Source organism: Leifsonia sp. ZF2019 (genome assembly GCF_019924635.1).
In the GTDB taxonomy this organism is placed as follows: Bacteria; Actinomycetota; Actinomycetes; order Actinomycetales; family Microbacteriaceae; genus Leifsonia.
Genome location: NZ_CP065038.1, coordinates 57,672 through 101,776 on the forward strand (window position 1 = coordinate 57,672; position 44,105 = coordinate 101,776).

At 65.5% G+C, this 44,105-nt stretch carries 52 protein-coding genes, 4 tRNA genes and 3 pseudogenes (1 of these 59 only partly in view); 32 read left to right on the forward strand and 27 right to left on the reverse strand.

Going from position 1 to position 44,105, the window contains the following annotated elements; genetic code table 11:
• The 10 genes and pseudogenes from IT072_RS20925 to IT072_RS20970 form a co-directional block, all read left to right on the forward strand.
• Positions 1-60 carry the 3' end of an FHA domain-containing protein gene (locus IT072_RS20925; protein ID WP_223361044.1) on the forward strand. Its footprint begins 837 nt before the window's first position, so 60 of the gene's 897 nt are visible here — the last part of the coding sequence; the start codon falls outside the window, past its left edge; the stop codon is at positions 58-60.
• The gene (locus IT072_RS20930) at positions 57-2,318 is read left to right on the forward strand and encodes a DNA topoisomerase (RefSeq protein WP_223361045.1); all 2,262 of its coding nucleotides are present in this window, start codon (positions 57-59) and stop codon (positions 2,316-2,318) included. Before IT072_RS20925 ends, IT072_RS20930 begins: the two co-directional genes overlap by 4 nt.
• 55 nt (positions 2,319-2,373) lie before the next feature.
• On the forward strand, positions 2,374-3,378 hold the full coding sequence (locus IT072_RS20935; protein WP_223361046.1) for a DUF3801 domain-containing protein: 1,005 nt from the start codon (positions 2,374-2,376) through the stop codon (positions 3,376-3,378).
• Positions 3,379-3,382: 4 nt separating this feature from the next.
• A complete protein-coding gene (locus IT072_RS20940) occupies positions 3,383-5,077 on the forward strand; it encodes a VirD4-like conjugal transfer protein, CD1115 family (RefSeq protein ID WP_223361047.1) in 1,695 nt (564 codons plus the stop codon).
• Between the two features lie 39 nt (positions 5,078-5,116).
• Positions 5,117-5,198, forward strand: a tRNA-Leu gene (locus tag IT072_RS20945).
• A gap of 5 nt (positions 5,199-5,203) precedes the next feature.
• A tRNA-Ser gene (locus tag IT072_RS20950) sits at positions 5,204-5,288 on the forward strand.
• An 11-nt stretch (positions 5,289-5,299) separates the two neighbouring features.
• Positions 5,300-5,373: transfer RNA gene (locus tag IT072_RS20955), tRNA-Ile, on the forward strand.
• 125 nt (positions 5,374-5,498) lie between these two features.
• Positions 5,499-5,570 (forward strand) — tRNA-Gln (locus IT072_RS20960).
• 129 nt (positions 5,571-5,699) lie between these two features.
• Positions 5,700-5,861 (forward strand): annotated as a pseudogene (locus tag IT072_RS20965) (DUF4158 domain-containing protein); the annotation flags it as partial.
• Positions 5,824-6,507: a recombinase family protein gene (locus IT072_RS20970; protein WP_223361048.1), complete on the forward strand. Its 684-nt coding sequence runs from the start codon at positions 5,824-5,826 to the stop codon at positions 6,505-6,507. The pseudogene IT072_RS20965 and the gene IT072_RS20970, both read left to right, overlap by 38 nt.
• Here the strand turns inward: IT072_RS20970 and IT072_RS20975 are convergent.
• From IT072_RS20975 to IT072_RS21000, 6 genes are all read right to left on the reverse strand, one after another.
• The gene (locus IT072_RS20975; protein ID WP_223361049.1) at positions 6,428-7,060 is read right to left on the reverse strand and encodes a hypothetical protein; all 633 of its coding nucleotides are present in this window, start codon (positions 7,058-7,060) and stop codon (positions 6,428-6,430) included. The two genes, IT072_RS20970 and IT072_RS20975, sit on opposite strands and share 80 nt — an antisense overlap.
• A gap of 9 nt (positions 7,061-7,069) precedes the next feature.
• Entirely contained in the window at positions 7,070-7,660 is a 591-nt protein-coding gene (locus IT072_RS20980; RefSeq protein WP_223361050.1) for a hypothetical protein, read from the reverse strand.
• A gap of 2 nt (positions 7,661-7,662) precedes the next feature.
• Positions 7,663-8,205 (reverse strand): hypothetical protein, encoded by a 543-nt coding sequence (locus IT072_RS20985; protein WP_223361051.1) that lies wholly within the window; start codon positions 8,203-8,205, stop codon positions 7,663-7,665.
• Between the two features lie 175 nt (positions 8,206-8,380).
• Entirely contained in the window at positions 8,381-9,994 is a 1,614-nt protein-coding gene (locus IT072_RS20990) for a relaxase/mobilization nuclease domain-containing protein (RefSeq protein ID WP_223361052.1), read from the reverse strand.
• A complete protein-coding gene (locus tag IT072_RS20995) occupies positions 9,994-10,515 on the reverse strand; it encodes a relaxase/mobilization nuclease domain-containing protein (RefSeq protein ID WP_223361053.1) in 522 nt (173 codons plus the stop codon). Before IT072_RS20995 ends, IT072_RS20990 begins: the two co-directional genes overlap by 1 nt.
• Complete coding sequence (locus IT072_RS21000; RefSeq protein WP_223361054.1) at positions 10,515-10,868, reverse strand: MobC family plasmid mobilization relaxosome protein; 354 nt, start codon at positions 10,866-10,868, stop codon at positions 10,515-10,517. The genes IT072_RS20995 and IT072_RS21000 overlap by 1 nt, the downstream gene beginning before the upstream one ends.
• Before the next feature lie 258 nt (positions 10,869-11,126).
• Between IT072_RS21000 and IT072_RS21005 the strand changes: the two genes are divergently transcribed.
• Positions 11,127-11,447 carry a hypothetical protein gene (locus IT072_RS21005; RefSeq protein WP_223361055.1) on the forward strand — a complete coding sequence of 107 codons (321 nt, stop codon included), beginning with the start codon at positions 11,127-11,129 and terminating at the stop codon, positions 11,445-11,447.
• 41 nt (positions 11,448-11,488) lie between these two features.
• Here the strand turns inward: IT072_RS21005 and IT072_RS21010 are convergent, their stop codons facing one another.
• The 6 genes from IT072_RS21010 to IT072_RS21035 form a co-directional block, all read right to left on the reverse strand.
• Positions 11,489-11,689, reverse strand: coding sequence for a hypothetical protein (locus IT072_RS21010; RefSeq protein WP_223361056.1), 201 nt, complete (start codon positions 11,687-11,689; stop codon positions 11,489-11,491).
• Between the two features lie 55 nt (positions 11,690-11,744).
• Positions 11,745-12,536, reverse strand: coding sequence for a Fic/DOC family protein (locus IT072_RS21015; RefSeq protein ID WP_223361057.1), 792 nt, complete (start codon positions 12,534-12,536; stop codon positions 11,745-11,747).
• On the reverse strand, positions 12,523-12,765 hold the full coding sequence (locus IT072_RS21020) for an antitoxin VbhA family protein (protein WP_223361058.1): 243 nt from the start codon (positions 12,763-12,765) through the stop codon (positions 12,523-12,525). Before IT072_RS21020 ends, IT072_RS21015 begins: the two co-directional genes overlap by 14 nt.
• Before the next feature lie 97 nt (positions 12,766-12,862).
• Positions 12,863-13,816 carry a DUF3560 domain-containing protein gene (locus IT072_RS21025; protein WP_223361059.1) on the reverse strand — a complete coding sequence of 318 codons (954 nt, stop codon included), beginning with the start codon at positions 13,814-13,816 and terminating at the stop codon, positions 12,863-12,865.
• Positions 13,817-13,904: 88 nt separating this feature from the next.
• Positions 13,905-14,267 carry a hypothetical protein gene (locus tag IT072_RS21030; protein WP_223361060.1) on the reverse strand — a complete coding sequence of 121 codons (363 nt, stop codon included), beginning with the start codon at positions 14,265-14,267 and terminating at the stop codon, positions 13,905-13,907.
• Between the two features lie 33 nt (positions 14,268-14,300).
• Positions 14,301-14,639: a hypothetical protein gene (locus tag IT072_RS21035; RefSeq protein WP_223361061.1), complete on the reverse strand. Its 339-nt coding sequence runs from the start codon at positions 14,637-14,639 to the stop codon at positions 14,301-14,303.
• 381 nt (positions 14,640-15,020) lie between these two features.
• On the opposite strand from IT072_RS21035, the gene IT072_RS21460 reads away from it, so the two are divergent.
• The gene (locus IT072_RS21460) at positions 15,021-15,158 is read left to right on the forward strand and encodes a helix-turn-helix domain-containing protein (protein WP_223361119.1); all 138 of its coding nucleotides are present in this window, start codon (positions 15,021-15,023) and stop codon (positions 15,156-15,158) included.
• Between the two features lie 35 nt (positions 15,159-15,193).
• Positions 15,194-16,076 (forward strand): IS5 family transposase gene (locus IT072_RS21045; RefSeq protein ID WP_442786817.1). Its coding sequence is split into 2 segments (ribosomal slippage): positions 15,194-15,565 and positions 15,567-16,076, totalling 882 coding nucleotides; the frame shifts between segments, so codons are not numbered across the junction.
• Positions 16,077-16,095: 19 nt separating this feature from the next.
• Here IT072_RS21045 and IT072_RS21050 read toward each other — a convergent pair.
• Complete coding sequence (locus IT072_RS21050; RefSeq protein WP_223358599.1) at positions 16,096-16,470, reverse strand: EXLDI protein; 375 nt, start codon at positions 16,468-16,470, stop codon at positions 16,096-16,098.
• A 544-nt stretch (positions 16,471-17,014) separates the two neighbouring features.
• Between IT072_RS21050 and IT072_RS21055 the strand changes: the two genes are divergently transcribed.
• From IT072_RS21055 to IT072_RS21075, 5 genes are all read left to right on the forward strand, one after another.
• On the forward strand, positions 17,015-17,677 hold the full coding sequence (locus IT072_RS21055) for a ParA family protein (protein ID WP_223361062.1): 663 nt from the start codon (positions 17,015-17,017) through the stop codon (positions 17,675-17,677).
• Positions 17,677-18,129, forward strand: a complete 453-nt coding sequence (locus IT072_RS21060; protein WP_223361063.1) for a hypothetical protein — start codon at positions 17,677-17,679, stop codon at positions 18,127-18,129. Before IT072_RS21055 ends, IT072_RS21060 begins: the two co-directional genes overlap by 1 nt.
• Positions 18,130-18,152: 23 nt before the next feature.
• On the forward strand, positions 18,153-18,806 hold the full coding sequence (locus IT072_RS21065) for a hypothetical protein (RefSeq protein ID WP_223361064.1): 654 nt from the start codon (positions 18,153-18,155) through the stop codon (positions 18,804-18,806).
• 1,073 nt (positions 18,807-19,879) lie between these two features.
• The gene (locus IT072_RS21070) at positions 19,880-20,485 is read left to right on the forward strand and encodes an amidase domain-containing protein (protein ID WP_223361065.1); all 606 of its coding nucleotides are present in this window, start codon (positions 19,880-19,882) and stop codon (positions 20,483-20,485) included.
• Between the two features lie 11 nt (positions 20,486-20,496).
• A complete protein-coding gene (locus tag IT072_RS21075) occupies positions 20,497-20,931 on the forward strand; it encodes a hypothetical protein (RefSeq protein WP_223361066.1) in 435 nt (144 codons plus the stop codon).
• A 120-nt stretch (positions 20,932-21,051) separates the two neighbouring features.
• Here IT072_RS21075 and IT072_RS21465 read toward each other — a convergent pair whose 3' ends face one another.
• Positions 21,052-21,219 (reverse strand): DUF805 domain-containing protein, encoded by a 168-nt coding sequence (locus IT072_RS21465; protein WP_223361120.1) that lies wholly within the window; start codon positions 21,217-21,219, stop codon positions 21,052-21,054.
• Here IT072_RS21465 and IT072_RS21085 point away from each other — a divergent pair.
• Genes IT072_RS21085 through IT072_RS21120 form a run of 8 tightly spaced genes read left to right on the forward strand, consistent with a single transcriptional unit; the run spans position 21,218 to position 29,741 of the window.
• Positions 21,218-22,096, forward strand: coding sequence for a GlxA family transcriptional regulator (locus IT072_RS21085; protein ID WP_223361067.1), 879 nt, complete (start codon positions 21,218-21,220; stop codon positions 22,094-22,096). The genes IT072_RS21465 and IT072_RS21085 overlap by 2 nt on opposite strands.
• A 46-nt stretch (positions 22,097-22,142) precedes the next feature.
• Positions 22,143-22,793, forward strand: coding sequence for a DUF5134 domain-containing protein (locus IT072_RS21090; RefSeq protein ID WP_223361068.1), 651 nt, complete (start codon positions 22,143-22,145; stop codon positions 22,791-22,793).
• A 32-nt stretch (positions 22,794-22,825) separates the two neighbouring features.
• On the forward strand, positions 22,826-23,569 hold the full coding sequence (locus IT072_RS21095; protein WP_223361069.1) for a YcnI family protein: 744 nt from the start codon (positions 22,826-22,828) through the stop codon (positions 23,567-23,569).
• A complete protein-coding gene (locus IT072_RS21100; RefSeq protein WP_223361070.1) occupies positions 23,566-24,675 on the forward strand; it encodes a copper resistance CopC/CopD family protein in 1,110 nt (369 codons plus the stop codon). Before IT072_RS21095 ends, IT072_RS21100 begins: the two co-directional genes overlap by 4 nt.
• On the forward strand, positions 24,621-25,226 hold the full coding sequence (locus IT072_RS21105; RefSeq protein ID WP_263282079.1) for a CopD family protein: 606 nt from the start codon (positions 24,621-24,623) through the stop codon (positions 25,224-25,226). The genes IT072_RS21100 and IT072_RS21105 overlap by 55 nt, the downstream gene beginning before the upstream one ends.
• Positions 25,227-25,277: 51 nt before the next feature.
• Positions 25,278-25,484 (forward strand): heavy-metal-associated domain-containing protein, encoded by a 207-nt coding sequence (locus IT072_RS21110; protein WP_223361071.1) that lies wholly within the window; start codon positions 25,278-25,280, stop codon positions 25,482-25,484.
• Positions 25,477-27,501 carry a cytochrome c oxidase assembly protein gene (locus IT072_RS21115; protein WP_223361072.1) on the forward strand — a complete coding sequence of 675 codons (2,025 nt, stop codon included), beginning with the start codon at positions 25,477-25,479 and terminating at the stop codon, positions 27,499-27,501. Before IT072_RS21110 ends, IT072_RS21115 begins: the two co-directional genes overlap by 8 nt.
• The gene (locus IT072_RS21120; RefSeq protein ID WP_223361073.1) at positions 27,498-29,741 is read left to right on the forward strand and encodes a heavy metal translocating P-type ATPase; all 2,244 of its coding nucleotides are present in this window, start codon (positions 27,498-27,500) and stop codon (positions 29,739-29,741) included. The genes IT072_RS21115 and IT072_RS21120 overlap by 4 nt, the downstream gene beginning before the upstream one ends.
• 33 nt (positions 29,742-29,774) lie before the next feature.
• Here the strand turns inward: IT072_RS21120 and IT072_RS21125 are convergent, their stop codons facing one another.
• The 5 genes from IT072_RS21125 to IT072_RS21145 all read right to left on the reverse strand — a co-directional run bounded on the left by IT072_RS21125 (position 29,775) and on the right by IT072_RS21145 (position 32,983).
• Entirely contained in the window at positions 29,775-30,599 is an 825-nt protein-coding gene (locus tag IT072_RS21125) for a M56 family metallopeptidase (RefSeq protein WP_223361074.1), read from the reverse strand.
• 4 nt (positions 30,600-30,603) lie between these two features.
• A complete protein-coding gene (locus IT072_RS21130; protein WP_223361075.1) occupies positions 30,604-30,966 on the reverse strand; it encodes a BlaI/MecI/CopY family transcriptional regulator in 363 nt (120 codons plus the stop codon).
• 90 nt (positions 30,967-31,056) lie between these two features.
• Complete coding sequence (locus IT072_RS21135; protein WP_327058966.1) at positions 31,057-31,449, reverse strand: DUF5134 domain-containing protein; 393 nt, start codon at positions 31,447-31,449, stop codon at positions 31,057-31,059.
• Between the two features lie 176 nt (positions 31,450-31,625).
• Positions 31,626-32,747: a fatty acid desaturase family protein gene (locus IT072_RS21140; RefSeq protein WP_223361076.1), complete on the reverse strand. Its 1,122-nt coding sequence runs from the start codon at positions 32,745-32,747 to the stop codon at positions 31,626-31,628.
• The gene (locus IT072_RS21145) at positions 32,744-32,983 is read right to left on the reverse strand and encodes a hypothetical protein (RefSeq protein WP_223361077.1); all 240 of its coding nucleotides are present in this window, start codon (positions 32,981-32,983) and stop codon (positions 32,744-32,746) included. The genes IT072_RS21140 and IT072_RS21145 overlap by 4 nt, the downstream gene beginning before the upstream one ends.
• A gap of 220 nt (positions 32,984-33,203) precedes the next feature.
• On the opposite strand from IT072_RS21145, the gene IT072_RS21150 reads away from it, so the two are divergent.
• Positions 33,204-33,368: a hypothetical protein gene (locus IT072_RS21150; RefSeq protein ID WP_223361078.1), complete on the forward strand. Its 165-nt coding sequence runs from the start codon at positions 33,204-33,206 to the stop codon at positions 33,366-33,368.
• A gap of 39 nt (positions 33,369-33,407) precedes the next feature.
• Here IT072_RS21150 and IT072_RS21155 read toward each other — a convergent pair whose 3' ends face one another.
• The 5 genes and pseudogenes from IT072_RS21155 to IT072_RS21170 form a co-directional block, all read right to left on the reverse strand.
• Positions 33,408-33,614 carry a hypothetical protein gene (locus tag IT072_RS21155; RefSeq protein WP_223361079.1) on the reverse strand — a complete coding sequence of 69 codons (207 nt, stop codon included), beginning with the start codon at positions 33,612-33,614 and terminating at the stop codon, positions 33,408-33,410.
• A gap of 46 nt (positions 33,615-33,660) precedes the next feature.
• Positions 33,661-34,203, reverse strand: coding sequence for a hypothetical protein (locus IT072_RS21160; protein WP_223361080.1), 543 nt, complete (start codon positions 34,201-34,203; stop codon positions 33,661-33,663).
• Positions 34,204-34,305: 102 nt separating this feature from the next.
• Positions 34,306-35,485: pseudogene (locus IT072_RS21165) on the reverse strand (IS30 family transposase); the annotation flags it as partial.
• Positions 35,486-35,518: 33 nt separating this feature from the next.
• Positions 35,519-35,737 (reverse strand): transposase, encoded by a 219-nt coding sequence (locus tag IT072_RS21345; protein ID WP_327058959.1) that lies wholly within the window; start codon positions 35,735-35,737, stop codon positions 35,519-35,521.
• A gap of 105 nt (positions 35,738-35,842) precedes the next feature.
• Entirely contained in the window at positions 35,843-36,406 is a 564-nt protein-coding gene (locus IT072_RS21170) for a hypothetical protein (protein ID WP_223361081.1), read from the reverse strand.
• 306 nt (positions 36,407-36,712) lie between these two features.
• On the opposite strand from IT072_RS21170, the gene IT072_RS21175 reads away from it, so the two are divergent.
• Genes IT072_RS21175 through IT072_RS21185 form a run of 3 tightly spaced genes read left to right on the forward strand, consistent with a single transcriptional unit; the run spans position 36,713 to position 37,616 of the window.
• Positions 36,713-36,982 (forward strand): type II toxin-antitoxin system Phd/YefM family antitoxin, encoded by a 270-nt coding sequence (locus IT072_RS21175; RefSeq protein ID WP_025159513.1) that lies wholly within the window; start codon positions 36,713-36,715, stop codon positions 36,980-36,982.
• Positions 36,979-37,257 (forward strand): type II toxin-antitoxin system RelE family toxin, encoded by a 279-nt coding sequence (locus tag IT072_RS21180; RefSeq protein WP_223361082.1) that lies wholly within the window; start codon positions 36,979-36,981, stop codon positions 37,255-37,257. Before IT072_RS21175 ends, IT072_RS21180 begins: the two co-directional genes overlap by 4 nt.
• Positions 37,258-37,301: 44 nt before the next feature.
• Positions 37,302-37,616: a hypothetical protein gene (locus IT072_RS21185; RefSeq protein WP_223361083.1), complete on the forward strand. Its 315-nt coding sequence runs from the start codon at positions 37,302-37,304 to the stop codon at positions 37,614-37,616.
• 356 nt (positions 37,617-37,972) lie between these two features.
• Here IT072_RS21185 and IT072_RS21190 read toward each other — a convergent pair whose 3' ends face one another.
• Both IT072_RS21190 and IT072_RS21195 read right to left on the reverse strand, forming a co-directional pair.
• Positions 37,973-38,479 carry a hypothetical protein gene (locus IT072_RS21190; RefSeq protein ID WP_223361084.1) on the reverse strand — a complete coding sequence of 169 codons (507 nt, stop codon included), beginning with the start codon at positions 38,477-38,479 and terminating at the stop codon, positions 37,973-37,975.
• A 135-nt stretch (positions 38,480-38,614) separates the two neighbouring features.
• Positions 38,615-38,803 (reverse strand): hypothetical protein, encoded by a 189-nt coding sequence (locus tag IT072_RS21195; protein WP_223361085.1) that lies wholly within the window; start codon positions 38,801-38,803, stop codon positions 38,615-38,617.
• A gap of 311 nt (positions 38,804-39,114) precedes the next feature.
• On the opposite strand from IT072_RS21195, the gene IT072_RS21200 reads away from it, so the two are divergent.
• Positions 39,115-40,039 (forward strand): IS5 family transposase gene (locus IT072_RS21200; RefSeq protein WP_442786818.1). Its coding sequence is split into 2 segments (ribosomal slippage): positions 39,115-39,461 and positions 39,460-40,039, totalling 927 coding nucleotides; the frame shifts between segments, so codons are not numbered across the junction.
• Positions 40,040-40,157: 118 nt separating this feature from the next.
• Positions 40,158-41,156 (forward strand): annotated as a pseudogene (locus tag IT072_RS21205) (IS481 family transposase).
• A gap of 133 nt (positions 41,157-41,289) precedes the next feature.
• On the opposite strand, the gene IT072_RS21210 reads toward IT072_RS21205, so the two are convergent.
• The gene (locus IT072_RS21210) at positions 41,290-42,174 is read right to left on the reverse strand and encodes a hypothetical protein (protein WP_223361086.1); all 885 of its coding nucleotides are present in this window, start codon (positions 42,172-42,174) and stop codon (positions 41,290-41,292) included.
• Positions 42,175-44,105: the final 1,931 nt, after the last annotated feature.

A 44,105-nucleotide genomic window follows, 5' to 3' on the forward strand; every position in this document is an offset into this window, starting at 1 on the left:
GCCGACGATCTGCGCGACCTCCCAACCCACAATCCCATCAACGAAATGAGTTCACGATGACTGTTCTCCTTGTGGCAGAAAAGCCGTCCGCCGCCCGGAACATGGCCGTCGCTCTCGGTGGGATGGCTGGTGTCTTCCACGGAACCGCCTACGAGATCATCGCCCTCCGTGGACACCTCTACGAGTTCGCGGAGCCGCACGAGCAGGTGCCGGCGGACCTGGTCGAGAAGTACAAGACGTGGGACCTGGCGTCTCTGCCGTGGGACCCCGCCAAGCTGGCGTGGCGTCGACGGCCGTCGACGGCGTCCGGTGTGGCGGAGATCCTCGCCAACCTGAAAGCGAAAGCGGCCACTGCGGCGGAGGTCGTGTGCGCGACCGACGTCGACCCGTCGGGGGAGGGCGGGCTGTTGTTCGCCGAACCGATGCTCGAGCTCGGCATCATCCCGGCCAAGCTGACCCGCATGTACTTCACGGACGAGGCGCCGGCCTCGATCCAGAACGCATTCCTCGAGCGGCGCGCGATCGCCGGTGGCATCCACCACTTCGACGAGTACAAGAAGGCGGACACCCGGGCCAGGTTCGATTATCTGACGCAGCAGTTCACCCGGGTCGCTTCGCTGAGCGCGGGGCAGGGGGCCGTGCTGCGGGAGGGCCGGCTGAAGTCGGCGATGTTGCTGATGGTGGGGGAGCAGCTGAAAGCGCACACCGAGTGGGTGAAGAAGCCTTTCTTCCAGAACCGGTTCCGGGACGAGAACGGGGTCCTTTACACCGACCCGGACGAGCCCACCTTCCCGGCACCTGGCCAGGTGCCGGCCACTTACGCGCCGTCGACGGTGGTCGTCGACGAGCGCACCATGAAGCGGGTGCCGCCGCCCCGGCTGTTGGACCTCGCCGCGCTCAGCTCCCGCCTGTCCGGCAAAGGGGTTAAGGCGGATACGGTGCTCGCCACCTATCAGCGGATGTACGAGGACCAGGTGGTCTCTTACCCGCGCACCGAGGACAAGACGATCACCGGGGAGCAGTTCGCCGAACTGCTGCCGCTGGTCGACCGGATCGCGGCTGTCGCCGGCGTCGACTCGGCGTCGCTTGTGCGCCGGGATCCGCGGCCGACGCACGTGAAGGATGCCGGCGCGCACGGCGCCAACCGCCCGGGGCTGAAGGTGCCGAACTCGATGGCGGACGTCGAAGCGAGGTACGGCGAGACGGGCGCGTTGATCTACGGCGAGCTCGCCCGCTCGTTCCTGGCGATGTTCGCTGGCGACTACGTCTACGAGTCCCAAGCTGGGCACCTGCAGGAGCATCCCACGTTCACCGGAACCGCTGCGGTGCCGAAGGAGGCCGGCTGGAAGCACGTGTTCCTTGAGGACCCTGACGACGAGCAGGCGGACGATGAGCCGAACACTACAGGGCTTGGGACCCGTGCGGAGTCGTTCGTGTACGAGGGGGTGAACAAGCGGCCCGAGCACCCGTCGATGAAGTGGCTGATGAAGCAGCTGGAGAAGCGCGACGTCGGCACCGGCGCTACCCGCACCTCCACGTACGCGGAGGTGACCCGGGAGGAGTCCGAGAAGAACAAGTGGCCGCTGATGGCCGAGACGCGCGGGAAGGTGACGTTGACGACGTTCGGCGACATGGGGTACCGGCTCCTGCCCGGGACACGGATCGGGGATCTGCGTCTGACCGAGCATGTCTACGCCGAGATGCGTGGTGTTGCCGCCGGTACCCGCATCGTCGACCAGGTCCTCGCCGTCGTCGCCGGCTGGGTAGCTGAGGACATCCAAACGATGAAGCGCAACGCGGAGACGATGCGCGCGGACCTCGGCCTGAGCGTGGTCCAGCCGCGCGAAACCGTGGAAGGTGTCTGGGGCGGTCGGGCCGTCCGGTTCGGGCGGGTGTGGAGCGGACACCGGTTCACCGACCAGGAGTGCGCGGCGCTCCTAGCGGGCGAGGAGATCTCCTTCACCGCGATCTCCGCGAAGAAGAAAGCCGCCGGCGCCGCCGACCCAACCTTCCCTGTCCGGGGCCGTCTGACCGAGAAGAAGTACCAGGGCGCCCTCCGAGTGATGTTCGAACCCGACTACGGGGAAAAAGACGCCGATAGCACCGCCGTTCCGCCTGACGCATGGTGCGGTCACCGGTTCACCGAGCAGGAGAAGCAGACGCTCCTCACCGGTGGGGCGGTCACTGCGAGCGACTTCGTCAGCCAGAAGAACACCACCTTCTCCGCATCCGTCCGGTTCGGGCGTGAGGGCGGGCGAATGCGGATCATCCCGGATTTCGGCAGCAAGCCGAAAGGCCGGGCGCGCGGAAGGAGATGAGTCAGGCAACGGGCATGGTCACCACAGGTTTTCGAACGAGAGAAGGGATTGAGGGATGGATCTGATTGACAAGGTGGGTTCAGAGGCCCAGCAGTTGGCGTCGCAGACGCTGCGGTTGGGGGTGAGCACGGTGGGCCGGTTCGTGAAGCTGAGCGTGCGCCTGGGCGTGGGGACCGGGCAGCAAAGCCTCCGCGCGATCGGCGGCCTGCTCGCTGCGGCGAAGGACGCGGCCGCGGCCAAGCGGGAAGAGGGTCAGGTCGGGTTGCGGCAGTTCACCCGCCTGGCGGACAGCAAACGCGAGGTCGTCGGCATCAAAGACAGCGACGTCGCCCGCCAGCTCGCCCGCGAGCTGCGCCGGCACGGAGTCCTGTTCAGCATCGAGGCACACCAGGACGGCACCCGCTCCTTCCATGTCCAGGGCAAAGACGCCGCCCTGATCGAGCACGCCCTGACCGTCGCATCGACCCGCGTCGACGAGAAGCTCGCATCCCGTGACACGTCCAAGACGATCGCGGAAGAGACGAAACCGGGCGAGCGGACCCTGTCTCTGACGGCCGAACAACGCGACACTCTCGGCCAGGAGATCAGGAGCGCCGGTCTCGACGACCTTGCGAATCAGGTGGAGCGGGATTCGGCGATCACTCTGAGTCGAGAGAACGTGACCGCGCTCGACCGGGCCTTCACCGAGAAGGGATGGCAGGTGTCGTCCCTGGAGGAGGCGCCGGAGCAGCTGCGCGAGGTGGTGATCGCCGTCGACGAGGAGCGCGTCAGCTTCGAGTCGCAGACGCTCGACGAGACGCCATCCCTCGAGCGGGCGGCGATCCTCCCCGACAAGGCCGCACCCGCCGAGACGGTGCCGCAGCCGCAGGAGACGACGCAGACCGCCACAGTGACCGAGCGGACGACGACCAAACAGTCCGATCCGCAGATGAGCAAGAGGGACGCGACTCGCAAACGGGTCGGCGACCGTATCGAGGCAACGGTCGCGACCAAGAAGAAGGAGCTCACGCCGACCACCGTCATCAGTCGTGAGCGTCCGCAGAACCTCGGGAGGAAGTAGACCGATGAAGGGATACACCCCGGGCCGGATCATCGCCGCCGCCGTGGGGGCGCTGATCGCGTTCTACGTCGTCGACCGGATCGTCGGCTACGTGACCGGCGCCCTCAGCTCACAGGCCGCCGGAAAGGATGTGCTGGCGCAGCTGGCAGCCAACCCGCTGCTCCCGTTCGGAAACCCGCTGCAACTGGACACAAGTTTGCCGGCGTTGCTATCTGGTGCGACCGCGGCCGCCGCTGTCGTCCTCGCGGTCATCTACCGGGTCAGTGGCAGGCAGACCACCCGCCCCGGTGAAGAGCAAGGCTCAGCCGAGTGGGGGACACGTCTGCCGCGCCGGTTCCGTGGCACCGGCGCGGGGCAGCAACTCCGGTTCACCCAGACCGAGGCGATGTCCACCGACACCCATCAAACCAAACGCAACCTCAACGTCCTCGTGCTGGGCGCGTCCGGATCTCGGAAGACCCGCTCCTATGTGATGCCGAACCTGCGCACCCTGGAAGCCTCCACCGCGACCACCGACCCCAAGGGCGAGATCATCCGGGAGATCCGCCCTACCCTGGAAGCCCGCGGCATCGCCGTCCGGACGTTGAACCTGATCGACCTGGGCGCCAGCGGCAAGTTCAACCCGCTGCGCTACGTCAGCCCCGACGAACCAGAGACCGGGCTCGCGCAGCTCACCGAAACGATCATCGCGAACACGACGGGGGAGAAGGAGGGCGGTGGTGACGGGTTCTGGGAACGCGCCGAGCGCGCCCTGCTGACCGCTCTCACCGCCTACGTGTGGGCCACAACCGCGCAAACCGACACCACCGAACCGAACCTGCCCGGTGTCCTCGACCTGCAGAAGGGGATGCAAGGCAGCGAGGAGAACAAGGACGCGATGACCAGCGAAACCGATCTCCGGTTCCAGGCCGCCCGAGAGATCGTCACTGAATGGCACAGCAACCCGAACCCGGACGATGACCCGGCCGTGATTAAGGTGCTCGACTTCGCCTGCCGGCAGTACCGCATCTACGAACAGGGCCCCGCCGAAACCCGGATGAGCGTCGTCATCTCCCTCGGTGTGCGGCTGGCGCCGCTGGACATGCACGACGTCCGAAACATCCTCACCACCGACGACCTCGCCATCGACAAGATCGGGTACGAGCGCACCGCGCTGTTCCTGCAGATCCCGGACACCCACCGCACATTCAAGTTCATCTCTGCCATGTTCTGGCAGACCCTCTTCAGCCTCACCGTCTACCAAGCCGACCACGAAGAAACCGGGCACCTGCCCGAGCTGCTGCACATGTTCCTCGACGAGTTCGCGAACATCGGCAAGATCCCCGCCTTCGAACAAGTCATGGCCACGATCCGCTCTCGCGGGATCAGCGCCAGCATCATCATGCAGTCCCGATCCCAAGGCAAGACCCTCTTCGGTGACGCGTGGGCGGGCGTGGAGAACAACTGCGACACCAAACTCTTCCTCGGAGGCGACGAGGAAGAAACGACCAAGTGGGTGTCCGGGCTGCTCGGCTACCAGACGATCGTCACCCCGGAGATCTCCGAAAGCCGCGGCTCGCACGGCTCCTGGTCCAAGTCGATGCGGGTCACCAAACGTGAGCTGATGATGCCCGACGAAATCGGCCGCCTCCCCGATGATGAAGCGATCTTGAAGATCCGCGGCATGAGCCCGTTCCGGTCGAAGAAGCTCGCCATCTGACCGTTCGCCCATGCGAGACTGCTACTCTCGAGAACTGTTGCGGTCGTGGCGGAACTGGCAGACGCGGGGCACTTAAACTGCTCTCCCTCCGGGGGTGCGGGTTCGATTCCCGCCGACCGCACCCCAGGTGAGTTGTCCGAGCGGCCTAAGGAGCCAGTCTTGAAAACTGGTGAACAGCAATATTCCCTGAGTTCGAATCCCAGACCCACCGCGGCAAGACCTGGGGTGGTAGCTCAGCCGGTCAGAGCAGCGGACTCATAATCCGTCGGTCGCGGGTTCAAACCCCGCCCACCCCACAACCGAACATGTGAAGAAAACCCAGCCCGGGTGTAGCTCAGCTTGGCGAGAGCGCCCGCTTTGGGAGCGGAAAGTTGCAGGTTCACACCCTGCCACCCCAACCACCGGCAGAACGTCGGCACAATCCGCCTTGGTGTAACGGCAGCACGACAGCCTTTGGAGCTGTGAGGCCCAGGTTCGAATCCTGGAGGCGGAGCACAACACACAGACCATCAACCCGCCCGCCGCAGACCGGGGTTTTGGTAGTAACGGCGTGAAATTGAACGCTAAGGCCGACCGAGCGGAGCTGGGGCGCTTCTGGTTTCAATAGCGTTGCGCTGTGCCGGTGGAACTTCTTAGCGATGAACAGGCGGCTGGGCTTGCGTGTTTTGCTGGGGCACCGTCTCAGTCGGACCTGGAGAGGTACTTCTACCTGGACGACGATGATCGTGCGTTGATCACTGTTCGGCGTGGTGATCACAATCGTCTGGGGTTCGCGGTTCAGCCTGGGACGGTTCGCTTCCTGGAGTGCGTTCTTGGTGATCCGTTGGATGTTCCCGGTGCTGTTCGATTACGTCGCCGCTCTCCTGCGCGCCGGCGTCGACGCCGACAACCTTTATGCCGACATCGCCAGCGGCTCCCGCGCCACCCGTCCGGAACTGGACAGAGCCCTCGCCTCAGCGAACCGCGTTGGCGACCAACTCGTGATCACACGGCTGGATCGGCTCGGCAGATCGGTCCTGCATCTCGTTACTCTTGGCGCCACCCTGCAGCAACGAGGTGTGGGGTTACGGGTGCTCGAGCAGGGTATCGACGCCGGCAGACCTGAAGGGCGTGCCATGTTCGGCATGCTCTCCGTCCTGGCTGAGTTTCAACGTGAACTCATCATCGCCAACACCCGCGACGGCCTCGCCGCCGCTCGCGCACGCGGCCGCACCGGCGGCCGGCGACCGCGACTCACGCCCGCCCAAGCATCTCTCGCCCAACAGCTCTACGACGGTCACTGGGACCGCCGAGGGGCCGGGCGGCCGCGGAAGGCGGCTCGGCCCTCGGCGGTGTGCTGGTCGCTGGCGCCTACCGGTCTTCTGTCGCAGGAACGGTCTGAGCGTGGGCGGGGAGGGCCTCAAGGTGAGGTGTGGCGAGTATCTCGTTGATGGCCGTATTGGTGCCACCGATGTAGGCGCTGCGGGCGTAGATGTCTGCCCCAACAGCCCAGGCGCGGTCGCGGGGGCGCCAGTTCGTGGGCCGACGGCCGTAGCGAGCATCGGCGCCCGCAGTGACTGGGCCGGTGAAGAGTGCCAGGCTGTCTCGATGACCCGACTGGATCAAGGGAGCGTTGCTAAGGGTGCGGGTTTCCGCGTATCCGGTCCAGAGCAGGAACGCGCATTCGTCAGGCGTGGTGGTGTAGCCGACAAGGATTCGCGCGAGCTCTGCGGCGACGTGCGGGTGAAGGTCGCCCATGACCGGTTCGTCCAAATACGGGTCGGCGTGAAGATCGGCCCACTGAGTATCTGCGGTGATGGCTGCCGCGGCCGTGCTGACCTTGGCCCAGCTGCGCGTGCTCATCCCGGGGGGCGCGATCGGATCAACGGCGGGGTTGAAGACACGAACGTAGGCGTCATACGTGCCGACGAGCTCGCTGACGTTTCCCTCGAAGGACACGCTAGCGAAGGCCTCGTGGGCCCAGGATGGTTCAGCGGTCGGCATTTGGTACCTTCATCGGTCTGGGATGAGTCGCACACCCCAGGAGGCGGAGTCCAGGGCGAGTCCGGGGTCTGAGGGGCTGTCGCCCCAGTATCCGACGTGCACGACGATGATCTTGGTACCTGCCGGCAGGGAAGGGTGTAACGACAGTGTGGTCGTGGTTCGGCTGATGTGGCAGGGGTCTTGGGGTTCCGTGCAATCGATTTGATGTTCGTCGGCGCTGTTGGGGATCCCGTTGGCGTCGAGTGACGTGAATGCTGCGATCACGAGCTGCGAGGGGCGGACCGGGCTTCCCAGAGTGATTGTCGGGTTGGTGGCGGTTGAGGGGATGTGTTGAAGTTTGACGTCATCCTGGTTGGGAGCGGCCAGAAACTTCTTGGGCTTTCCGTTGATGATCCAGTCGTAGCTGGCTGGTGAGATCTCGTGGCCTGAGACGGTGAGGGTGGGTACGGCCGTAGGTGGCGGTTCCATTTTGGTTAGGGGCTTGTCTGTTTGGGACGACGGGGACGGGGATGCGGTGCACCCGCAGAAGGTGGTGGCAGCGACGATCGCTGCCGCCACCCCGAAGCCCGTCCTGGCGTGGCGAGCCTGCGTGATCTGCATCGTTAGCAGCTGAACCGGTTCTCGGACCCGCTGGTCTCGGCGTTGTACGTCCCGGACGCTTCCCGCGAGTAATGGGTGGAGATGCCGCGGTAGTTCTGGCTTCCCCAGCCGCCGCAACTCCAATGTGGGTGTGCGTCCTGGGAATTGTTGGAGTTCGCGCGACTCGAGCTATCCGTGTTCATGGTCTCCCAATAGAGCCATCCCTGCTTCTGAAGAGATGTCGTGACTCCGAGAGCCGAGACGATACCGCGACTGCAGGTGGTTCGGCCATGCACCGATGCTTCCCGGTTGCTCCAGTGCGCGTTGTCGGTCTTGCCGGCACAGCCCGCGGGGCTGAACGCAGCTTTGGAGCCGCCCGACACGGTTAGTGGCAGGTCCGGCATCGCAGGCACGCCGGTCTCGGTCGCCGTTGGCACCGGGGCGACGGGCAGTGGCCCCGGGTCCGCGGGTGCGGGTTCGGCCGCCAGCGCGGGAGTGCCCACCGCGATAACTATGGCGAGACCGATCGAGGAAGAGAGGCTAACAATCTTTGCAAAACGGTTCATCGTTGAGTCCTTTCGCGGACGGCGCCTCGGCCGCCCTGATGGGGCTCTACGTTTCCGGTCAGCGCACCAAGAGAACTTGCGGTGGCCGAGGGGATGCGCAAAATTCACCCTAGGTTGGGTTGCGATGGCTGCCGTAGCACTTCACTCCGTGACCGAGCTCTGCCCGCGCGGCCTCCTAGCGGCCTCGGCCGCGGTCGCGATTGCCGGAATCGTTCTGCTGCTGGCGACGCTTGAGCTCCGCCAGCTGGACGTCCAAACGCTCCTGCAGAGTCATGGGCTTCTTGGTCGGCTCAGAGGAACCATCGCGCTCCGTAGGACCGCGATCTGGTGCAGGCGATGCCGGCCCCGGCTCCTCGACGGATTGCAGTTCGGCTCGCGTGGCAGGCTCCTCGATGTGCGTCGCCGCAGCAGGGTCCGCGGACAGTTGAGTGAGGGCTCGAAGGTCCGTGCCGACTGTGTTGATGTCGCGTTCGATGATCCGAAGCTGTGCCTGTACGGCGCGTAGGTCGGTCGGGTCACTCGTCGGGTCGGCTACGAGCTCTGCGGCCGCGACCAGCGTGGTCTGGTAGGCGAGCTGCTGCTCCTGAAGGTGCTCTCTCGCCTTCTCGACGGCCGCGATGGCGTCGAACATGTAGGGGTTTATCCAGCGTGCCTTCGCGTTCACCCGGTCCTGGAGCTCGCGCAGTTCGCTCATCGCGGCGCCCCAGCCGGCGAACATCGACCCGTCGACCTGCTTCCGCTTCGCGCCGGTGAGAGCCGCCTGCAGGTCCGGCTCGGAGAAGTATTGATACAGGCCCTGCGTGCTGACCGTGCGTGCGATGTTGCCCGCCTTATCCGCTAGGCGATGCTGCTCCGCGGCAGGGACGTAGATCCGCAGCGCACGGCCGTGGCGCACGACTTGTCGTTTCGCGACGGTCATCTGCAGCTCGCGTTTGGTGCCGGGGACGGTGACCGTGAGGGTGTCGCGGGATTCCTTGACGATCATGGACGCGTCGACACCGACCATGTTGACCACGCTCTTGGACATGCGGGTCATGATCGACTGCTCCGTGTAGGCGGCACCGAGGCGGAAGTCGCGCACGGGTCTGCCCATCGAGATCTCCCGGAACGAGAGGGTCCCGTTGCGGCCTCCGCGCACGCTTGTCTCGATGCCGGCACGGCCCAAGATGCCCTCGAACTCGCGCCAGCTCGTCGCTCTTGCGGCCGCCTTGTCGATCTCGCAGCGCAGGAGTTCCTTGGCGCTCTCGCCCTTCAAAGCCCGGTACAGCTCAGCGAACGAACGGCCGGTCGCCGGGGTCTTCAGCGGCGGGAGAACGCTCAGGCCTTCGGCTTTGCAGAGGTCATCGGAGAGGTCGCGGATCTTTCCGATCGTGTACTTGTCTGTGTGGAACTTGCGTCCGGTCTCAGAGTTCACCGCGTTGAAGATGATGTGGTTATGAACATGGCCCTTGTCCAGATGGGTCGCGATCATGTATTCGTGTTCACCGCCGGTGATCTGCTCCGCCAGCTGCACACCCAGGCGATGCGCGAGCTCCGTGGTCATCTCCTCACCCGGCGCGAACGACTGAATGACATGGTGAGCCAGCACCGAACCCTGCCGCGGCGCGGTGATACCTACCCGCTCGACCGTTGCGGCGAACCGATTGGCGACGGCTTTGAAGTTCGACGGGTCAATCACGGCGGCGTTCGTCGACACCCACAAGCCGTCATTGGTCGCGTCAGGACGCGAGATGTACGCCAGCGCCTTCACAACCGTGGACTTGATCTGCCCCATCTTCACGACAGCCATCAGAGCGCCACCCCCGATGAGGAACCGTCTGCCCGCCGGGAAAGTACGGGCAGACCTTCCGCCTCGTACAGCTCATCCGAGACCGTCCGAATCAGGCCGATGGTGCCACGGCCGACGCGAAATCGACGCCCAGATTCAAAACTTACCGGGTTGAAAATGATGTGGTTACAGACCGGGGAAGCTGCCACGTGCGTCGCCACCACGTACTCGTGCTCCCCACCTGTAACCCGCTCGGCCAACTGCACACCGACCCGGTGAACAACCTCCAACGGAACAGGCACGGCCGGATCAAAAGACTGGATGAGGTGATGTGCCGCCACGGAATTAGTTCGTGGCCGCGTGACCCCGACGCTCTGCACAGTCTCTCCGAACTGTTGAACAATCGCAGCGATGTTTGACGGATCGATCACCGCGGCATTCACCGAAATCCACAGCCCGCCGCCAGTGAGCTGCGGGTCACTCGCACGCTCCAACGCTTTGGCCAGGCCCCTCTTGATCTGCCACATCTTGATCACCGGCATCAGGTCTGCCCCTCAACAACGGAACCCGCAGCGGACTCGATCAGCCCTTGGATCTGATCCAGCAACTTCTTCACGGCCCGCATCTCCTGGAACGTGACCTGATCCTCAGCATTCACATGCCGAGCGATCTGATTCACGTTGTTCCCGATCCTGGAAAGCTCCACCTTCAACAACTCCGGATCGAACGCGATCCGCTGAACAACGATCTCGTTGTCCAACACCGCGCGGCGAGCGAACTCCTCAAACGACCGAGTGTTCGTCAAACCCATCCGCCGATCAACCGCGATCCACTCCACCTCCGAGAACGACAACGCCTTGCGCACCGGCCGCGACCGATTCGGCTTGCCGTCCACGAAACCTCCTACCGGGATTGGGCTGGAAGCCCATATAGCACTACAGACGGCGTAAGCCTGGATGCGGAGTCTGGCTACCAGACTCAATGCTTGCTACCCTCCGTGAGTCGATCTTAGACCACAATTCCCAACCGCTAGGGTTGGGAAGAGCACCGGCTCCGCCGGTGCAGCCTTTGACAGGAGAGAGTGAGCCCTCGGTACCGAGTTCGGCTCACCAGATACCGCGACGGGGGACCGGTCGCGGGGGATGAGGGGACGATGAGCACCGATCACGTCATCGACGAACTGCTGCGCCAGGACGAGGCCGAACTCCGCGCCAAGCGGAAGCGACTGAAGGCGTTCGCGACTGCGCTCGAGGACGCCCGCCGCGCGAACGACGCAGTCCACCAGGCGGCCGCCGAACTGATGGACGCCGGCGACATGAGCCGAGCTGATCTCGTTCGAGTGTTCGAGCTCACGGCGACGGAGCGGGGGCTCCTCGCGACCCGCAAGGGCACGCCGACTGCCGGTGCGGAGACCGTCGTCGACGAGCGTGAGGCGACACAGCCCGACACCGAAAGCGTGTATGCGGCTGCGTAGCGATCACGCAGCTTCCCTCGTCGCCCTATAGGGGCGTGCTGTCAGGTACGAACGCCGAAGTAGAACGCGCGCATCCCGCGCGCGATCGCCACCACGCACCAGAACACCACTCGGACGAGTCCGAACGTGATCCACACCGCCACACGCAGAACGAGCCCGAATGCGCCCAGCCCCAGGCGAAGCACGAGGCCGACGACGGCGATCACGATCGCGACCAGGACCGGGATCACGACGGCGAACATGCACACGCCTCCTCCCGGCCCACGACCTGTCGGATCAGAGTGATGTGCTGGCCCGTCATCGTGCCGGTCCGGTCCGCGGCGGACGCCGCTCCTCAGCTCCACCGCCGACGGCCTCTTCGCCCTCGATCCTGTGATCGATTCGTGCCGCCACATCGCGACGGGAACGCTCGCGATGCTCATCCGTCGACGCGCCCATCGACAGCCGGCCCAGCTCCTGCGCCGGCCATCCGGGATGCGTGGTGCGCCCCACGGGGATAGGTTCTGCGATGCTTTCGAACATCACCCGCAACGGGCCGAAGTCGCGCTCCTCGGCCGCGGCACGGCAGGCCGCGTCGTTCGTTCGTCCCTGCACGGTTTGCCAGTCCAGCTGCCAACCAGCGTCGCGGGCGACACGGTTCCAGAACACCCGCTGCGTGCGGCCGTTGCCCTCACGGAACGGATGGATGTAGTTGACGCTGTCGTAGTGATACGCCAGCCGCTCGATGAACTGCGCACGCTCCATTTGGCGGAGCAGACCATCCGCGCGCAACTCGCCCACGGCGAAGTCGGCGGCGCGCTCGATCATCGACACCGGCAGGAACGGTTCACCGTCCGGCTTACGAATATCCACCGTGCGCAGTTGGCCGGCCCACGCATACACGTCGCCGAACAAACGGCGATGGATCTCGCGGAGCTCGGTCAGGTCATTCGACGCCGCCTGCGGCTTATCCATCAGCTGCATCGCACGGGCAACGGTCAGCGCACCCTCGGCGGCGTTCAACGCTTCTCGCGTGGTCGCACCGACGAGGTTTCGGAGAATGCCGGTCTGCGGGTCGAGGTAGGGATCTACGAAATCAGCGGAGTCCATACCGGGCCCGCGCGCGCTCGACGAGCTCGTCCGAGTCGATCCGCCCCGCGATGTAGTCCTCCGTATCGGCACGAGTGTAGACGTCGACGCTGACACCCTCCATCTCGCCGGAGTGAATCGCCTCCTCAACGAGACGACGCCGCTCGACTTCCCCCGACACAGTCAGTCGTGAAAATGCCATCCGAACGCTCCCCTCCACTCCGAACTGCAACGACGAATCCATCGCCATCTCTCCTCTCCATTCTACCAAACAGGCCCTCAGAGACCATCGAAACCGAGGCTGCCGCCGGCTACAGATCAGTTGGATCTGTAGCCGGGTCGGGCGGTTAGACCGCGTGGGTGCTCTTGTGGGCCGTGACTTCGCCATAGGTGTACCGGATCGGGAAGGGCATGTGCCGGGATTGCACGTCGAGGGTCTTGGCGTTGGTCTTGGTCACGGCCTCCCAGTCGCGGCCCTTGATGCGGACGAGGTCGCCGACCTTGATGGTGTTGCGGCTGGCGTCGGTGGTGAGGCCGTCCGCGATCTGCTGGGCGCGGACCGCGGTCCAGTAGGCATGCTGGTTTTCGGCTTCGGCGCGCATCCTGGTGAGCCGGTCGCGGTAGTCGCCGGTGGCGGCGGGGATGGTCTCGCGGTAGGGGCTGCGGGGGTGGCGGGTGTGCCCGTCGAGCTTGCGCGTGTAGTCGCGAATGTCGGCGGCGAGCTTGTCGATGCGGTTCGCGACAGTCACGGGGGCGTTGCGGCGGTCGGTGGCGTCGGCCGCGATCCGCGCACGGCGGGCGGCTTCGGTGGCGGCCTTGTCGGCCTGCACGCTCGCACCGAGCGCCCGCCATGCCTTGTCGATCGCGTTCCGGTGGCGGCGCTCGGAGTGGTGGCCGACCTTGATGGGTTCGCCGCCTTCGGGCAGCGCCGCCACGGCGCGCTCGTGCATGGCATCCACCCGGGTGGCGGCGTCGGCCTTCCGGTCGGCCTTGGCGTCGAGGGCGTCGGCGCGGTCGGTTGCCCGGGCGGCCTTGTCGGCCTCGACGTCGGCGGCGGTGCGGAAGCTGTGATCGATGTCGAGCTCCACGTTGTGTCCGGCGGTGCGGAGCGCGGCCGCGACGCCCTCGATCCGGTAGGTGTCGGGGAGCCGGTCGCGGGTGTGGGGCTTGTACCAGGCGGTGATGCTGCGGCCCCACCGGTAGCCGTGCTGCTTGAGGGTGGTGCCGGTACCGTCGTCGCGGGACGTGCCGTGGACGATGGTGCCTTCGGCGTGGGTGTGGGTGATGGTCAACTCGGCCATGTGATGTGTCCTTCCGGATAGGGTGAGAAGCCGGTCCGGAACCGAGGCAGTACGAATGCTTCGGTCCCGGACCTTTCGCGTGTACGGGTCAGCGGGTGCGGCGCGGGCCGGGCACGCTCTGCACCTGGTGCAGTTCGACGGCAGCGAGCAGGCACGGGGCGAGGAAGAACACGATCGCGGCGATCGCGGCCGCGTACGCGGCGGTTGCCGCTGCGTCGTTCTTGGTGATCGCGAACGCGATGAACAGGCCGAGGGTGGCCGTTGCGAGGATCCCGAACACGCCCCCCAGCACCCGGTAAGCGCGGTGGTAGCGGGCGCCGACCTGTGCGGTGTGCGCCTGGTGTGCGGTGAGGCGGACACGGTAGTTCTCGGCGGCGATGATCGCGGCGAACTCCGCGTGGGTGTCACGGACTGCGGCCGCGGGGTGAGCGGCGATGGTGGTCTGGGTCATGGTGTGTGTTCCTTCGTGCTGGTCTGGTCGGTTCTAGCGGGCGTCCGCGCCGGTGGCGGCGGCGCGGGCCTGGTCGGCGGCGGCGCGGTGGGCGACGGCTTCGGCCTGGTCGGCGAAGCGGAACCACCCGCCGTCGAAGATCAGCCGAGAAACACGGGCCTGCCCGACGTTCTGCTCGGCCCACTGGTCGCGGTCGGCGAGAGCCTGGTCGGCGGCTTCGCGCGTGGTGTAAACGACGGCTGCCCCCTGGGAGGGGTCGTCCACGATCACGCCGTGGAACTGCCCGAAAAGGAGTGGCCTGTTGGAGGCGAGTGAGCACGGCGCGTAGTAGGTCGCGCCGTTCTTGGGACGTGTCGGTGGCTTGGTGGGCATGGTGGTTCTCCCTCATCGTTGTTTTGCCATTTCCGGCGCATCGCGCCGTTTCAGCTCACCCTCACCGCCGGGCCGGGTACCCGGGCGGACGTGAAATCTCTGCCGGCGAAATCAGGGAGCGTAGCGACCGCGTCGGCTGAGATTTCATGTGCGGTCGGGCGCTGCAAGCGCCGGGTCGGCGGTGAGGGTGAGGTGAATAAGCTCGTCAGGCGGAAATGGCAACAAGAGGTGCGAGCGCAGCGAGCTCCGCCGCCGGCGCTCCGTCGACGGCGCCGACCGCAGGGAGGCCATGGGGGAGCGCGAGGGGGCCGGGTGAAGTGCGCCCCAATCGTTGGACACCCATAGCTGATGTGGAGGTCTCTCTTGGCTCACTCGAACGAAATGCGTCTGCACTTTGCTCGCCTACTTGATGACGGTCTGGGGCACCGCAAAGCGGCTCGAACCGTTGGTATCAGTGAGAAGTGCGCATGGTCTTGGATGCAGTTGTACCGGTCAGGCGGGCCTAGGGCGTGTTGCTAAACGCATTTGGGTGCGTTGGGGTGAGTCTTGGACCCGTGTCGCGTGATGTGATCTCGGATGAGGCGTGGGCGGTGATCGGTCCGTTGTTCCCATCGGTGAAGTCGACGGGTCGGCCGCCGGTGGATCGGCGTACGGTGGTCGAGGCGACGGCGTGGCGGTTCCGGACCGGGGCGCCGTGGAGGGATGTGCCGGAGCGGTTCGGGAACTGGAACACGATCTACAAGAACTTCAACCGGTGGTCCGGGCAGGGTGTGTGGGCGCGGGTGTTGGAGAAGACGCAGTCGCTCGCGCAGCGGTCCGGAGATTTGGACTGGGTCGCGTCGATCGATTCCACGATCGTGCGCGTGCACCAGCACGGAGCGACCCTGCCACGCGCCACGGGGGGCTACATCGAACTACAAGAAGTTTGGTGACGAGCCGCCCGATCACGCGATCGGTCGCTCCCGCGGCGGTCTGACGACCAAGAGCCACCTCGTCTGCGACGGGAAGGGCCGCGCGCTGGCGTTCGTTCTCACGTCAGGGCAGACGGCGGATACGAGCATGCTGACCGCGACGCTCAGCGAGATCCGCGTCCCCGGTGCCCGCGGCAGACCACGCTCACTCCCGGACCGAGTGCTCGCGGACAAGGGCTACCCTTCGAAGGCGAACCGGGCTTGGTTGCGGGAACGAGGGATCGCCGCGACGATCCCCGAGCGCGACGATCAGATCACGCACCGACGCAAGCGGCGCGGGCGGCCGATCGACTTCGGTGAGCAGCAGCGGGCCCGCTATCGCGGCCGCAACGTCGTCGAGCGGTGCTTCAACAAGCTCAAGCAATGGCGCGGGATCGCGATGCGCTCAGACAAGACCGCCCGCAACTACTATGCCGGGCTCTGCCTCGCCGCCACCCTCCACTGGGTAGGGACGCTCACGACCTGACGAGCGCGAGGTCGGACCTTCAGATGTCGAGGTCCTCGACGTCGGGGACCGTGAGCGCTGTCATCGTGGCTTGGACCAGCTCTGGCGGTAACTCGTTCGCCATCGCCGCAGTATCGGGGAAGACCGACAGAGATCGTTGACCTGACCGCCACCAGTCTTCCGACCACGTCCTTGGGTTGTTCCATACGGGGGCGTCCTCGTGTGGTGAGATGAAGAGTCGCCAGTTCGGACCCTCGCGCTGGTAGACCGCGATCTGTCCTCCGGAGGTCGCATACACGCGGTAGGTGATCGAGCGCGAACCGTCCTGACTCTCGAACCGCAAGAGCTGACGCCCCGTAAAACGCTTCACCGTGATCACCGGGCCATCGCTGACGTCGACTTCGACTTCGCCCATCTTCTCCGCTCCTCGCTCCTGCTCTCGTGCTGCGACGAACAACCGCAGGCCTGAAGCCACTGCGGCAGAGAGCCCCCCGGCAAGTTCCGCCGCCCGGTCGAATAGCGCCGCATCGTCAGCAGACACATACACGTTCCGAGTAGCCATGCGCATAAGTATGCGCACATCTTGGAGCCGAGTCAACCGGCCATCTCGATCGCACGACGCTCTTTAGCAACACGGCCTAGTCCGGACGCTGGAAGGGGTGTTGCTGTTCTGGAGGTTGCAACTCCCCCAGTCTGTAAGTCACTAACTTCGTAACTCTGGGAGTCAGAAAGTCTGTATGTAGCGAACTCTGTAACTATGTTAAGCTTGTAAGGAACAGAGTTACAGACGCACGAAGTGACGAAGATACAGACATACAAACTACGTGCGTCTGTAAGTAACGGAGTTCGATACTTACGACGTTCGGAAGTTCGTGACTCGCGGAGTTGCGTACTTACAGATTCGCGACACGCCGCCAGCGGAACTCTGTAATTACCAGACATACAGATTGGATACGGGCATGAGAATCGTTGCTGCAGCTGGACAAAAGGGCGGCATCGGAAAGACGACGAGCGTCATAAACCTATCGGCGGTCCTCGCGAAAGGCGGGAGCCGTGTGCTCGTTGTCGATGCTGATGCCCAACGATCCACCACTTGGTGGGCTGAGAACGCGGGGGAGGACCTGCCGTTCGACTTCGCACCGGACGTCGATCCGGCAAACCTCTCTCGTCTCCGGGAGCTCCCGTACGACCTCGTCATGGTTGACACGCCAGGCAACCTCGAAGCGACGGCGACTCTCTCTGCCGTCCTTGACTCCGCCGACTTCGTGATCCTCCCGCTCGCGCCTGAACCGTTGGCTGTGCAGCCTCTGGTTCGAACGGTCAAGTCTCTCGTCGAGCCCCGTGGGCTGGACTATCGAGTGCTGCTCAACAACATCGACCGTCGCCGAGGGGACTCGCACCTGGACGATTGGGAGAGCATCGTCGATAGCGTGCCGCTCAAGCGATTCCGAAATCATGTGCGCAAGTCTGCGAGCGTTATTGATGCGTCCATCAAGGGGCGTGTGGTGACCGACTTCAATGACACCCGTGAGAATCGTGCTGCGATCTTCGACTACAACGCTGTGGCGCTCGAGCTGCAGTCCATCTGGGCGAATGCCCCCGTATCGGCGGGAGTCAACTGATGGCGCGCGCTGACCTCTCGAGCCTCCTCGGCAAAATCGACACTGAGGATGTTGTTTCGCCGGCACCAGGCATACCAGACGCGCCCGCATCACCACCGGTCACTGATCGAAAGCCGGCGAAACAAAGCGCGCGGGGGAGCGCCCAGTCTCAATCGGGCAGCGCAACGGTCACTCCCAAAGTTGAGTCGGCCATCCCGCCGGATGAACGCAGCAGGGTCTCCTATCTGGAGTTCGTCCGGAAGGAAACGCGACTTCGAGAGGACCAGTACGAGACTCTCACCGAGTACGCGCGCAAGCTCAATCGTGCGAAGAGCGTGCCAGGCGGTGAGCGAATTACCGAGAACACACTCATCCGGATCGCGATAGACCTCCTCATCCCACACCTTGACCAGCTTAGGGGCGATGATGAAACGGCACTTCGTAAGTCTGTAAGTAACGGGGTGTCTCCCTAGCGCTCGATAACGGAGGTGCACGCGTGGTGACCGAGAAAGAGCTGCGGCGGCTGGGGGAGCGGTGTCAGGGTGTCGCCCGACTGTTGGCGGAGGTGCATGCTGAGGCGGCTTCGTATGGAGAGCTCGACGAGCTGACTCGTCGGCGGGAGTTGAAGCAGTTCGCGCTGCTGCAGGGCGCCCTGTGGGTGGCGGCGTCGCAGCTGGTGGAGGAGTTGTTCGAGGAGCAGGGCCGGGCCGTCGCCGCCGTCGCTGCGGGGCGAGCGTGGGGCTGGGAGCAGGAGCCGGTGTGTGGCGGCCTTCCGCGACGCTTCGCGGCCCACTACACGCCGCACTTCGTCCGGCAGCTGGTCGTGGCCGCTGGGGCGGTCACGGCGCGCCTGACGGGGGAGTGGGCGCATCCGGTGTCGGTGCTCGAGGAGATCGCGCTCTGGCTGCTGATCGGGCAGGTCCAGGTCGTCGTCGACGACAACGGGATACGGCTCGATCCGGGGTGGCGCGACGAGCTCGGCGGGCTGCTGTTCGAGGACGACGACGTCCAGGTGTTGTTCGACGACCCGGACGATGTCGGTAACCAGGTCCTGTTCCAGGCGGCGGGGGAGCACTACCTTCCCGAGAACTGGACGATGCCGTTCTCAGGCGCCGCGAATCAGGCGCCCTATCTCGCAGGGAACGCCTGAGTACTGGCTTCCTGGTAGGGGCCGTTATGTGATCGCGGGCTCTGGAGTCAGCGGCCGAGCGCCGGTAGTGCGGGGTCGGGGTTGCTGCCGTAGTCGACGTCGATAAGGATGAGCGCGCAGGAGGTCGCCGAGGGTGTCCGCGTCGAGGTGGAGGAGCGCGCCCGCCTCGTTGGCCGTGGCGATCTCGATACGCGCTGTGCCCTTCATGGTTCCATGGTCGCGGCCCGCACCAGCTGATGCCAGTGAGGGAGCGCGGGAGGGGAACTGGATCGAGGGGCCTTCGATCTGGAAGGAGATCTGTAGGGTTTCGTAGTTCTCGCCCGCGGCGGAGAGCTCGTTATGAGGGTGGAGAACCCCTTCTGCGAAGTCCCACACGAAGGTGGACAGCGGTCTCTATCGTGCGTTTTGCTGGCGGATGGGGACCTCGCGCAGGTGCGGGGCGAAAGCTAGGGGGACTAGTGAGATCTCGTACGTTCTTGGGGGCCGCATCGGCGGCTATGGCGGTCGTTGTACCGATGCTCGGATTCGCGCCGGCCTCAGCGGCCACGCAGACGCCTACGCCGGTGGTTTCCGCTGCGACGGCTGCTGAGATTCGGTCGGTAATCACTGCGGACATCACGCACCGTAACCAGATGACGGTGGCGCCGAGTGGGAGGGCGGCTGTGCCCGCGACGAAGGCATTCGCGTCGTCTGCTCACGCCCAACAGGTCGCTCTCGATGACACAGCGTTGAGCTCGCAGCGGAACGAGCTCGCTAAGTACGGTGAAGCTTTCACGAGCTCGAGTTCGGTCATTACCATCACAGCGCTGCAGGTGACGGGAGCGACCGCGTCCGCAACGGTGGATGAGGTCACGACGATGAAGCGAACTCCCGACGCGACGGGAGCAGCACGGCCTGATTACGCCTACCAGTGGGATCAAGCCGTCACCTTGAGCCAGGAGGGAGGTGCCTGGAAAGTGGACACGATCTCATCGCTGGGCTCGCCCAACGATCAGCCGGAGACAGCTGTCCCGTCGGCTGGGACGGTCGCCGCGTGGTCGGACCCTGCAACGGCCGCGCGCATTGACCAGGCTGTGAAGCATGGAATCACTCGCGACAGCAAGAAAGTCCCCGACGCCTTGGTCGGAACTGCGGCCTCGGCGGCTGTGACGCCCTTGGCCGCGGCCACCACGACCGTGAATCCCGCGGGAGTCGTGCAGTATGCGTCGAAGTACTGGCAGCAGTGGAACCCCTACTACAAGGGTCTGCCCGACGACGATTGCACCGATTTCGCTTCGCAGGCGCTCTTCGCTGGCGGATGGACGATGGTGCACACGGGGAACTACAACCAGCCCGACCAGTGGTGGTACAGCGATGGGGGAGGGGTCGCCCCCGCGCAACAGAGCTACCCGTGGGAGAACGCGCAGCAGCTCGCTGATTTCGGCGGCCATTACTCGCCGCGGTTCTACGCGGACGTCGCCACCCCCAAGTGGAAGGCCGGCGATATCGCCTTCTGGATCTGGGACCAGACCACCACCTTCAAGTACAACCACACCACGATCGTCACCTACGTCGACTCCAGCGGCAGCCCGTACTTCACCCAGCACTCGGCCAACCACTACAACCAGGCATACTCGGCCTATATCGTGGCTAATCCGCACGCGTATGTTGCTGACATGCACCTGCGCACCAGCTACTAAGGAGTGCCACGATGCAGCCCGCCAAGGCCCGAGTCCTCCGCGTCACCGCGGTGATGGGTCTCCTTCTCGCTTTGGCGGGCTGCACCTCCTCGAACATTGATACCGGCGGCGCGCCTCCACAAGACAGTGCTTCACAGCTTGTGCCCAAGCTGCTCCGGGCGCTCGAGTCCGGCAACAGTGGTTCCGTCGAGAAGCTCGTCCCCGGATCACGCGCAGACGACGTGACCGCCGTCATGGCCGCCTGCGCTTACCTGGACGGGCACGCGAGTCACACCAGCTTGGATGAACCTAACGGCCCCCAAGCCGTGCTCGTCATCGCCTACAGCGACCTCAAAGGCTCCGATCCCTGCAGGTGGTGGATGTACTGGGACCAAGATCGTCGGTCCTGGACCATCGGGGCAGTCACAACCCCATCGCCAACACCGCAGGAGACGACGGCGCGCTGACCGCGCTCGGGCGAACCATCGAGCGCCGGTCTCCTCGCCGGCGTCCTCCGCCACTCCACCTACCGATAGGTCCTGTTCCAGGCCGCGGGGGAGTGCTATGGGCTTAAGAGCTGGACGACGTTATCGGTTGGTGGGTCGGTCGAATCGGCGGCCTTCGGTCTTGGGTGGCAGCAGGTTCAGGATCATCACGATCGGGGTCCCTGCGTAGGGGATGAGGGAGGTGAGGAAGAGCGGTCCGGGCAGGTTTGCGTCGTGGAGTCGTCGCCAGCTGATTGCGAGGGTGGGGATGCCGTTCCATGTCTTCGACCAGCCGGGGCTCGGCTACGAGGTCACGCTCTGCGGGCGCGCTCCCGGTCCGGTCGAGACGCACAATGGATGGCCTCTCGTGGCACCCTCCGGCCTGGAGGCGCTCGACGCCGCAGACACGGTGATCGTTCCGGCGTTCAGTGGATTCCCCGACGGCCTGCCGGCCGACGTCATCGACGCGCTCCGCGCCGCCCATCGCGGTGGGGCTCGCATCGTCTCCATCTGCACGGGTGCGTTCGCGCTTGCCGAGGCCGGCCTGCTGGATGGGCGGAGGGCGACCACGCATTGGGAGTTCACCGATGAACTGGTCCGGCGGTACCCTGCGGTCAGTGTCGATCCCGATGCTCTCTATGTGGACGAGGGTCGCGTGGTCACGTCCGCGGGCGTCGCGAGCGGGATCGATCTCTGCCTCCACCTGTTGCGGGCCGATCGCGGCGCCGCCGTCGCCAACTCGGTGGCGCGACGGATGGTGGCGGCACCGTCGCGAGAAGGCGGGCAGACCCAATTCATCCGCAGGCCCCCCACGACTCCGGCTTCTGCGAATCTCGCCGCGACGGTGGAGTGGGCGCTGGGGCGTCTCGACGACGTAGTGACCGTGGCGGACCTCGCTCGTCATTCTCGGCTGTCGGCGCGCACCTTCGCCCGGCGATTCGTCGCCGAGATGGGCTCGACACCGATCAAGTGGCTCAACGGAGTGCGTGTCGATCGCGCCCGCGAACTGTTGGAGACGACGAACGCGAGCATCGACGACATCGCACGCGCGAGCGGGCTCGGCAGCGCCGCCAACCTGCGCGAGCACTTCCGGCGCGTCACCGGCACGTCCCCGCGCGCCTATCGACGCGCGTTCATGGCGACCTGATTTCGGAGGAGGTGAACCGTGTCTCTACATCATGTAGAGTGAGCTGGTGATTCCCGACCCTGCCCTCGCGTGGACGTTCACCGCGTGGTTCACCGTCACCGGGGCGGTCGCGCTCGTGGCGCTCGTGCGCTCACGCAGCCGGGCCGATCGCGGGTCGTATCTCGCCCATGTCCTCATGAGCCTGTCGATGGCGATCATGCCGTGGGCGTGGTCGACCGCCGTTCCTCCGTTGCTCCAGATCGTCGTCTTCACCGTGGCGGCCGTATGGTATGCCGGGCTCGCGGTCTTCCGTCCGCGCGTTCACGCCGGCCCGGAGACGGGCGGACACCACAGCGGCCCGCTCCTGCTGTCGTATCACGCGGCGATGATGGCGGCGATGGTGTGGATGAGCGCGTTGATGACGCTCATGATGGGCGGATCGACCTCCGGCCCCGGGATGCACATGCACGGCGGTGACATGGCGGGGATGGCATCGGGCGCGTCGATGACCGATCTCTGGCAGCAACCGGTCTGGGCCGTCGTCATCACTCTCGCCTTCGTGTTGCTGTTCGCCGTCGCGACTGTGTGGTTCCTCGTCGAGCTGACGTCTGCTCCGGGCTCGTCCCGCGGCACCGAGCCGCTGTCGCCCATCGTGCAGACCCTGCTGAACTTCGTCATGGCGATCGGGATGGGCGTGTCCTTCTTCGTCATGTCGTGAATCCCGCTCCATCCCCACCGAAAGGAACCGCAATGGCAGCACCTCGCCGACGCCGCATCGGCGTCATCGGCACCCTCGCCGCGGCGGCGGCCGCCGCTCTCGTCTTGGCCGTCGCCGGTCCGGCCTCCGCGCACGTCCACGTGGACGGCCCGGTCACCGCAGGCGGGTACGGTGTGCTCACCTTCCGCGTCCCGACCGAGTCGGCCACGGCCTCCACCGTCAAGCTGCAGGTGACCTTCCCGAAGGACATGCCGATCATCACGGTCTCGACTCAGCCGAAGGCCGGCTGGACCGCGGAGGTCGCCACGGACAAGCTGGCGAAGCCGGAGAAGGACGACGACGGCAACACCATCGACACCTACATCTCCTCGGTGACCTGGACCGCGACTGCCGGCGCCGGGATCAAGCCGGGCGAGTTCGACACGTTCGCCGTCTCGGTCGGTCCCATCCCCGAGGTGAAGGAGCTGACCTTCCCCGCCGCACAGACCTACAGCGACGGTTCGGTGGTGGACTGGAACGAGACCCAGCAGGGCAGCGCCGAGCCCGAGCACCCCGCGCCGACCCTCGCCGTGACCCCGGCGACCTCCGGCGGTTCGGACAGTACCTCCACGGCGACACCGATGACCATGGGCGGCATGGACATGTCATCGTCCTCGGGCGACGGTTCAGGGACGGGGCTCGGGATCGCCGGGCTCATCGCCGGCGTGCTCGCCCTGATTCTCGCGATCGTCGCACTGGTGCGCGGCAGCCGCGGAAAGGCAGCCGAGATCAAGTGACCTCGGTCCACCTGGGACTCCGACGGGGAGGCGGCCGGCTCATACCGGTCGCCTCCGCCGTCGCGGTCACACTCTTCCTGCTCTGGCAGCTGCTCGTCGTCGCCACCCCGGCGGCGGCGCATGCCGTTCTCGAATCCAGCGACCCGGTCGACGGATCGAGGATCGCCGCAGCGCCGGGGCAGGTCACATTCACCTTCGACGAGTCGGTTCAGCTTCCCGAGAATGCCACCGCTTCACTCTCGGATCACGGCACGCGCGTGGACGCCGGCGCCGCCCACCTGACGGGCGGCGGCAAGACGGTCGTCGTCCCGCTCGAGAAGGGCCTGGCCGACGGAGCGTACACGGTCAGCTACCGCGTGGTCTCGGCCGACGGTCATGTGGTCACCGGTGCGATCCGGTTCGGGCTCAACGCCGACCCGTCGACCGCTCCCGTGACGGCGCAGGCGCCGCTCGATCCCGTACAGGTGGTGTCGGAGGCCGCGCAGGGTCTCGTCTACGCCGGTATCGTCCTGCTCATCGGCGTGGCGTTCGCCCGCTCGGTGCTCTGGCCGGCCGCCGGAGGGCGGCGCGGCGCGCTGGCCCTGCGCTGGCTCGGCTGGTCGCTGCTGACCGGGGGAACCCTGCTGCGGTCGGTGCTCGCCGGTCCGGCCGCCGACGGCAGCGGATGGGGCGGCGTCCTCCGCTTCGACGGCATCGGCACGGCGCTCGCAGAGATCGGTGGAATCGCCGGGCTGGTGCGACTGGCCCTGCTGCTGATCGCCCTTCCGTGGGTCGTGCGCCCACGCCGCGGCGGCCCGCTCGCCCGTGCTGCGGCTGCCGTGCTCGCCGTCGCGGTGCTCTGCTCCGTGGCGGTGGACGGGCACGCTGCGGCGGGTTCGGACGCATGGCTCGCGGTCCCTGTCACCACCATCCACCTGACGGCGATGGCGGTCTGGGAGGGGGCCTCCTCGTTCTCGCCGCCCTGGTGGTGCCGCGGCTGGAGGGAGACGCCCTCGATCTCGCACGGCTGCGCCGCTGGTCGATCGCGGCTTTCGCCGCCGTCGCCCTGCTCCTGGTCACGGGCGAATACCAGGCCTGGCGACAGCTCGACCCGCTGCAGTCGCTGACCTCGACATCCTACGGAGTGACACTGCTGCTCAAACTGGCGCTCGTCGCCGTGGCACTCGCCGCCGCCTTCGCATCCAACCGTCTGCTGGTTCGGCTCGAGCCGCCACAGGGCCCCGTCGAGCGGCGACGCGTCCGCATCATCGTCTCGGCCGAGGCGGCCGTCACTCTCGCGGTCGTCGTCGTGACCACCGTCCTCGTCGCCCTGCCTCCCGCGCGGACGACCTACGGCCCGCCGACCACGCTCACCGCTGCCGCGGGAAGCGGCACCGCGCAGATCGCCATCGACTCCACGCACGCCGGCCCGCAGACGATCACCGTCACCCTCGAAGGTCCGTCGGGCTCTCCGGTGTCCGCACACGGGATGACCGGCACGCTCGGAACCACGACCGTGGCCGGAGTCGCGCTCCATTTCGAACGGAGCGCGACAAGAGCCTGGGTCGCTCATGCGATCGCCCCGGTCGCAGGCGACTGGACGGTGCAGCTCTCCATCGACCTGGGCGGTGGTGAACGCTACGCCACGTCGGCGACGTATCGCGTCTGGTCGGGATGACCACCCATTCGACAAGATGTAGAATCGTCACGGACATCGGAAGGGAACGTGATGGAGACCAGCTACCAGGTCGTCGGAATGACCTGCGATCACTGCGAGCGACGCGTGCAGGGCGAGGTTTCGCTCATCCCGGGCGTGGAGTCTGCGCGCGCCGATGCCGCCGCGGCGACGCTCGTCGTGGTGAGCTCGGCCGCCATCGACGAGCGCAGCGTCCGCGAGGCCGTCGAGGAAGCGGGATACGAACTGGCGCATGGCTGACGCGCCGCTCCGTCAGGTCGTCCGGCATCCCCTCCTGCTCTGGGCGATCGCCGGTATTCCGCTGGTCATCGTCGTCGTCACGGTCGCTGTGCTCGGCAGTACGCCGTACGACTGGCTGAGCCGGGAGTACCCCGGACTTCCGACCTCCTACGCCAGCGCGCTGCTGCGCCTCGTCACGGATTCGGCGACGGCGGTCACTCTCGGCAGCCTGGTCGTCGTCGCCTTCGTCGTCGCGCGCAGATCCCGGGACCGGATCGACAACGGCCGCGACCTGGCGGTCACCCGGATCGGCGCGACAGTGTGGCTCGCGGGGAGCGTCCTGCTGATCCCGGTGGATGCTGCCGACGCGAGCGGACGCGGCCTCTCGACCCTGCTCGAGCCCGGCGCGTTCGGCTACCTGGTTACCGCCAGCTATCTTCCCGGGGCGTGGATCGTCTCCGCCGTCTGCGCGCTCGTGGTGCTGATCGCCGCCAATACGATCCACGGCTGGATCTCCGCCGTCGTGCTCGCCGCGGTGAGCGCGCTCGGGATACTGTCGCCCGTCATGGTCGGGCAGGTGCTCGTGGGTCCCAACCATGATTTCGCCGGCGATGTCGCGATCTTCGGCACTCCGGCCGCCGGGATCCTCCTCGGCGCGACGGTGACGATGCTCGCCCGTTGGTCGAGAGTCGGTCCTCCGGGTCCGCGCACCGCGGCGCGGTTCCGAACGCTCGTGCTCTGGTGCTGGGCCATCGCGCTCGGGGCCGATGGCGTCCTCTATTACGTGCAGAGCGCAGGAGAGCCGTTGACGAGTGCGACGGGGATCCTGTTCATCGTGCGCATGCTCGTCCCGACGGCGTTCGTGCTCGGCGCGTTCGTGGTGCCGCGCGCCCTCCGCACGGGGCTTCGTCGCGGGCAGCTGGTCGCGCTGCTGATCTCCTGCGCGACCGTGCTGGGCATCACGGGCGCGATGCTCCGCATCCCCCCGCCGGTCTACTTCGTGCCGACCTCGACGCAGCAGCTGTTCCTGGGCTACGACGTCGACACCCCGATGACGCCGGTCTCGCTCTTCCTCGACGGCCGTGTCAACATCCTGTTCCTGGTCATCTCGGTCGTCGGGACGGTGGTCTACCTCCGGGGAGTGCGCGCGCTCCGCAGGCGCGGAGACGCGTGGCCGGTCGGGCGCACGATCACCTGGGTCCTGGGCTGGGTGAGCGTGGTCATCACCACCTCCAGCGGAATCGGTCCCTACTCGTCCGCCTCCTTCGCGGTGCACATGGGCCTGCACATGAGCCTCAACATGCTGGGCCCCCTCCTCCTCGTGCTCGGCGGTCCGGTCACGCTCTTCCTCCGTGCGACGACGGCGCATCGCAAGGACGACCTCGCCGGCCCGCACGAATGGCTCACCACGGCCCTCCACTCGGGCGCGACGCGGTTGGCCTTCAACCCGCTCTACGCGCTCGTCATCTTCGTCGGTTCGTACTACGCGATCTACATGACGCCGTTCTTCGACTGGGCGATGCGCTACCACTGGGCGCACCAGGCGATGACCGTCCACTACCTGCTCATCGGGTACATCTTCTACGCCCTGGTGATCGGTGTCGACGCCCCGCCGCGGCCCCTCCCGCATCTCGGGAAGCTCGGCCTGGTGCTGGCGGCCATGCCGTTCCACGCGTTCTTCGGCGTCATCGTCATGACGAGCACGACTTTGCTCGCCGGCACGTATTACAAGTACCTCGACGTGTCGTGGATCGGCAGCCTCCACAACGATCAATACGTCGCCGGAGGCATCGCCTGGTCCGCGGGGGAGGTGCCGCTCGTGATCGTGGTGCTCGCGCTCGTCACCCAGTGGGCGCGGGCCGACGCGCGCGTCGCCGCCCGCACCGACCGGCACCTGGACGCCGGGCTCGACGACAGCTACGAGGCGTACAACCAGATGCTCGCGAAGCTGGCCGAGCGCAAGCCGCCTGCCGCAGCGACGACCTCCACGACCTCCGCCGCTTCCCCCGTCCCCGCACCCGCTGAGGAGCCGCGATGACCACGACCACTCCGCTCGCCGTCGAGGACCGCCTCGAGCTGGACATCGGTGGCATGACCTGCACCGCGTGCGCGAACGCGGTCGAGCGCAAGCTCAACAAGATCGACGGGGTCACCGCCTCCGTCAACTTCGCCACCGAGCGCGCCGTCGTGAGCGGGCTGGGCGAGCGCGATGCCGCCGCAGCGATCGCGGCGGTCGAACGCGCCGGCTACACGGCCGCCGTCCACGTCCCCGGCGACGACGCCTGGAGCACCCGCGCCGCCGAAATGCGCACGTCGTCGCTGCGCCGACGGCTCGCGGTGTCGGCCCTGTTGGCCATCCCCCTGTGCGACCTCACCATCCTGCTCGCACTCGTTCCGGCCTGGCGCTTCCCCGGCTGGCAGGCCCTGTGCGTGCTGCTCGCGTTGCCGATCGTGACCTGGGCGGCCTGGCCGTTCCACCGGGCGACCCTGCGAGGCCTGCGCCACGGCACACTGAGCATGGACACGCTCGTCTCGCTCGGTGTCGTCGTGTCGTTCGGCTGGGCGCTGTGGACGCTCCTCGTCGCGCCCTCCGATCAGCCCGGCTATTGGCTCGGCTTCGGCCGCACTCCGGCGGGGGCGGACTCGATCTATCTGGATGTGGCCGCGGGAATGGTGACCTTCCAGCTCGGCGGGCGCTACTTCGAGAGTCGGTCGCGCCGTCGTGCGGCCGACGTGCTGGAGGCGATCGGCGACCTCGCGGCGCGTGAAGCCACGGTCCTCTACCCAGAGGGGCGTGAGCGTACGGTGCCGATCGGTCAGCTGCGAACCGGAGACACTGTCGTCGTGCGGCCGGGAGAGCGGATCGCAGCCGACGGCACCGTCATCGACGGCGCGTCGACCGTCGACACCTCCGCCATGACGGGGGAGTCGGTCCCGGCGGAGGTCGGCGCAGGCGACGCGGTCATCGGCGGCACCCTCAACCTCTCCGGTCGGCTCTTCGTGCGCGCGGACGCCGTCGGCGCTCGCTCGCGGCTGGCGCAGATGGCCGCCCTGGCCGAGGACGCGCAGCGACGCAAGGCCTCGGTCCAGCGCTACGTCGACCGGGTCACGGCGGTGTTCGTCCCGACCGTGATCGGCCTCGCCGTCCTGGTCTTCGCCGGTTGGCTGGTCGGGGGCGCGACCTTCAACACCGCGATCACGAACGGGGTCGCGGTCCTCATCATCGCCTGCCCGTGCGCACTCGGGCTCGCCACTCCGACCGCGCTGATGGTCGGCGTCGGCCGGGGAAGCCAGCTCGGCATCCTCATCAAGGGTCCCGACGCCCTCGAGGCGTCCGGCGCGATCGACACCGTCGTGCTCGACAAGACCGGCACTGTCACGGAGGGACGGATGCGCGTGGTCGCCGTCGAGGTGTTCGAACGTGACGAACTCGACGCGGTACGGATCGCCGCAGCGTTGGAGGCCGCCTCCGAGCACCCCATCGCCCGCGCCGTCGTGGACCACGCCTGCACCCTCGTGGCCGATCTGCCCGACGTCAGCGGCTTCACAGCGCGAGCCGGTCTCGGCGCGGAGGGCGTCGTGGGGGGAGAGGCCGCCCTCATCGGCAGCCCCCGGCTCGTCGAGGAGTCCGGTATCGCATTGCCTCCGGCGCTCACCGCTGCGGTCGACCGTCACGCGGCTGCCGCCCACACCCCCGTCGTCCTGGCCGTCGGCGGCAGCGCCGTCGCCGTGCTGGCGGTCGAGGACACCGTGCGCGCGTCGGCGGCGCCGGCCGTCGCCGAACTGCGGAGGCTCGGGCTGAGGACCGTCCTGCTCTCGGGCGACACGCCGGCCGTCGCGGAGCCCGTGGGGGCCGCGATCGGCGTCGATGAGGTGATCGCCGGAGTACTGCCCGAGCGGAAGGCGTCGATCGTCGACGAGCTGCAGCAGGCGGGGCGCCGGGTCGCGATGGTCGGCGACGGGGTGAACGACTCCGCCGCGCTCGCCACCGCCCGGCTCGGGCTCGCCGTGGTCCAGGGCACCGACATCGCACTCAAGTCGGCCGACGTCATCATCGTGCGCGACGACCTGATGGCCGTGCCGGACGCCGTCCGGCTGTCGCGGGCGACGCTGCGCACCATCCGGATGAACCTGATCTGGGCATTCGGCTACAACGTCGCCGCGATCCCACTGGCGGCGGCCGGTCTGCTCAACCCGCTGATCGCGGCGGCGGCGATGGCGCTGTCCTCCACCCTGGTCGTGGCGAACAGCCTGCGGCTGCGGTCGTTCGGAGGCTGATCGACGGCGTGTCCGTGCGACCGGTACGCCGGATCAGCGGATGACGACGCTGACCGCGGACAGCTTGCGCTTATCGGCGTGACCGAAGACGGGCACGGCGGCGAGGCGCTCGGCCCGCAGCAGCATCCCTGTGTCGCCTGTCGCGGTTCCGAGGCGGCTGAGTGCGTTGCACAGCACGGCGCGTCCGCACACGCGAGCCGCGTCGTCGTCGGCGACGAGCTCGGTGAGGAGGCTGACCGTGCGCGCGAACTCGCGCGCGGATGGCAGCAGCGGGAAGCAGGCCGCGTTGAGCCGCGCGAGCTGGAGCACCCGTGCGTGGCGACGGCGGAGGTGCGATCGCTCGTGCTCGACGATCGCGCGCACCTCCTCGCGCGGAAGAGCGTCTTCGACTGCGGACGAGATCAGGATGCGGCCGTCCGCGGTGCAGCAGGCCAACAGTCTGTCCTCGCGCACATACGTCACGTGCTGCCGGCCGACGCACTCCACCCGGTAGCGGGCGCGCGCGGCCAGCAGGATCGCCGCGCTGTCGGTGCTGCGCTGCGCCTCCGACAGCGGCTCGGAGCGGGTGACCGCCAGTGCGACGAGCGCTCCCACCCCGCCGAGGCCCACCCAGACGAAGAGGGACGCGATGGTGGGGGCGTAGGCGCCGAGCCAGGAGGTGTGGAGGTTCGCCATGACGATCACCGCTGCGGTCGCCACGCTGCCGAGCAACGACAGAGCTCCGGCGGCGAAGGCCGCGAGCCAGAGGGCGATCGCCACGCGGGGGTGCCGTACGCGCCAGGATCCTCGTGCGAGAACGAGGGGGGCGGCCGCCGTCACGAGGACGGCGGAGCCGAGCAGCGCGAAGACGACGACCACGGGGCTACTTGCCGAGCGCCTTGCGGAGGATCGAGAGGTCGTCGTCGTCGAGGGAGCCGGTGAACTGCATCAGCACGGCTTCTCGATCCGGTGCGTCCGCGAGGGCGGAGGTCATCGAGGTGACTGCGCGTTCGGACGGTGTCTGCGCCGCTTCGAACAGCCAGAGCCGGGACGTCGGACCGGGAAGACGGTTGACGACGCCCTTCTGGGTCAGCCGTTGCAGTGCGGTGATCACCGTGGTCAGGGCGAGTGTCATTCCCTGCGCGTCGAGCTCCGCGAGCACGTCCCTGCTCGCCATCGGCGTCGGTGAGGCCGACAGGATGGCGAGGACGCTCGCTTCGAGCGTCCCCCTGTCGCGCCTGGCCATGTCCGCTCCTCGTCCGGGGTTGTTCGTCGGCGCCAGTTTAACATCCGACACGTGCTGAGTGCTCATGAGGGCCTTTCGTCCGGGGGAGGATCACCAGGGAATGAACGCCAGGCTCATGCCGGCGCTCATGCTGAGGAGCAGGAAGGAGTTCACGCGGTCGGCCGCCGCCCCCGTCGACCCGGCCCGCACGGGTGCGAAGAGCCGCACCAGGAATACGAGGGCACCAGCGGCGAAGAGCACCGCGACCACGACGCCGAACACGCCCCAGCCGGGACCGGACGCCATCGTCATCGGGTGGCTCACTGTTGCGTCCATGTCCATCGTGCCGTCGAGGTGCGTCCCCGCCTGGAGCATCTGGACGGCCATGACGACCATCGCCGCCATCATGAACGCGTGATAGCTGAGGAGGGCGCGGCCCCCGTGAAGCGCGTGGGTGTCGGTCGCGGACGGTGCGACGATCGCCAGGATGGCGTAGTGGTGAATTCTAGAGGTCGTTGCAACACGACGAGTTTCTAGCCTAGTTGTGTGAGAGCGGTGCTGGTTGACGGAACGGTACCGTTCTCACACGGTGTGCGTGGTTTGTGTGAGGCGCCGAGAAGGCGCCGATTCTGGCTGTGCGGGACGCAGCGCTTGGTGGCGGCGCGCGTCGTCAGAATTGGTTACGGCTCGTTAGCTGTGTTCTGTGTGTCTCTTGTATCGGCCGGGGTGGCGCGTTGTTGAAGGAGTGGGCATTCGAACGGGTCTCGTTTGCCGAGGCCGACGCGGTTGATATAGCGGAGGACGATTCCGTAGCTGTGCCACAAGCCGGTCTCGGTGTAGGACACTCCGTGTTCGACGCAGTAGGTGCGGATGAGCGGTGCGGCCTGGCGCAGGTGCGGCCGGGGCATTGAGGGGAAGAGGTGGTGCTCGATCTGGTAGTTGAGGCCGCCCATCGCGACGTCGAGGAGGCGGTTGCCGTGGATGTTGCGGCTCATCAGCACTTGGCGGCGCAGGAAGTCGAGCTTCAGTCCTTTCGGTACCAGGGGCATCCCTTTGTGGTTCGGTGCGAAGGAAGAACCCATGTAGACGCCGAAGAGTCCGAGTTGAACGGCGAGGAACACGGCGGCTTTGTCTGGTGAGAGGACGAAGAATACGAGTCCGAGGTAGCCGAGGAGGCGTACCGTCAGGAAGGCGATCTCCGTTGGTCTGCGCGGGACCGGCTCGCGTGCGAAGACCCGCCGAATACTCGATGCGTGCAGAGACACGCCCTCCAGCAGCAGGATCGGGAAGAAGAACACCCCCTGATGGCCGATTATCCAGCGCAGCACGAGTGGCCGCTCTTGTGCTGCTTTCTCGGGGGTGAATGCCACCACGGGCAGTTCGAGGTCGGGATCGGCGCCGAGTTGGTTCGGAGCGGCGTGGTGTCTGGTGTGCTTGTGCTGCCACCAGCCGTAGCTCATTCCGACGAAGAGGTCGCCGATGATCAGGCTGATCCAGTCATTCCATCGGCCAGAGCGGAAGATCTGCCGGTGCGCAGCATCGTGGCCGAGGAATGCTGTCTGGGTGAACAGTACGGCGAACCCGACGGCAGTGAAGAGCTGCCACCAACTGTCGCCGATCCACAGAAACAGCAGGATACCTGCCGTGAACAGAACGGGCACGGCTGCGAGGTTTGTCCAGTAGTAGCCGTAGCGGCGGCGCATCAGCCCACGTTCACGAACGATGCGCGCGAGCCCGGTGAAATCGCTGTTCGAAACTCCGCGCGCGGCGACAGGCTGAACCGCCGCGCTCTCGCCAGTCACGATTCCTCATCGGCGCGGGCCTGCGTCGCGGCCGTGTAGCCGCTGTTGTGCCAATGCCGGGATTTCTCCACGCGCCACTCCTGGTCGTGTCGCGCGGTCGTCACATCGTCGGTGAGAGTCGGGTCGAACCCGACCGCCCCGCCCTCTGTGTCCCAGCGTTCGTCTGCCTCGTCGCCCTCGGGGGTCTGAGGGCGGATCTCCGCGCTCGAACCGCCAGCATCGTTAATCGCGCTCATCGGACCTTCCCTTCCTCCAACCACTGCATGAAGTGGTGCGTCGGTTCTCACCGCCCGTATCGTCACGGGTGTCTCGGGGGTCGTCTCGGGCCTTCGAGCACGGCGCTATTGCCGCTTCTTTCCAGGTTACGCTCCGGCAGCGCCCGCGTCCGGGGTGGCCGGCAACTCCCAGTTTCGCCGCCTCTCGTCATCGGTGACACCGGGGGGTATGGTGTGGACCATGTTGGCCGTCATCGTGATCCTGCTTGTCGTGTGGGCGATCCTCGCCGTGGTCGGATTCGCAATCAAAGGCCTGCTCTGGTTGGCGATCATCGGGCTGATCCTGTTCGTCGGAACAATCGTTTTCGGCTTCGTTCGCCGTGCGGCTGGCAGAAACAAGGCGTAGCCGTCCCTCCGCTTGGCGGAGCCACCCGGAACGGTTTCATCAGTCGCTAGGGTGCTCCCGGAGGCCTTCCTTCGCGCGGTTCCGGTGGCTGACCGAGTCCCGCTCCGCCTCTGCTTCTTTGACTTTCATATCCGCTTTGATCTCGGCGGTTTTGTCCTTCACGCGGTCAACCCCGTCCTCGACAGCGCGTGTAGCCTTCCGCGCAGCCGAACGAGCTGTCTCTTTCGCATCATCCGTGAATCCCATGACCCTTTTCCTCTTTCCTCATCTGTGCCGTCCCCACCGCCGTCACTCAGGGTGCGGCGGGGTCCGTGTTTTGAACGTCATACCAAACCGGCTCCTGTGGACTACTTTCTCCGTCCTGTGTGCGCTCGGCGAGGGCGTCGCCGGTGGGTCGGGCGAACGCCACCGCCGCGGCCGCCAGCGCCACCAGTGCGGCACGGTCGGTCTCACGCTGCGTGCGGTCCAGCACCTCCGCGGCGAACGCATCGTGCTCTGCCTGCGACTTCACGCTGATGATGTGCAGTTGCTCTGCAATCACCCCGGCCAAACCGCCAGAGAGTTCCTCAAGATTCGTGTTCGAGATTTCCAGACGGCGATCCGACACCCTCAACTCGACCGTTGAGTATCCCGCAGCCGTTAACGCGGAACGCGTGTCGCTGTCATGGATACTGTCGATCTCTCCGCGGCTCGGACGCCGGGTGAACACCGCCGAGACGGTGTAACGCTCCGGAGCATTCGGAGTCAGCAACGTGGACGGCAGGGCATCCGAAAGGACCGCACCTAACCCGAGTTCTGTGTTCGCCACCGGGGGCGAACCAGTTTGTGTATTCATGATCGGACGTTACGCGCCGAACATGTGCACGCACACATCTTCACATCTCGAAAGTGGACACGCCAAGAGTCCGACTGGAATCACACACGAACTCTGACGGACTCAGCGGCCAACGGCGAGGAGCGTGTTGAGGCGTTCGGCCGGGGTGTCCCAGTCGAGGGTTTTACGGGGGCGGGTGTTGAGTTCGTGGGCGACATTGGAGAGGTCGGTGGCGGTGAAGCGTGACAGGTCGGTGCCTTTGGGGAAGTACTGGCGCAGGAGCCCGTTGGTGTTCTCGTTACTGCCGCGCTGCCAGGGACTTGCAGGATCGCAGAAATAGATCGGCATGTTGGTGGCCATCGTGAAGGACTTGTGCGCCGCCATCTCCGAACCCTGGTCCCAGGTGATCGACCGGCGTAGCTCACGCGGGAGAGTCTTCACGGCGGTGATCAGGCCGTCTCGGACGGATTCCGCCGTCCGATCGACGGGAAGGTGGATCAGCATCAGGAACCGTGTAGAGCGCTCCACGAGGGTCCCGATCGCGCTGTTGCGCTGCGCGCCGATAATGAGGTCCCCTTCCCAGTGCCCGGGAACAGCGCGATCCTCAACTTCGGCGGGGCGGTCGGAGATCATCACCATCGGGTCCGCGAAACGGGGTCTGCGGGTATTGAGGGTGCGGTGCGGTTTCCTTCGCGCGCGGCCGGTTCGCAGCACACTGGCGGGTCCCCGTCGGAGTTGTCCGCGACCTTGGAGATAGAGGTCCTGGTAGATCGTCTCGTGGGTCACTCGCATCTCCATGTCGCTAGGGAACTCACGGATCAGCGTTCGGCTGATCTGTTCCGGCGACCACCGTAACGTCAGCTTCTGTTGAACGTAAGAATGCAGCCGCGGATTCGCAGCCAGTTTCCGCTGCTTGGGTCGCGGCCGACGGGCGGCCGCACTCCGGTGGGCGGCGTAGGGGTGGTATCCGCCCTCTCTCGGGAGCTGGTTCCGGCGAACCTCACGGCTGATCGTTGACGGGGAGCGCCCCAACCGTGATGCAATCTGCCGCAACGAAAGGCCCGCTTTCGTCAGATCTCGAATCAGCTCCCGCTCAGGTAAGGAGAGAAACCGTGGATGGATCGAAGCTTCGAGCGAACGCATCGACGCCCGCTGAACAGGATCAACAACGACAGGCACCCTGTTTTTGTAATCGACCACGCGACCATCCGGGTAAATGCGTCGCCCATTCGACTTCCGAATCCCGTTATCCCAGAGGTACCCGGTGTTGCGGCCGACTCCGACTTGCTTCACCGCTTCCCGGCGTGGAACACCATCACGTCGAAGCTGAAGATACTCATCCTTCCGCGGATGAGCGCTCATCCCACCACCGGTGTAGCCGTGGCTGGTCAAGGCCAGCCTTGCGAACCCATTGCGCGCACGTCGCCGGATTGAGACCGAGTTCGCGCGCAGCGACCGCTGTGCTCTTGCACTCCTCAAACAACACGAAGAACGCTTCACGCTCCACCGGTGTGTACGTCCTCTTCTTCCCCGAACTATGCCTCAAACGCGACACGGTCGTTGCAACTCCCAGAAACTCCAGGTGTTGCAACGACCGCTAGAACCCAAGAATGGCCCGGCCCCCCTCTTTTTGCTGTCTGGGAGGCCGTCTAGGTATAAACTAGCCGCGTGTCGTGATGTGGGCGCTGATCGCGTGCTTGTAGGCGGTGGCGTCGTCCCGGAGTGTGGTGTCGACCAGGAGGAGGTCGGGCGCAGCCTGCCAGATCCTGGGTTGGGTGGCCGGGATCAGTACGACCTTCAGGCTGAACGGGTTCACGGGTCGGCCGAGTGTTGCCGCACGGTCAGTGACGATGTCCAGGTAGGGCGCCGCCGGCGGTGTCGTGTGGGTGTCACGATAGGTGTCTCGCCACCGGCTGATGCTGTCGTGGATCGTCGCTTGTATTGGCTCGATAGCTGCAGCAAGACCGGCGTAGGAGAGTGTCGCGACGTTGACAGGCCACTCATCCATGGCCTGGGGGAGGCTTCTCCACCAGCTCTTCCATTCACGGTCGAGACTCTCGACATCACCGACGTGGACTGCTTCGGAGTGCAGTTGATCCGGAATTGTCGGGAGATCCGCTGAAGGGTGCATACCCAGGACGGTTCGCGCCCAGAGCGCGAAGTGGATGACGGTCGGTCCATCTGTTTCCGTGATCTGCCACCGCGGGCCATTCTTGGTGTACATGACCACGAGTGTAAAGCGGAAACGGTCAGAGCCCGGGTAAGGAGTTTGGCTGGATGACGAACTCACCCTCACCGCGGTAGGCCTATGGGCGAAGCACTTTGGGGCCTGGGTGGGCGCCTCCGGTAGCAGCTGCGGCGGGCGCTCAACTCCACCTAATCTGAGCCCCTGCTGGGGGTGACCGAGAAGTACGTGACTGGTGGCAGATTCGCATCCGACGGGAATAAGCCATCTTCAAACTGACATAATAAATATTATCGGCTATAGCTTGGGCTATAAAAGTGGCCGGAAATCTGGCATGATCGTAACATGCAGACGATGTCGGTGAGTGAAGCGAAGGACAAGCTGTCGAACCTGGTTGAGGGTGTCGAAGCGACGCATGACGCCGTGGTGATCACGCGCCATGGGAAGCCGGCCGCCGTGCTGATCTCTCCCGAGGATCTGGATGCCCTGCAGGAGACGCTGGCCTGGCTGTCTGATCCGTCGCACGCGGCCGAGATGGCTGAAGCTGAGGAGGATGCTGCCGAGGGGCGGATGCTGTCCTTGGATGAGGTTCGAGCGCAACTGGCGAATCGGTGAAGGACCCGAGCTACCGCATCGAGCTGTCTCGGCCAGCGGCGCGCGCCCTGGCTCGGTTGACGCCGAAGATGGCGGACGCCGTGTTGCGGTTCCTGGATGGACCACTGTCGGACAACCCGATGCGAGTGACGAAGCCGTTGGGTGCCGAGCTGCAGGGGATGCGGTCTGGCTACGTGGGCATCGCTTACCGGGTGCTGGTTCGCGTCGACGAAGAACAGCGATTGGTTGAGGTGATGCGGATCGCGCATCGCTCAGATGCCTACCGCGGCTTCTAGCCGGCCCGTGAACAATGTCAGCGGATCCGAGGAGGATTGAGGATATGAGCAAGAAGGCCTTCAGGCTGCTGGAGTCGATGGACCTCTGGGATGGGCCATTGGGTGGTGGAGAACTGGTCAACTTCCGCGAGGCGGTGGCCCAAGGGCATGCAAAGCTTCCGGGGTTCGATGATCGTGAAGTCGCACTCGACTACATCGACTCCTACACCGCCGCGCGGGTAGCCTTCGCGCGCGACGAGGAACGCGCACGCTCAAAGCGTGTCATCATCCGTGTCACCGCTTTCTCAGCAGGGCTTACTTTCCTCGCCGGGGGAACGCTCTACCTTTACGGAGACATCACGCGGATGCTCGGCTCCTAACGGAGACTGTTGCTAGCCTGACGACATGACGAGACTCCCTCAGCCGCGTGGAATGACTCGGTCGGAGCGCGTCTTTGTCGTGGTCGCACTGACGTCAATCCTGCTCGGATGTATCGCGGGCGGGCTCGCCTATGTTCTGGATCCAAACGTCATGGTCCCTACAACCATCGCCCTGTTCGCGACCGCGGGCATCACCAGTTGGATCGGGACGACCCGAAGCGAACGATCGGCGACGCGCTGACGACAGGTTCGGCCCGACGACGGTGACGCTCTGTATGCCGTTGCCGTCATGAGATCGATTCACCTGGCCGCCGCCTCCCGCGCGACGATGACAACCACCTCGTGAGGCGCAACGTCTAGGGGTTCTGGCGTTTGCGCTGCTCTTTTACCTGGTGGGCGTGGAGACGGGCGTCGGAGAGGCGCACCTGGTCCCGGAAGTCGGGGAGGGAGACGAGGCGTGCGCCGGACAGGTACTCGAGCTGCACCATCCGCTGCCCGGTCGCACCGGGACGGATCGTCTCGGCCAGAGAGGCGCTGTGGGAGAGGCGCCAGCGGCTTGCGTCGCTGATCTGCCAGCTGGTGTTCCGGGTGCGGCCGAGCATGTTGAACAGGTACACGTAGTCCTGTTCCTCGCCGGTCGACTTCCATTCCCACCATCCTTCGGGGGACTGGACGGCTTCGGCGTCGTGCACGATGCGCAGGAGCCACGCGTGTGTGCCGTTGATCGTCGGGCGGAAGCTGGCTTTGGTGAACCGCAGTGCAAGCTCGCCCAGGCGCGCGCTGTCGAAGAAGTCCCACGTCTCAACGAGATTCAGCATGTCGCCCATGTGCACGCCGTCCCCGCGCGCGATTACCGTGATCACGCCCTCATCCTTCCAGCAACCCGCGGGCGCTCGCGTAACGGGCCACCTTCTGGAAGTGGCTCTGCCGTGGCAAGCTGCCCGACGAGGCGGCCGACGACGCCGACGCCATGCAGGGTCGTCGACCGCCCGGTTCCGTCAGCCGGGGAAGCCCATCAGCGCTGCGGTTGCGATGCCGAGGGCTGAAGCCACGGTGGTGATGAGCAGGTTCCACAGGCGGCCGAGCCACCTGTTCCGACTGTCCTCCTCGGCCGGGCGACCGGGGTCCTGCCCGGGTGGGAGGGTGGCGTTGTGGATGGTGATGTTGACGAGCACGGAGACGGTCATGTGAGCCGCCCTTCTGGGGCGTTGCCCCGGGTTTGGGGATGGACTGCGAACCCATGTGGGTTCGGGTGTGGCTATGCCTGCAGGCGCGGCCGAAGCTGGGGGCGGACGCGGCGGGGCCCCTTGACGAGTCGGCGGTCCTCGGATGGTCATGCATCGGCAGATGCGGCGACGCGCGCGACGTCGGGGAGGGAGGGGCGCTTGGATGAGGGATGGCGTTGACACGTTGAGCTCTATGCGGCCTATGCCTCACCGGTTGGGTGCTAGGGCGTGTCTTCTAACCGTTGTTGTGGTCGTGGTGCAGGCTGGGCGTTGTGTTGCGGTCTCGGGTGTTGTCGGATTCTCAGTGGGAGCGGATCGCGTCGTTGATGCCGGCCCCGTCGCCGAAGGGCGGTCGCCCGTTCGGTGATCATCGTTTGGTGGTCGAGGCCATCATTTGGCGGTATCGGACCGGGATTCCGTGGCGGGATCTGCCGGCGGAGTTCGGTCCCTGGCAGACGGTCTGGAAGCGTCACAACCGATTCAGTCACGACGGCACCTGGGACCGGGTGCATGCTGCGCTGTTGACTGAGGCCGACGCGGCCGGGGTGCTGGATTGGACGGTGAGCGTGGATTCCACGATCAACCGAGCCCACCAGCATGCGACCACCTTCGCCCGTGTCGAGGAGCCCGCGGGCCGCCGCCCCACCAACACCCCAGGGGGCACGATCGAATCACAAGAATCTTCGTCAGGAACCCGCTGACCACGCGATCGGCCGCTCGCGTGGCGGCCTGTCGACGAAGATCCACCAACTCGTCGATGGCAACGGACTCCCGCTTGTCGTGCTCCTCACGCCGGGCCAGTCCGGTGATTCGCCGATGTTTGACGCCTTGATGGGACAGCTCCGAGTAGATCGAATGGGTCGAGCTCGCACCCGGCCCGACGCCGTCCGCGGCGACAAAGCGTATTCATCACGCGCAATCCGCTCCCACCTCCGCCGACGCGGTATCGCGGCAGTCATCCCCGAACCCGACGATCAGAAGCGACACCGCCTCAACCGCGGCAGCGCGGGCGGCAGACCACCCCGATTCGACGCGATCAACTACCGAGGACGGAACGTCATCGAACGCGGCTTCTGCGACACCAAGCAATGGCGAGGCCTCGCCACCCGCTACGACAACCTCGCCGTCACCTACCGGGGAGCAGTCGTCCTCCGCGCAATCACACTCTGGCTCAAACGGTTAGAAGACACGCCCTAGGTGTACTGTCCGGGGAGGTTGGTTGAGCTGTGACGACTCGCTGTAGTCGTTGAGGTGTTGGGAGGACCTGCCGGGGTGGAGTGGAACTGTCTAGATTCCGCTTCCCCAGGAGGTCTTCATGTCCCACGCTAATGCTGCTCTGACTCCGCGTCACCGTCTTCGGATCGCACGCCTGATCGTTGATGAAGGCTGGCCGGTCGCTCACGCGGCAGCGTTCTTCCATGTCGCCTGGCCGACCGCGAAACGGTGGGCAGACCGATACCGGGCCTTCGGGGGCAACGGGATGATGGACCGATCCTCGAGACCACACCACAGCCCGAACCGAACATCGCAGGTGATGGTACGCAAGCTTGCGCATTTGCGGTGGAAGAAGCGGTTGGGTCCGGTCGCGATCGGCGCCCGACTCGGCATGGCGCCCTCAACGGTTCACGCTGTCCTGGTCCGCTGCCGGCTCAACCGGCTGCGCCACGTCGACGTTCGCACCGGCGAGGTTGTCCGCCGCTACGAACACGAGACACCCGGTGCGATGATCCACGTCGATGTGAAAAAGCTGGGCAACATCCCCGATGGTGGCGGATGGCGATTTGTGGGCCGTGTCCAGGGCGAACGGCACCGGGAAGCAACCGCAACCCGAACTGGGAACCGCAACACCCGCTGGGAACCGCGCCTGGGCACCGCGTTCGTCCACACCGTGATCGATGACCACTCCAGGGTCGCCTACGCCGAGATCCACGACGACGAAAAGGCGGTCACCGCGATCGGTGTTCTCCGGCGCTCCGTGGCCTGGTTCGCAGACCGCGGCGTCGTAGTTCACCGCGTTCTGTCCGACAACGGGTCTGCCTACAAATCCCACGCCTGGCGGGACGCCTGCGCCGAACTCGGCATCACCGCGAAGAAGACCCGCCCCTACCGGCCACAGACCAACGGAAAGATCGAGCGCTTCCACCGCACCCTCGCCGACGGATAGGCATTCAGCCGCCACTACACGTCGGAGTCAGCCCACCGCAAAGCACTGCCAGCATGGCTGCACGAATACAATCATCATCGGCCCCACACCGCCATCCGCAACCAACCACCCATCACCCGGTTAACCAACCTCCCCGGACAGTACACCTAGACCATCAACCGTGCATCCGAGAGCATTTGGAATCGCGACACGATCACAGACTCTCAGCACACCGCCGGCCCATTGGCAGACACACCCTAGCCTCAGAGCGTCTCTGATCCGAATAAATCCATCCTTCCCGGAATTAGTTTTGGACGATGAGTTCTACTGGGTCTGTGTAAGCGGTGTTGCCGTAGGTGTCGACGATTTCGAGGATGTAGAACCCGGCGTCGGAGAACGAGACGCCGTGGGTTTTCCCGTTGTTGTCGACGTACCCGAAGGTGAGGGTGTGGTAGCCCTCTTCAAGGTCATCTGTTTGGAGTGTGGTGTCCGGGTTCGCGATCTGGGTGAAGAAGTTCGTGTCGGGGTCCATTTTCAACCACCTGTAGGTGGATGGGGTGAGGTACTTCTGGCCCGTCGTGTCTCCCTGCCCCGACCCTGTTGGGTCTGGGTGGGTTTGGGGGGTGCGGGTTTCTTTGGGCGGTTCGGGGTAGCTTTGCCCGGTGATGGACGCATCCCCCACGGTACCCAGGTTCGCGACCAGTGCGTCGCCTGGTTGTGGTGCTTGATCCAGCAGGTCGGGCAGGTCGTAGGTAGATACGGTGACATGGATGGGCCCAGCATGGATTTCACCGAATCCGGTGGTCACTCGCACCTGGTACCACCCCTCGTGAAGATCCCTATCGATCGGTGTTTGTGCTGTCCCGAACGTGAGAGTGTCCGTGGTTTCTCCCGTAATACCGGGAACATCAGTGATGGGTGCGAACGATACCCCGGTTGTGGAGTGTTCCCATTGGTACCGGGTGGTGACCTCATCAACCCATACCAGGTCGGGAGATATTTCGCTGCCTACTTCTCCCTGGACGATGTACTGGTCTGTTGGGCCCCCAAGCTGGGCAGGGGGACCATAAATGGCCCGGTAGTTACCCGGGAGAGCCTCCGGGGGGTACCCCGTATCCGAACCAATTAGTTGATTGTTCTCATCGTAGGCAAGGACAGCGACCTGGAACCTGCGTCCGAAATCGTTCACCCCTAACTCCTCCGTCAACGAGGAACTATCAGCTCCAGGCGCGTTATGGCTACTAGTAGTAGCCGATCCCCAGGCCGGCAAAGTCCCGTCTGCGTTGTAGTACCTCATGAACACCTGGTGCCCCGCAATCACAGGGGAGTACGGGTTTGTTCGAACAGCAGGATCCCAAGTCACTGTGAATAGCGGCACCAACGGGCTGGTCGGTGTGATCCGCACATTATTGGGATAATCGTAGTTCTCTGTGAAAAGTTCCATCGGGCCGCTCGCGTCCCCGGGTAACGGCAACCCGTTTGGTTGCGTCTGAGAGTAGCCGGGAATCAGTGCGACACTTTGCAGAGTCTGATTTGTGGCCACGTTCAACGAGGCCACGTTCACCTGTGTGTTTGTTGTGTGGGAGCTTGGGGTCATGGTTATCGGAGTCTGGTTGATAACCGTTCTGCTGCTTTCTTGCACAAACGACAGGTCAGAGGCTACCGGGGCGGTGTAAATAGTTGCCGGCGGCGGGGTTGGGACGGTGTGAGACGCGGACGTTGTCACCGCATCCCGCACCACATCCGCACCCTGCCCCCCCGAGGATCCCAACACTGGTTGCACAGACGCGGACGCCATCGGATCCATTCGGGCAAACGGAGCCCAAATATTCCTGCGAGACGTCATAGCAGTTCGGTCACCGAGACGTGGTTCCCTAGCGGGTAGCACCTCCACTACGATCCCTGCCGGCACCAACTCCGTCGGGTTGTCCGGGTTGGGGAGCATCACCACTGACCCCAAATCAGTTTGATTGGTCAAATAGCTCTCCACTGCGTTCGGATCCCCCGCATTGGCCGGGTTCACCCGGTTCTCATCCAGCACATACAAAAAGGGATCATCGTCCGAACGTCGATACGCCGGATTTATCACCCGGCCCCACCCCTCCCGCTGAGTGTTTACCCCAGCCCGGGCGTTACCTGTGCCGCGTCCCCAGTAGACGGTTCCTGCTCCTGCCGCCGGTACCGGCGCCGACGGGTCAGGAAACGGAGTATTAGTCACCGGGTTGTCACTGCCGCCGCGGCTCCTTCGCCAAGTTGTGAGTCTCAACTCGGCCACCCCGCCTCCCAACGATCGCCAACTGACCACCGTCGACACCTGATGCCCCAGTCCTGTCCCATTGCCTACTGTCCTGACTGATAAGCGTGTCAAGTCGGGTTCCGGATGGGGATTCTCACCGGTCGCCTCGGGGGTAACTGCGTCTAACACCCTCTGAGGAACCCGCACCATCCCCTCGGCTGTTGTTCCCCAATACAACCCAAGTACCGTCACAGACGATCGGGCCCTTCCTTCAGGGGCGGCGACCATGACGCGCAAAATCCAGGGGACGGGTTCCCGATCGCCACTGTTGGTTATGGCATGGGAACCCCGACCCGGGACGGGACCGTCGACAGAATTGCGGCCGGTGGATGTGGTGTGTGCTCGGTTTCCCATACAACCCTGTCTACCAGCCCCACCTGCCTGCCCACCAGCCCCACCCGGTTGCGGTCACAAAACCATCATGCCCACGTCCACCGAGTTCATGACGCATCCCCCCGCGCCGGCTAAGAAGAGCCCACTTTCCTAGCCCGTCTTCTAAGGCTCAGACCGGCTCGACCGCCCTCGCCGAGCTTTCCTGTGAGCAGGGGAGATGTTGTGGTCTTCAGGGATCCAGGCGGCTGGCTCTCTGGATCTGCACATTCTAAGCAGCCGCTAACCCCGGCAGAAGCAATTTTGTCTCTTGTGGGGATTCCTTCGGCTGAAGAAGGTGGCCATCTGATCAAACGAATCATTGGTATGCCAGGTGACAAAGTCATGTGCTGCAACACCCTCGGACAGATAACGGTCAACGAGCCGCTGATCACGGGTTCGGCCGCTCCCGCGGCGGACTGTCCACGAAGCTGCATCACCTGGTCGACGGGCGC

Bases quoted from the DNA above. Each gene is read 5' to 3' on its own strand.
- IT072_RS21085 (WP_223361067.1), top strand. From the start codon at position 21,218: ATGCCGTTCCATGTCTTCGACCAGCCGGGGCTCGGCTACGAGGTCACG.
- IT072_RS21145 (WP_223361077.1), bottom strand. From the start codon at position 32,983: ATGAGCGCGATTAACGATGCTGGCGGTTCGAGCGCGGAGATCCGCCCT.
- IT072_RS20935 (WP_223361046.1), top strand. From the start codon at position 2,374: ATGGATCTGATTGACAAGGTGGGTTCAGAGGCCCAGCAGTTGGCGTCG.
- IT072_RS21005 (WP_223361055.1), top strand. From the start codon at position 11,127: ATGAGCACCGATCACGTCATCGACGAACTGCTGCGCCAGGACGAGGCC.
- IT072_RS21015 (WP_223361057.1), bottom strand. From the start codon at position 12,536: ATGGACTCCGCTGATTTCGTAGATCCCTACCTCGACCCGCAGACCGGC.
- IT072_RS20930 (WP_223361045.1), top strand. From the start codon at position 57: ATGACTGTTCTCCTTGTGGCAGAAAAGCCGTCCGCCGCCCGGAACATG.
- IT072_RS21020 (WP_223361058.1), bottom strand. From the start codon at position 12,765: ATGGCGATGGATTCGTCGTTGCAGTTCGGAGTGGAGGGGAGCGTTCGG.
- IT072_RS21185 (WP_223361083.1), top strand. From the start codon at position 37,302: ATGAGCAAGAAGGCCTTCAGGCTGCTGGAGTCGATGGACCTCTGGGAT.
- IT072_RS20995 (WP_223361053.1), bottom strand. From the start codon at position 10,515: ATGCCGGTGATCAAGATGTGGCAGATCAAGAGGGGCCTGGCCAAAGCG.
- IT072_RS21095 (WP_223361069.1), top strand. From the start codon at position 22,826: ATGGCAGCACCTCGCCGACGCCGCATCGGCGTCATCGGCACCCTCGCC.
- IT072_RS21460 (WP_223361119.1), top strand. From the start codon at position 15,021: ATGCGTCTGCACTTTGCTCGCCTACTTGATGACGGTCTGGGGCACCGC.
- IT072_RS21170 (WP_223361081.1), bottom strand. From the start codon at position 36,406: ATGTACACCAAGAATGGCCCGCGGTGGCAGATCACGGAAACAGATGGA.
- IT072_RS21050 (WP_223358599.1), bottom strand. From the start codon at position 16,470: ATGGGCGAAGTCGAAGTCGACGTCAGCGATGGCCCGGTGATCACGGTG.
- IT072_RS21110 (WP_223361071.1), top strand. From the start codon at position 25,278: ATGGAGACCAGCTACCAGGTCGTCGGAATGACCTGCGATCACTGCGAG.
- IT072_RS20985 (WP_223361051.1), bottom strand. From the start codon at position 8,205: ATGAACCGTTTTGCAAAGATTGTTAGCCTCTCTTCCTCGATCGGTCTC.
- IT072_RS21115 (WP_223361072.1), top strand. From the start codon at position 25,477: ATGGCTGACGCGCCGCTCCGTCAGGTCGTCCGGCATCCCCTCCTGCTC.
- IT072_RS21130 (WP_223361075.1), bottom strand. From the start codon at position 30,966: ATGGCCAGGCGCGACAGGGGGACGCTCGAAGCGAGCGTCCTCGCCATC.
- IT072_RS21035 (WP_223361061.1), bottom strand. From the start codon at position 14,639: ATGCCCACCAAGCCACCGACACGTCCCAAGAACGGCGCGACCTACTAC.
- IT072_RS21150 (WP_223361078.1), top strand. From the start codon at position 33,204: ATGTTGGCCGTCATCGTGATCCTGCTTGTCGTGTGGGCGATCCTCGCC.
- IT072_RS21175 (WP_025159513.1), top strand. From the start codon at position 36,713: ATGCAGACGATGTCGGTGAGTGAAGCGAAGGACAAGCTGTCGAACCTG.
- IT072_RS21075 (WP_223361066.1), top strand. From the start codon at position 20,497: ATGCAGCCCGCCAAGGCCCGAGTCCTCCGCGTCACCGCGGTGATGGGT.
- IT072_RS21060 (WP_223361063.1), top strand. From the start codon at position 17,677: ATGGCGCGCGCTGACCTCTCGAGCCTCCTCGGCAAAATCGACACTGAG.
- IT072_RS21010 (WP_223361056.1), bottom strand. From the start codon at position 11,689: ATGTTCGCCGTCGTGATCCCGGTCCTGGTCGCGATCGTGATCGCCGTC.
- IT072_RS21030 (WP_223361060.1), bottom strand. From the start codon at position 14,267: ATGACCCAGACCACCATCGCCGCTCACCCCGCGGCCGCAGTCCGTGAC.
- IT072_RS21160 (WP_223361080.1), bottom strand. From the start codon at position 34,203: ATGAATACACAAACTGGTTCGCCCCCGGTGGCGAACACAGAACTCGGG.
- IT072_RS21025 (WP_223361059.1), bottom strand. From the start codon at position 13,816: ATGGCCGAGTTGACCATCACCCACACCCACGCCGAAGGCACCATCGTC.
- IT072_RS20980 (WP_223361050.1), bottom strand. From the start codon at position 7,660: ATGCAGATCACGCAGGCTCGCCACGCCAGGACGGGCTTCGGGGTGGCG.
- IT072_RS20975 (WP_223361049.1), bottom strand. From the start codon at position 7,060: ATGCCGACCGCTGAACCATCCTGGGCCCACGAGGCCTTCGCTAGCGTG.
- IT072_RS21195 (WP_223361085.1), bottom strand. From the start codon at position 38,803: ATGACCGTCTCCGTGCTCGTCAACATCACCATCCACAACGCCACCCTC.
- IT072_RS21155 (WP_223361079.1), bottom strand. From the start codon at position 33,614: ATGGGATTCACGGATGATGCGAAAGAGACAGCTCGTTCGGCTGCGCGG.
- IT072_RS20990 (WP_223361052.1), bottom strand. From the start codon at position 9,994: ATGGCTGTCGTGAAGATGGGGCAGATCAAGTCCACGGTTGTGAAGGCG.
- IT072_RS21055 (WP_223361062.1), top strand. From the start codon at position 17,015: ATGAGAATCGTTGCTGCAGCTGGACAAAAGGGCGGCATCGGAAAGACG.
- IT072_RS20940 (WP_223361047.1), top strand. From the start codon at position 3,383: ATGAAGGGATACACCCCGGGCCGGATCATCGCCGCCGCCGTGGGGGCG.
- IT072_RS21120 (WP_223361073.1), top strand. From the start codon at position 27,498: ATGACCACGACCACTCCGCTCGCCGTCGAGGACCGCCTCGAGCTGGAC.